The 57,671-nt window shown below is 53.9% G+C and carries 40 protein-coding genes (2 of these 40 only partly in view); 33 read left to right on the forward strand and 7 right to left on the reverse strand.

The genetic code is table 11. The features are described 5' to 3' along the window. Positions 1 to 349, reverse strand: partial view of an NCS1 family nucleobase:cation symporter-1 gene (locus LOZ86_RS04195; protein ID WP_039485866.1) — the start only. 1,136 nt of this gene lie to the left of the window's left edge; the window shows 349 of its 1,485 coding nt (coding positions 1-349); it begins with the start codon at positions 347 to 349; the stop codon falls past the left edge of the window. Positions 350 to 500: 151 nt separating this feature from the next. Here LOZ86_RS04195 and LOZ86_RS04200 point away from each other — a divergent pair, with 151 nt between their 5' ends. The 3 genes from LOZ86_RS04200 to puuE are packed head-to-tail and all read left to right on the forward strand — an operon-like array spanning position 501 to position 2,931. Beyond that, on the forward strand, positions 501 to 1,223 hold the full coding sequence (locus LOZ86_RS04200; protein WP_039513453.1) for a GntR family transcriptional regulator: 723 nt from the start codon (positions 501 to 503) through the stop codon (positions 1,221 to 1,223). A 44-nt stretch (positions 1,224 to 1,267) separates the two neighbouring features. Next, positions 1,268 to 1,957, forward strand: a complete 690-nt coding sequence (locus LOZ86_RS04205; RefSeq protein ID WP_207783079.1) for an aspartate/glutamate racemase family protein — start codon at positions 1,268 to 1,270, stop codon at positions 1,955 to 1,957. 14 nt (positions 1,958 to 1,971) lie between these two features. After that, the gene (puuE, locus tag LOZ86_RS04210) at positions 1,972 to 2,931 is read left to right on the forward strand and encodes an allantoinase PuuE (protein ID WP_052012076.1); all 960 of its coding nucleotides are present in this window, start codon (positions 1,972 to 1,974) and stop codon (positions 2,929 to 2,931) included. A 191-nt stretch (positions 2,932 to 3,122) separates the two neighbouring features. Here the strand turns inward: puuE and LOZ86_RS04215 are convergent, their stop codons facing one another. After that, positions 3,123 to 3,539 carry a hypothetical protein gene (locus tag LOZ86_RS04215; RefSeq protein ID WP_039485858.1) on the reverse strand — a complete coding sequence of 139 codons (417 nt, stop codon included), beginning with the start codon at positions 3,537 to 3,539 and terminating at the stop codon, positions 3,123 to 3,125. Between the two features lie 339 nt (positions 3,540 to 3,878). On the opposite strand from LOZ86_RS04215, the gene LOZ86_RS04220 reads away from it, so the two are divergent. From LOZ86_RS04220 to LOZ86_RS04330, 23 genes are all read left to right on the forward strand, one after another. After that, positions 3,879 to 5,234 (forward strand): NCS2 family permease, encoded by a 1,356-nt coding sequence (locus tag LOZ86_RS04220; protein ID WP_230242856.1) that lies wholly within the window; start codon positions 3,879 to 3,881, stop codon positions 5,232 to 5,234. A 477-nt stretch (positions 5,235 to 5,711) separates the two neighbouring features. Further along, positions 5,712 to 7,358: a Na+/H+ antiporter gene (locus LOZ86_RS04225; protein WP_039485846.1), complete on the forward strand. Its 1,647-nt coding sequence runs from the start codon at positions 5,712 to 5,714 to the stop codon at positions 7,356 to 7,358. Positions 7,359 to 7,671: 313 nt separating this feature from the next. Further along, entirely contained in the window at positions 7,672 to 8,382 is a 711-nt protein-coding gene (locus LOZ86_RS04230) for a response regulator transcription factor (protein WP_230242857.1), read from the forward strand. Beyond that, positions 8,360 to 9,859: a sensor histidine kinase gene (locus tag LOZ86_RS04235; protein ID WP_039485844.1), complete on the forward strand. Its 1,500-nt coding sequence runs from the start codon at positions 8,360 to 8,362 to the stop codon at positions 9,857 to 9,859. Before LOZ86_RS04230 ends, LOZ86_RS04235 begins: the two co-directional genes overlap by 23 nt. A 313-nt stretch (positions 9,860 to 10,172) precedes the next feature. Then, entirely contained in the window at positions 10,173 to 10,394 is a 222-nt protein-coding gene (locus LOZ86_RS04240) for a Flp family type IVb pilin (RefSeq protein ID WP_010285252.1), read from the forward strand. Positions 10,395 to 10,401: 7 nt separating this feature from the next. Further along, positions 10,402 to 10,953, forward strand: a complete 552-nt coding sequence (locus LOZ86_RS04245) for an A24 family peptidase (protein ID WP_039485841.1) — start codon at positions 10,402 to 10,404, stop codon at positions 10,951 to 10,953. Positions 10,954 to 10,999: 46 nt separating this feature from the next. After that, complete coding sequence (gene cpaB, locus LOZ86_RS04250; protein WP_039485838.1) at positions 11,000 to 11,944, forward strand: Flp pilus assembly protein CpaB; 945 nt, start codon at positions 11,000 to 11,002, stop codon at positions 11,942 to 11,944. Positions 11,945 to 12,024: 80 nt separating this feature from the next. Beyond that, entirely contained in the window at positions 12,025 to 13,464 is a 1,440-nt protein-coding gene (locus LOZ86_RS04255) for a type II and III secretion system protein family protein (protein WP_039485835.1), read from the forward strand. A gap of 21 nt (positions 13,465 to 13,485) precedes the next feature. Further along, complete coding sequence (locus LOZ86_RS04260; protein ID WP_039485831.1) at positions 13,486 to 14,172, forward strand: CpaD family pilus assembly protein; 687 nt, start codon at positions 13,486 to 13,488, stop codon at positions 14,170 to 14,172. Positions 14,173 to 14,186: 14 nt separating this feature from the next. After that, positions 14,187 to 15,386, forward strand: a complete 1,200-nt coding sequence (locus LOZ86_RS04265; protein ID WP_039485829.1) for a CpaE/TadZ family protein — start codon at positions 14,187 to 14,189, stop codon at positions 15,384 to 15,386. A gap of 60 nt (positions 15,387 to 15,446) precedes the next feature. Further along, on the forward strand, positions 15,447 to 16,850 hold the full coding sequence (locus LOZ86_RS04270) for a TadA family conjugal transfer-associated ATPase (RefSeq protein WP_039485826.1): 1,404 nt from the start codon (positions 15,447 to 15,449) through the stop codon (positions 16,848 to 16,850). An 18-nt stretch (positions 16,851 to 16,868) separates the two neighbouring features. Beyond that, on the forward strand, positions 16,869 to 17,849 hold the full coding sequence (locus LOZ86_RS04275; protein WP_230242860.1) for a type II secretion system F family protein: 981 nt from the start codon (positions 16,869 to 16,871) through the stop codon (positions 17,847 to 17,849). Between the two features lie 14 nt (positions 17,850 to 17,863). Beyond that, positions 17,864 to 18,823 (forward strand): type II secretion system F family protein, encoded by a 960-nt coding sequence (locus tag LOZ86_RS04280; RefSeq protein WP_039485821.1) that lies wholly within the window; start codon positions 17,864 to 17,866, stop codon positions 18,821 to 18,823. Positions 18,824 to 18,943: 120 nt separating this feature from the next. Further along, positions 18,944 to 19,795 (forward strand): tetratricopeptide repeat protein, encoded by an 852-nt coding sequence (locus tag LOZ86_RS04285; protein ID WP_039485818.1) that lies wholly within the window; start codon positions 18,944 to 18,946, stop codon positions 19,793 to 19,795. Continuing rightward, positions 19,795 to 20,355 carry a hypothetical protein gene (locus LOZ86_RS04290; RefSeq protein WP_230242862.1) on the forward strand — a complete coding sequence of 187 codons (561 nt, stop codon included), beginning with the start codon at positions 19,795 to 19,797 and terminating at the stop codon, positions 20,353 to 20,355. The genes LOZ86_RS04285 and LOZ86_RS04290 overlap by 1 nt, the downstream gene beginning before the upstream one ends. Then, a complete protein-coding gene (locus LOZ86_RS04295; protein ID WP_230242864.1) occupies positions 20,348 to 20,980 on the forward strand; it encodes a TadE/TadG family type IV pilus assembly protein in 633 nt (210 codons plus the stop codon). Before LOZ86_RS04290 ends, LOZ86_RS04295 begins: the two co-directional genes overlap by 8 nt. A gap of 179 nt (positions 20,981 to 21,159) precedes the next feature. Continuing rightward, positions 21,160 to 22,779, forward strand: coding sequence for a pilus assembly protein TadG-related protein (locus LOZ86_RS04300; protein ID WP_111778389.1), 1,620 nt, complete (start codon positions 21,160 to 21,162; stop codon positions 22,777 to 22,779). A gap of 58 nt (positions 22,780 to 22,837) precedes the next feature. Further along, positions 22,838 to 32,554 carry a beta-propeller fold lactonase family protein gene (locus tag LOZ86_RS04305; protein ID WP_230242867.1) on the forward strand — a complete coding sequence of 3,239 codons (9,717 nt, stop codon included), beginning with the start codon at positions 22,838 to 22,840 and terminating at the stop codon, positions 32,552 to 32,554. Between the two features lie 145 nt (positions 32,555 to 32,699). Next, positions 32,700 to 34,490 carry a TolC family protein gene (locus LOZ86_RS04310; RefSeq protein WP_230242868.1) on the forward strand — a complete coding sequence of 597 codons (1,791 nt, stop codon included), beginning with the start codon at positions 32,700 to 32,702 and terminating at the stop codon, positions 34,488 to 34,490. Beyond that, complete coding sequence (locus tag LOZ86_RS04315; protein ID WP_165708446.1) at positions 34,490 to 35,245, forward strand: efflux RND transporter periplasmic adaptor subunit; 756 nt, start codon at positions 34,490 to 34,492, stop codon at positions 35,243 to 35,245. Before LOZ86_RS04310 ends, LOZ86_RS04315 begins: the two co-directional genes overlap by 1 nt. Beyond that, positions 35,242 to 36,597 carry an efflux RND transporter periplasmic adaptor subunit gene (locus LOZ86_RS04320; RefSeq protein ID WP_039485803.1) on the forward strand — a complete coding sequence of 452 codons (1,356 nt, stop codon included), beginning with the start codon at positions 35,242 to 35,244 and terminating at the stop codon, positions 36,595 to 36,597. The genes LOZ86_RS04315 and LOZ86_RS04320 overlap by 4 nt, the downstream gene beginning before the upstream one ends. A gap of 2 nt (positions 36,598 to 36,599) precedes the next feature. Next, positions 36,600 to 38,729, forward strand: a complete 2,130-nt coding sequence (locus LOZ86_RS04325) for an HlyD family efflux transporter periplasmic adaptor subunit (protein WP_230243149.1) — start codon at positions 36,600 to 36,602, stop codon at positions 38,727 to 38,729. A gap of 324 nt (positions 38,730 to 39,053) precedes the next feature. Beyond that, on the forward strand, positions 39,054 to 40,784 hold the full coding sequence (locus LOZ86_RS04330; protein ID WP_230242869.1) for a polysaccharide lyase family protein: 1,731 nt from the start codon (positions 39,054 to 39,056) through the stop codon (positions 40,782 to 40,784). A 77-nt stretch (positions 40,785 to 40,861) separates the two neighbouring features. On the opposite strand, the gene actP is transcribed toward LOZ86_RS04330, so the two are convergent. The 3 genes from actP to acs all read right to left on the reverse strand — a co-directional run bounded on the left by actP (position 40,862) and on the right by acs (position 44,915). Further along, the gene (actP, locus tag LOZ86_RS04335) at positions 40,862 to 42,520 is read right to left on the reverse strand and encodes a cation/acetate symporter ActP (protein ID WP_111778388.1); all 1,659 of its coding nucleotides are present in this window, start codon (positions 42,518 to 42,520) and stop codon (positions 40,862 to 40,864) included. Next, the gene (locus LOZ86_RS04340) at positions 42,517 to 42,828 is read right to left on the reverse strand and encodes a DUF485 domain-containing protein (RefSeq protein ID WP_039487792.1); all 312 of its coding nucleotides are present in this window, start codon (positions 42,826 to 42,828) and stop codon (positions 42,517 to 42,519) included. Before LOZ86_RS04340 ends, actP begins: the two co-directional genes overlap by 4 nt. Positions 42,829 to 42,953: 125 nt before the next feature. Continuing rightward, positions 42,954 to 44,915: an acetate--CoA ligase gene (gene acs / locus LOZ86_RS04345; protein ID WP_095701657.1), complete on the reverse strand. Its 1,962-nt coding sequence runs from the start codon at positions 44,913 to 44,915 to the stop codon at positions 42,954 to 42,956. A 900-nt stretch (positions 44,916 to 45,815) separates the two neighbouring features. Here acs and LOZ86_RS04350 point away from each other — a divergent pair. From LOZ86_RS04350 to LOZ86_RS04370, 5 genes are all read left to right on the forward strand, one after another. Then, positions 45,816 to 46,208, forward strand: coding sequence for a hypothetical protein (locus tag LOZ86_RS04350; protein ID WP_039487794.1), 393 nt, complete (start codon positions 45,816 to 45,818; stop codon positions 46,206 to 46,208). Between the two features lie 728 nt (positions 46,209 to 46,936). Further along, positions 46,937 to 49,330, forward strand: a complete 2,394-nt coding sequence (locus LOZ86_RS04355; protein WP_230242871.1) for a TonB-dependent siderophore receptor — start codon at positions 46,937 to 46,939, stop codon at positions 49,328 to 49,330. Between the two features lie 302 nt (positions 49,331 to 49,632). Continuing rightward, a complete protein-coding gene (locus LOZ86_RS04360) occupies positions 49,633 to 50,157 on the forward strand; it encodes a sigma-70 family RNA polymerase sigma factor (protein WP_111778387.1) in 525 nt (174 codons plus the stop codon). Continuing rightward, positions 50,154 to 51,101, forward strand: coding sequence for a FecR domain-containing protein (locus LOZ86_RS04365; protein WP_230242872.1), 948 nt, complete (start codon positions 50,154 to 50,156; stop codon positions 51,099 to 51,101). The genes LOZ86_RS04360 and LOZ86_RS04365 overlap by 4 nt, the downstream gene beginning before the upstream one ends. A gap of 169 nt (positions 51,102 to 51,270) precedes the next feature. Next, positions 51,271 to 52,281 (forward strand): AI-2E family transporter, encoded by a 1,011-nt coding sequence (locus LOZ86_RS04370; RefSeq protein WP_010295764.1) that lies wholly within the window; start codon positions 51,271 to 51,273, stop codon positions 52,279 to 52,281. A 168-nt stretch (positions 52,282 to 52,449) separates the two neighbouring features. Here LOZ86_RS04370 and LOZ86_RS04375 read toward each other — a convergent pair whose 3' ends face one another. After that, on the reverse strand, positions 52,450 to 53,976 hold the full coding sequence (locus tag LOZ86_RS04375; protein ID WP_230242880.1) for an MFS transporter: 1,527 nt from the start codon (positions 53,974 to 53,976) through the stop codon (positions 52,450 to 52,452). 383 nt (positions 53,977 to 54,359) lie between these two features. Between LOZ86_RS04375 and LOZ86_RS04380 the strand changes: the two genes are divergently transcribed. Further along, positions 54,360 to 54,734, forward strand: a complete 375-nt coding sequence (locus LOZ86_RS04380; protein ID WP_230242882.1) for a hypothetical protein — start codon at positions 54,360 to 54,362, stop codon at positions 54,732 to 54,734. On the opposite strand, the gene LOZ86_RS04385 is transcribed toward LOZ86_RS04380, so the two are convergent. After that, entirely contained in the window at positions 54,727 to 56,214 is a 1,488-nt protein-coding gene (locus tag LOZ86_RS04385; RefSeq protein WP_230242884.1) for a mannitol dehydrogenase family protein, read from the reverse strand. The two genes, LOZ86_RS04380 and LOZ86_RS04385, sit on opposite strands and share 8 nt — an antisense overlap. 321 nt (positions 56,215 to 56,535) lie before the next feature. Here LOZ86_RS04385 and LOZ86_RS04390 point away from each other — a divergent pair, with 321 nt between their 5' ends. After that, positions 56,536 to 57,671 carry the 5' portion of an O-acetylhomoserine aminocarboxypropyltransferase/cysteine synthase family protein gene (locus LOZ86_RS04390; protein ID WP_230242889.1) on the forward strand. Its footprint extends 145 nt past the window's final position, so only the first 1,136 of its 1,281 coding nucleotides appear in the window; the start codon lies at positions 56,536 to 56,538; its stop codon lies off the right edge, out of view.

Below are 57,671 nucleotides of genomic sequence, written 5' to 3' on the forward strand. Positions count from 1 at the left end.
GGCCACGAATGACGGCGGGAATATTGGCACCAAAGACACCGAATGCCTGACGGCAAATCACCGCATAAGGAACGCCGCTCATCTGGCTGGGTTTCGCGACCAAATTTGCGCAGACCTGCACAATACAGATGCCCACCAGCAGACACAGCAATACCTGCCAGCTTGCCAGCCCTAGCGCAAAAAAGCTCGCTGCAACCACGTATCCACCCATGCTGTGCACATCTGACATCCAGAATGAAAAGATGTTGTACCAAGACCAGGTTTGAGCACGTGTCGGTGCCAGATCCTCATTGCAGAGTTTGGGGCTGTACGCGTTGCTACCATTACCTGTAATCATTTTTTCTGGCATGGAATCTGCTCCTTTTACCCTAGTCGTGAAATGAATGACGTTATGTATGTAGAAAAGGAGCTGCATTAATCAGGCCAAAATTAATTTCTTGTATACGTGTTTTATGTTTTTTGTGTACGATTTAATAAGAATGTGACAACGAGAAAAGCGAATGAACTACACTTACGGACTGGGAAATGAGCAGTTTTTGCAGCAAAAAGATGATGTTATCTACCAGGCTCTGCTTAACGCTATCGTCGAACACCAATTACTGCCGGGCACAAAATTGCCGGAGGAAGCGCTAGCAGATGTGTTTGATGTGAGCAGAACGGGAATTAGAAAAGTCTTACAACGTCTTGCGATGGTGCAGATGGTGACGTTAACGCCCAAGCGTGGTGCGCAGGTATCGACACCCTCCGTTGAAGAAGCGCAGGAAATTTTCCAGACTCGCCGCTTTATTGAGTGTGCCAATCTGTCTGAAGTGGTGCTGCGCTGCCAGTCTCCTCATCTGGCGGCGTTAGATCGATTGATCGTGGCAGAGCAGCAGGCACATGCAGACCAAAACGGTGCGGAAGCGATCCGCCTGTCTGCCGCATTCCATATTCAACTCCAGGCGATCTCTGGCAATACCGTGCTAACGGGAATTGTGTCGCAACTGACGCTGCGCTCATCACTGGTTATCGCCGCCTATGGCACGCCGTGGCAGCAGGGGTGCCGATGCCACGATCATCACGATCTGCTGGCGTTACTACGGGATAAAAATGTCTCAGGGTTAGCGGAAGCGATGACGCAGCATTTTGATGACATTGTTGCCAGCCTGCGTTTTGACCGGGATGAAAACGTGGAGCCGGATTTCCGCCGACTGTTCGGCCATATTAAGGAGAAGCTCGCGTGAAACCTTGCATCATTCAGGTGATTAACCCCAATACCAGCCTCGCTATGACCGAAACGATCGGTGCTGCGGCGCGCGCCGTGGCATCGCCAGGAACGGAGATTGTCGCGGTGTGTCCTTCTCAGGGCGCACCGTCTATTGAGGGACATTTTGACGAAGCGATAGCCGCGATTGGCGTGTTGGAACAGGTGAAGCAGGGGAAAGCGCAGGGCGTTGACGGGCACATTATTGCCTGTTTCGGAGACCCTGGGCTGCTTGCTGCCCGGGAAGTCGCCAGTAAGCCGGTCATCGGCATTGCCGAAGCCGCCATGCATATGGCCACACTGGTGGCAACGCGCTTCTCAATTGTGACCACATTGCCTCGCACCGTCATCATCGCCCGCCATTTACTACAGCGCTATGGCTTTGAACATCACTGTGCTGCGCTGCACGCGATCGATTTGCCAGTGCTCGCGCTGGAGCAGGGTAGCGGGATCGCACAGAACAAGGTGCGTGAATATTGTATACAGTCTCTGCGTCAGGATGGTGTGGGTGCGATTGTGCTTGGGTGTGGTGGAATGGCCGATCTGGCGCAGGAACTGACGCAAGAACTGTCGATTCCGGTGATCGACGGCGTTAGCGCTGCCGTCAAGCTGATTGAGTCATTGTCGGCACTGGGATTGACGACCAGTAAGCAGGGCGATCTGGATTACCCAATTGCCAAGCCGCTGAGCGGTATGTTTAGTACGCTGCGTTAAAAAAGGGAAAGGATATGATCACAGCACCTGCTGCAACGATGTATGGCATTGAGAACGATTATCCGCGCGACCTTATCGGATATGCAGGGCAGCCCCCGCATGCCAACTGGCCCGAAAATGCACGCATTGCCGTGCAGTTTGTCTTGAACTACGAAGAAGGTGCGGAAAATAACGTCTTGCATGGTGACGCCGGATCCGAGCAGTTTCTGTCCGATATTATTGGTGCTGCGAGTTATGCCGATCGTCATATGTCGATGGATTCGCTGTATGAATATGGTCCGCGCGCCGGTTTTTGGCGTATCCATAACGAGTTTCAGCGTCGCGGGTTGCCGTTGACGGTATTCGGTGTGGCAATGGCATTAGCGCGTAATCCCGAGGTTGTCGAGGCGATCAAATCGGCTAATTATGATGTGGTCAGTCACGGCTGGCGCTGGATTCATTACCAACACATGGATATCGATACCGAACGTGAGCACATGCATAAAGCCATTGATGTACTGACGACGTTATTCGGTCAGGCTCCACTTGGCTGGTATACCGGTCGCGACAGCCCCAATACCCGCCAGTTGGTTGTCGATAATGGGAACTTTTGGTACGACAGCGACTACTACGGTGACGATCTGCCGTTCTGGATGACGGTCAAAAAAAATAATGGTGAGGTGCATCCGCATCTGATTGTGCCGTATACGCTGGATGCTAATGATATGCGGTTTGCCTCACCACAGGGATTTAACAGCGGCGATCAGTTCTTCACCTATCTGAAAGACAGTTTTGATGTGCTCTATGAGGAAGGGGAAACCGCACCTAAGATGCTATCTATCGGGATGCACTGTCGTTTGCTAGGACGGCCAGGCCGTTTTCGGGCGTTGCAGCGTTTTCTGGATTATATTCAACAGCATGAGCGAGTGTGGATTTGTCGTCGTCAGGATATCGCCGAGCATTGGCGTCAGCACCATCCGTATGTCGCGCCGTGAGGCATGCAGAATACCAGAAACAAAAATGGCTACCGGATGGCAGCCATTTTATGGTGGTTAACGTACTTAAGTACGATTAACGGAAGATAGCGTGGGGGTTAACACCGCGGTAGGTTTTGCCCAACGCTTTTAATATTTGATTGATTTTGCGGACAACGCGCATCTTTTTATCCCCCACGATTCTTAAATAATTATTGGTTGAAAGTACCAAAGTTGATGTTGATGTTTTCAAACATAGCGATGATTTTGTTCAGCAGTTTCATGGTCATTTCCTCGTTGTTAGTTGATTTGTTTTCTGTGATGCTGTTCACGTTTTTAAGAATACTCGCACTGATACGGGTGGTCAACTTTTTTGTGATGCGAATCACAAAAAAATGAACGATCAGTTTGTGAGGAGTAAACCACTGTTTTGATTTCCGTCTAAAAACCCTTTCTGCTTTTTCTTCATACTGAGCCGTTTTCAGCGAGTGGCCTGATTGAGCATTACCTGTACTGGCTGTGCGCTTCCTTATCGGACAGATGAAGTGAGATAGGTAAATTGTCTCGATTAGCAGTTGAAATAAGCGCAGGTGAAGCGGGATAATCACGCGCTTCACATTGCCTGACACCGTCTTATCCAGCTTGTTTTAGTTCAGCCTGTTTTTGATACAGCAGTGTCTTGATATAGCAACGTTTTCCAGCTTTGCATCCCGCGAGTTAATCGTTTGCGTGCGGGCTATACCCTAAATAATTCGAGTTGCAGGAAGGCGGCAAGAGAGGGAATCCCGATGAGCTTACTTGAGTAAGTGATTCGGGTGACTGAACGCAGCCAACGCACGTGCAGCTTGAAGAATGACGGATATATACGGTTCATGCCGCACCAGCAATGTTGGTGCGCTCGCGGAGCAAGGCCGCGGTAACCGTCAGAATCGATCTTAAATAATAATGGCATTTCAGGGGATACCACCATGTCAAACACCACCCGTCAGGCAGGCTCGCAAGGCACGCTTGATGCTTTTTTCAAAATCACACAGCGCGGTAGTAACGTGCGTCAGGAAGTATTAGCGGGCCTGACGACGTTTCTGGCGATGGTTTACTCCGTGATCGTGGTTCCGAGTATGCTGGGCAAGGCTGGCTTCCCGCCTACCGCCGTGTTCGTTGCAACCTGTCTGGTTGCCGGTCTGGGGTCGCTGCTGTTGGGATTGTGGGCCAATCTGCCAATGGCGATTGGTTGTGCGATTTCGCTGACGGCGTTCACCGCGTTCAGTCTGGTGCTGGGACAACAAATCAGCATTCCTGTTGCGCTGGGAGCGATCTTCCTGATGGGTGTGCTGTTCACCATCATTTCCGTCACGGGCATCCGTTCTTGGATCTTGCGCAACCTGCCGATGTGCGTGGCGCATGGCACAGGGATTGGTATTGGTCTGTTCCTGCTGATTATTGCCGCCAACGGTGTCGGTCTGGTGGTAAAAAACCCGATTGACGGTCTGCCGGTCGCGCTGGGTGATTTCACCTCTTTCCCCGTCATTATGTCCCTGCTGGGGCTGGCAGCAACTATCGGTTTAGAGAAACGTCGCGTACCGGGCGGTATTCTGCTGGTTATCATCGTGATCTCTATTCTGGGGCTGATTTTTGACCCGAATGTAAAATACGCGGGCTTCTTTGCGTTGCCGAGCCTGACAGCGGCTGACGGTTCGTCGCTGATCTTCAGTCTGGATATCATGGGCGCATTGCAGCCGATGGTTCTGCCGAGCGTGCTGGCGCTGGTGATGACCGCTGTGTTCGATGCCACAGGGACGATCCGTGCTGTCGCCGGACAGGCGAATCTGTTGGATAAAGACGGGCAAATCATCAACGGTGGTAAAGCCCTGACCGCAGACTCCGTGAGCAGCATTTTCTCCAGTCTGGTCGGAACGTCTCCGGCAGCGGTTTACATCGAATCCGCAGCGGGTACGGCAGCCGGTGGTAAAACGGGCTTAACGGCAACTGTTGTCGGTGTGCTGTTCCTGCTGCTGCTGTTTGTGTCTCCGTTAGCATATCTGGTGCCTGGCTATGCCACTGCACCTGCGCTGATGTACGTCGGCCTGCTGATGTTGGGCAACGTCTCCAAACTGAACTTTGATGACTTCGTCGATGCCATGTCCGGTTTGGTATGTGCCGTATTCATCGTGCTGACCTGTAACATCGTGACCGGTATCATGCTGGGCTTTGGTGCGCTGGTATTAGGCCGCATCTTCTCTGGCGAATGGCGTAAACTGAACATTGGCACCGTGGTGATCGCTGTCGCGCTGGTGGTGTTCTACGCTGGCGGCTGGGCGCTGTAATCCTTTCCAACAGACCTTCTGGCGCCGTCCAGAAGGTCTGTCATTCCTCGTATTTCCTTCTTCTTTCCCTTCCTTAGCATTTCTCACGCCAAACGCGATTTTATGTGCCCTTTTATTGGCTTTAGGTTGATGTAACTTGTGTGATAATCAGTAAAGTAATTATCCGTCATACTTCAAGCCGCACGTGCGTTGGCAATACTCGGCTCATCGCTGAGCCTCGCCCTGACGGGCCGCCGCAAGCGGCGTTCAAATTGGCTAAGCCAATTTGTCCTCGCTCACCCCAGTCACTTACTGGTGTAAGCTTCTGGGGATTCGCTGTGTCGCCGCCTTCTTGCAACTTGAATTATTTAGGATAAAACCTCTCTTCTCCACCCAGAAATCCATTTTCATACCGAGCTAAATGCGTTAAATATGGAAGAGCAGTTTGCTCGCTAACAGGCAGAATTTTTTTGATTTAGGAGTACGTCTAAGGAAAGCATGGAAATATTTTTTACGATTCTTATTTTGACCCTGGTGGTATCCCTGTCTGGGGTCGTTACCCGCATTTTACCTTTTCAAATCCCTCTGCCTTTAATGCAAATCGCGCTTGGTGCCATCCTTGCCTGGCCCCAGTTTGGTTTGCACGTTGATTTCAATCCCGAGCTGTTTATGGTGCTCTTCATTCCGCCGCTGCTGTTTGCCGACGGTTGGAAAACGCCGACGCGTGAGTTCCTGAAGCACGGTCGAGAAATTATTGGTCTGGCACTGGTTCTGGTGCTGATTACCGTGGTGGGTATCGGCTATTTCATCTACTGGATGGTGCCGGGCATGCCGCTGATTGCGGCCTTCGCGCTGGCCGCCGTGCTGTCGCCAACGGATGCCGTCGCGCTGTCTGGCATCGTCGGTGAAGATCGTATTCCGAAAAAGCTGATGGGCATTTTGCAGGGCGAAGCGTTGATGAACGATGCGTCCGGTCTGGTGTCACTGAAATTTGCTGTCGCGATTGCGATGGGCACGATGGTGTTTACGGTTTCCGGTGCGACGCTGGAATTCATGCAGGTTGCACTGGGTGGGCTGCTGGCGGGCGTCGGCGTGACCTGGCTATTCGGTAAATCGCTGCGCGCTATCAGCCGCTGGAGCGGTGATGATGCCGCAACGCAGATCGTACTGCTGTTGCTGTTACCCTTCGCGTCGTATCTGATTGCCGAACACATCGGCGTGTCGGGCATTTTGGCTGCGGTGGCGGCGGGGATGACCATCGGGCAGTCGGGCGTGATTCGTAGCGCGCCGCTGACGATGCGGCTGCGTGCGAACGGCGTGTGGTCGATGTTGGAATTCGTGTTTAACGGCATGGTGTTTATCATGCTGGGTCTGCAATTGCCGGACATTCTGGAAACCTCGGTGACGCAGGCTGAATTGGATCCAACAGTTGAAACCTGGATGCTGTTTACCGATATCGTGATTATCTATGGTGCTCTGCTGCTGCTGCGTTTCTGCTGGCTGTGGGTGATGAAAAGATACAGCATGCACATCCAGAAAAAGCGTCCGATGATCTTTGCCGAATTTTCCACGCGCGAGCTGTGGATCGCGTCCTTTGCCGGCGTGCGCGGGGCGATTACGCTGGCGGGTGTGCTATCTATTCCGCTGCTGCTGACGGACGGCACCGCGTTCCCATCTCGCTATCAGCTGGTATTCATCGCCACGGGCGTTATCTTGTTTTCTCTGCTGTGTGGCGTGCTGGCGTTGCCGTTTCTGCTGCGCGGTGTGGTGGTCGCGGACAAGGCCGCGCATGCCAAAGAAATCCGCATGGCGCGTATGGCAGTGGCAGAAGTGGCGATCAAAAGTATGCACAAAATGGAGGAGCGTCTGGCCGCCGATCGAGAGGAAAACATTGATGAGCAGGTGCTGAAAGAAGTCAGCGCACGCGTCATTGGCAATCTGCGTCGACGGCTCATTGATAAAGACGATCCTGAAAATGGCTTGCTGATTGAGAATCTGGAGCGGCGTTTTCGCCTGACTGCGCTGAATTCCGAACGTGCGGAGCTGTATCACCTGCGTGCCACGCAGCAAATCAGCAATGAGACATTACAAAAAATGCTGCGCGACCTCGACCTGATGGAAGCGCTTCTGATCGAAAATGAGTAAGACGCGGTGAGGCGATCCCCGTTACCGCGTTGATTTCTTTCTCTTCTCTTTCTTTCCCCTGCATCCCCATGGCGTAAGCGATGGGGATGTTTTTTATGCGTCCAGTCTAAGAACGACGTCAGGCGATTGTAAACTGCTTGTCACTAAATGATAATGATTGTTATTATCCGTAGGACTTTTCTTAGAAGCAAAAAACGGCCCGCACGGTATCAACATCGTGTGGGGTGAATGGCTGTTTGAAGGACCAGATAAAAATAAACGGACATTAACCCTGAATTAATTAGGTAATAAGCCACGTTTATAGGGGAAAATTATGCGTGTATTAGTGGTTGATGATGATTCTGTGCTGTGCCATTGGCTGGGGTCTAAATTACATTCCCACGGCCATTCTTGCCGAATGGTGCACGATGGCGCACACGCATTAAAAGCAATCAAGGATGAAGTTTATGATGTCGTTCTGTTGGACAGAATGTTACCCATCATGGATGGATTTACGGTATTACGTGAATTACAAGGCTCACGTCATCCGCCTATTATGCTGCTCTCGGCGCTGGATCGTGATGTCGATCGGGTGAGGGGGTTGGAGCTTGGTGCGGAAGATTATCTCGGCAAGCCTTTTAATTTTAATGAGCTTAGATTACGTCTGGATATTATGGCGCGGCGCGGTAAACGCCATGTTGATAATCCTTCCATGCTGAGCTTTGAAGATCTGCAACTTGACCGTATGCAGCGCGTTGCATGGCGCGGCGGCAAGCGTATCGATTTGACCGATAAAGAAATCAAGTTACTGATTATATTAATGGAAAACCCGGGTCAGGCGATTACGCGTACGATGCTGTTAGAGCGCGTATGGGGCTACAATTTTGATCCGCAGACCAATCTGATCGACGTTCATATGTCAAAACTGCGGGCAAAAATTGATAAAGGATTCCCGCGTCCATTAATTAAAACGCTGAGAGCGATGGGCTACGCATTAGGCGCGGTAGATAAGGACAAAACCGATGTTGGCAGCCACGCTGAATAAAATAAAAATAAAGAAGCTTGGGCAGCGCTGGCAGGTAAAAATAAAACACTGGCAATTACTGGGGGCAAGCCAATACCCTGGCTTTTTATGCACCTCTAATTTTCGCCAGGCAATAACCATTGTTTTTCTGTTCTTATTGATGATGCTGATGTGTATTGTCGGCTTCAGTTCATTAAGTGAAACGCTGATTAGAACGCATGTCCGCGAAGTTATTCTGGGTAATATTTACGATTACTCGATGCAGTCGCGTTTAACGAATGCTGATAGCCTGATTACGCAATTACGGCAGGATAATCGAGCGAAAGGGGATGAATTACCGCTGTTTTTGGTAATGGATAAACACGGTGATATTTTGTATCACAATCATCTTCTAAAAACGCATCCTTTACCCCCCCATTCTGCAAACTCGCACCCTCTGGAAATGCGGCAGCATACCGATTGCCAGATGGATGTCAGCTGTCTTAAAGCCGAAATTTCCAGCCCTGACGATCCCAATCTGATCGGTTTGTCCGTGATGTTGGATGACGGTGGCGTACTGTTTACCGCTTACAACATTCGACCCATGTTAGAACGGGTGAGGACAATCCCGCTTGTGGCGGGGGCCGGACTGTTTGTCGTACTGCTTTTCTGCCTGTTTGTCAGCCGTCATTTCAGTTTACGCCGCTTGCGCAGCGTGGAGAAAATCCGCGCGGCGCTGCATCGCTACAGCAGCGGTGAGCAACAGGTGCGTATGCCGCTGTCGCCTTACGATGATGATTTTGACAGCCTGAGTGCCGATATTAACCAGAATCTGGAACGGATTGAGCGCTTGATGGAGCAGGTGCGCAGCACCTCCAGCCATGTCGCGCATGAACTACGTACGCCGCTGACGCATCTGCAAAATCGCTTGTTCAACCTGACGGAGCGGGCAGGGCTGGATAACGATATTCGTGATGAATTGAATCTGGCGGTGGGCGAGGTGCATAAAATTCTCGGGCTATTCCGTACCGTGATGCGCATCGGTGAAATCGAAAGCGGGCGCTGCGTGCACCAGTTTGAGAACATTGAAGCGCGCCAGCTGCTGGAAGAAATTGCCGAATATTATCAGCCGCTGGCGGAAGAGCGCGGCTGTCGTCTGAAGATTGAAATCAAAGCCGGCATTCAGCTCTTTGGCGACCGGGCGCTGCTGTTTCAGGCGCTGGCTAATCTGGTGGAGAACGCACTGAAATACGCGGCGCAGGGTAAATACATCACGTTGAGCGTGACGCTGTATCGTGGCTGGATCGCCCTGAGTGTTGCTGACCGTGGTCCGGGCATTCCGCCCGCGCTGCATGCCAAAGCGCTACAGCGCTTTCAGCGGCTGGATACCTGGTTTCAGTCCGGCTACGGGTTGGGATTATCACTGGTTCAGGCGATTACCGACCTGCACGGTGGCAAGCTCTATCTGGACTCCTCAGAGCCGGGCCTGAACGTTTATCTGTGCCTTAATCGCTGCTAATCCTCTTTTTTCTCGATGAATACGATGCGTGGTGAGTGGGTTTTCCCTGCTTGCCGCGACCATTTTCTCTTGAACGTTTATGAATATCCCTGCAAAAAACATGAATATTTATTAATTTTTCCTGCAATGTAAAGTGTGTTAATTATTGATTTATATTGATAATTTTTTGTATGGAAAGATTAACGAATATTAATGTTCTACTGCTTGCGGCGCTTGATAATAAGTCTCATTATTAATCTTATTATCATCATGGCACCCCCCGAATTTCCGAGTAGGCCATGATTTCTTTGCCTGCGGATTAGAGAGTCTTCCCATGAAAAACATGAAAGCAAAATTGCGTTCTTTCCTGCGTGACGAGAGCGGTGTAACGGCAATCGAATACGGCATTCTTGCGGCGGCAATGGCGGCAGCCATCGGCGCTATTTTCGGCGGCGACGGTATCTTCGTGAAAGCGCTGAATGAGAAATTCAGCCAAATCGCCGATCAAATTACCGGTACGGGCACCAGCGGCGGTACATCCGGCGCAGCGAAATAAGCGAGAGATGGCGGATTACGTGCACTGGCCGCAGACGGTACTGCTGATAGGGTGCCTGCTGTGGTGTATCAGTACCGACCTGTTAGTACGCAAAATTACGAATCAGGCGGTACTGATTTTATTGCTGGGCTGGCTGTTTTTCAGCGCTTCACATGTCCTGCAAGACGGTGCGTTAGATATGTTGGCACTACGCAAAACGCTCTGGGCGCTGCCAGGCGCGGCGGCAGTACTGGTTGTGGGATTTGTGCTTTTCCTCACCGGCAGATTAGGCGCTGGGGATGTCAAGCTGATGAGTGTGCTGTGCCTGTGGGTCGGGCAAGGACACCAGATCGTTTTCGTCATGGTGACGGCACTGGCTGGCGGTGTTTTGGCGCTTAGCCTGCCGCTGCTGAATACCGTACCCACAGCGGTGGCGATGGGCATTCAAACCACCAACCGGATATTCAAGAGTCGGTTGCCTATGCCACCCGCGTTGCCCGCCGATCTTTCTCAAGGCATACCTTACGGCGTCGCCATTGCGTTCGGCGCGATATATGTCCTGATTTTTCCCTTGTTTTAATTCTGTCGCAGCTTTAAGACACACACGCTAGGGTAGGCAAGTTGAAATGAAAGTGAACTCTACATACGTACTGTCAGGCGCGCTCGTTCTGGCAGGCATTGTTGCGCTGATGGTGCGTAGCCATCTCTCTTCTGAACCCCCTGCGCCGCCTCCGGTCGTGGTTAAAGCGCCGGAAAAAACTGCTGTTTTGGTGGCCGCGAAAGATCTGCATCCCGGTGATTTCATTGATTCTACCTCGTTGCGTTGGCAGACCACGGATGAATCGGTTTCCCGTGCGTTTAACTTCGTTCGCGGGCCGGACAGCAAGTCCCCGCTATTGGGCGCGACCCTGCGTGAAACGGTGAAGGAAGGCGCGTGGCTCAGCAGTAATGCTGTTGTGAACCCCAATGAGCCGGGCTTCGTTGCTGCTGTGCTGCGTAAAGGGATGCGTGCTATCTCCGTTCCTACCAGCGCTATTGCGAGTAATGCCGGGCTAGTGTCCGCTGGCGATCGTGTTGATGTGATCCTCAGCATGAGACGAGACGATCAGTCAGAGCTACCTGCAAGCCGTAATCAGCCTGTTGTGATGCCGCTGCTGGCATCACAAACGATCGTGCGCGATTTACGCGTATTGGCGCTGAACGATAAAACCGGTACGCCGGTATACCCACGCTTTGAAGCTGAGGAAGACGGTACGGTGCTTGATGCCACCGCCAAAAGCCGTCAGCCTGCCGTGCGTTCTCGTCCTGCAACCTATCAAACCGTGACGCTGGAAGTGACGCCGCAGCAGGCTGAAGCGCTGGCGGTTGCCAAAGAGCTGGGCATTCTGCATTTGGCACTGCGCAGTGCCGATCTGGATGATGTAGTCGATCCGGCCACAGGGCGACCACATGTGACCACGGTTCCGCTGGCGACCGATATCTACGGAGCACTATCCGTAGGGTCCGGCGGACATAAAGTGAAAATCTATCGCGCCGAGCAAAAAGACGTGGTGACGTTCCCCTCCCGATAGGAAGAACACGCAATCTGACAGCCTGCGGGGTGCCGCGAGCTGATCATGGAAAAATGAAGCCCATTACGGAAATTAAGTAAATGACGATGTTTTCGCTGTTTTTGAAATCGGACTTTCGGGGTACGTGCAAACGATTGCTGGCCGCTGGCCTGTTTAATGCGGTATTGCCTGTCACGCTGACAACGATGATGTTGCCTGCGACTACGCTGGCTGCTGGGGTATCGGTAGCGCCGGTAACCGATGAGGTACGACTGACCGTGAATCAGGGACGGTTATTGCAACTCAGCGAGCTGCCGGACAGCGTGCTGGTGGCCGATCCGAGTATTGCCAGTTTCGAACTGCCTTCACCGGGTAACCTGTTTGTCTACGCCAAAAGCGTCGGTACCACCACGCTCTATGCGATGGATGAAAATGGCAATGTGATCAACGCCATTCGTCTGGTGTCCGAGCATGATTTGAAAGCGCTGGGTGAACGCATGAAGCGTGAATTCCCCGGTGCGGATATCCAACTGGAAGCCTCGATTCCCAGCGGTGTGATTGTGCGCGGTAGCGTCGATACCCCGCAGGACGCCAAGCGCGTGATCGACAGCATACAGGCTTATATCAGCGCGTCCGCCGGCGGTGGCGGGCAGGGTGGTGGAGGCGGTGGCGAAAGACTGCCTGGCTCTAGCGAATCCTCCGGCAAAGTGATCAACCAGCTCAAAATCAAAACGCCTTCGCAAATCAATATTCAGGTGCGTGTGGTGGAAGTGTCCCGCAAGTTAACCAGTGAACTGGGCTTCAACTGGGCGGCATCACTGAGCACCGGTAGCGGCAACATGACCGCAGGCAGCGGATCGCGTCTTAATCTGTTCAGCGCTACGACCGGAAGATTTGCTAACCCAACGGATACTGGCTTCCTGAACTTCGGTCGCTCCAGACTGAGCGGATTGTTAACCGCGATGAACCAGCAGGGCATGGCGACCGTGTTGGCCGAGCCAAACCTGACGGCGATGTCAGGGGAAACTGCTGCATTTGCCGCTGGTGGTGAAGTGCCAATCGTCCTGATCACCAATAACAGCGTCAGCATCGATTACAAATCCTACGGTGTGATTCTGCGCATGACGCCAACGCTGCTGTCTGCCAACCGCATCAGCCTGCATATTGCACCGGAAGTCAGTGAGCTAACCGACGTCGGTTCCGTACAGCTGGAAGGCGGATCGCGCATTCCGGCCTTAACCGTGCGCCGTGCGGATACCACGGTAGAGCTAGCCAGCGGACAGAGCTTCGCGCTGGCGGGCATGCTGCGTAGCGCCGGTAGCCAGACGATCAACGGTGTGCCGGGATTAAGCAGCGTTCCGATGTTTGGCCGCCTGTTTGAAAGCGAATCTACCAGTCAGGAAGAAACGGAATTGGTGATCATCGCGACCGCCTATGTCGTTGAGCCAGTTAACGCGGGCGATCTTCAGACACCGGGACAAGGCGTAAAAATGCTGGATTCGTCCATGCCGCGCTCTGCATCTATCGGCTATCTCTACTGAGTCCGCAAGGGGCAATAAAACATGAAAACGATCAACAACAGTTACCCCCTGCTTCGCCCGCTGCACATGCGTGTGGCGGTGCTGACCGCCGTTGTTTTGCTGGCGGGATGCGGATGGAATAAGCCGATTAACGACGTACGTATGCAGCGTTTTGACCAGCCTGGGCTTCAACCGATTGCCGTCCAGCCTTCATCGGTATCAGTGCCGTTACTGGTTGCACCGAACGGGCGCGGGTTCCTGCCTGAATCCTTGAGACAGCTCAATATCATGCTGAAGGATCAAGGGCGGCTCTCCGCACAGACGCTGACGCTGATCCCGCATAGCACAAGCGGTGAGCAGATGGCAGGGCGACTGGCTACCGTGCTGAAAAACGCCGGTGCCAATGCACAGAATGTGAAGCAGATGCGCCGTTCTACGGCGAGTGGACAGAATGGCGATCTGGAGGTGATCTCCGAGGCGCTGGTGGTCAAAACCACCCGCTGCACGATCAATGACCCCAATCAGCTGATGGTGAAGCCTTATGAGGCAATTGGTTCTCTCGGCTGCGCCACGCAAAACAATCTGGCGATGATGGTCGCCGAACCACGCGATCTGATTCAGGCGAAAGCGCTGGATAGCGCGGATGGTGTGGCGGCGGTCAATAGCATCGAACGCTATCACAAAGATGAAGTGAAAGAGCTCATCGACATTAACTTTGAAGAAGATTAAGGGCGTGACATTCCATGAGTGAAATTACCCCTAACGATGGTGAAGAACTGGCGCTGCCGCTGGTGGCGTTCGCCAATGATGTACGCGACGTGGCCGATATCAGCGATCTCTTCACCCGCCTGAAACAGCCGGATGTACCGGTGATGTCCGGCGGTATCGCTGCGGCTCGTCAATGGTGTGAGCTGAATGTCCCGCCGCGCATTTTACTGGTGGATCTGGAAGGGGCGCACTGGCCACTTCCGGCACTCGAAGAGCTGCTGAGCGTCTGCGGCCCTACCAGCCAGGTGATTGCGACGGGCAAAGAACAGGATGTCGGCTTGTACCGCGCACTGCTCCAGGCGGGCGTGGTGGACTATCTGGTGAAGCCGTTCACGCTGGATCTGCTGGCGGCAACGCTGGCGAAGTGTGAAGGCCAACAGGCCGGGCCGGAATATGCCCGCATGGGCAGGACGATTGCGGTCGTCAGCGCCAGCGGCGGAAGTGGGGCAAGTACCGTGGCGATGGGGCTGAGTCGCCTGCTGTCCGGCGAGCGTCATTTGCCTGTGGCACTGGTGGATTTTGACCGTCGTAACGGTGACCAACTGCTATTGCAGGGACAAACCGATGACGCGGGTCTGGCGGCGGTGCTGGGTACGCAGGAACTGGATACCCGACTGCTGCAACGCGCCATGCTGCGCGTGGATACCCGTCTGCACCTGCTGGCACAGAAGCCGGAACTGGGGGAATTGGCTCCGGTTGACGTGGATAACGTGCTGAATCTCGGTGGTGCGCTGTGCCGCATGTTCAATCAGGTGATTTGGGATCTGCCCAGCAGCTATCCGACTGGTGCGCTCGACGTGCTGACCTACGCGGATCTGCGCATCATCGTGACGGAGTTGACGCTTCAGGATGCGCGCAATGTGCGGCGCGTGCTGAATGAGATCGGCGATGAAAGCGAAGGACAACGCCTGTTGCTGGTGCATAACCAGAGCCGTTTTGCTACGACCGCGCCGTTAAGCCGCGATCAGTTTGAACAATTTACCGGCCGGAAGATTGATGTCGTGCTGCCGAATGCGGGCCACGCGCTGTCGCAGAGCCTGACGCTCGGTGCACTGAATCTGGCTGTGGCACCTGCTTTCCAGCAGGGATTACGCCAACTGGTCGATCTGGCCTGCGGCGTGCGCGCCAGACCGGCGGAAAAACGCTGGTTCTCACGTTGGTTAAAACGCGCGTGATGATGTTCAGCGTGCACCGTTTTTCAAAGGGTTACGGACTGTTTTTTGGGGTTAAGGATTATGTTGATTCGCAAGAATAACCTGCAAAAAAATGAAGCAGGAAAAAGTACGCCTCAGCCTGCGCCTGCTGCCAATGTGGCAGAACTGAAAACGCGCCCGGCTGCGGAGAACCGCACACAGCCTGCGGCGAACACGTCTTCTGGATCTGCACCGGCAGCCCGCCAGACGGACAACCGAAACAGCCAGCGTCGGATTATCCGCGCACAGCTCTACGATCAGATCGACGCGGGTAAAGCGGCGATGATGGGGCGTGACAAGCTGTTAGTGCAGATCGAAACGGTGATCCGCCGCATCTGTGATGAGCAGCGCTTGCAGCTTTCCCGGCAGGAAGAAGAATCTATCGCCGCTGAAATGCTGGATGAAATGACCGGGATCGGGCCGATCCAGCCGCTACTGTCGGATGACACGGTCAACGATATTTTGGTCAACGGTGCTGGTCAGGTGTTTGTCGAGCGCTTTGGCAAGCTGGAACTGTCGCCGATTACCTTCATTGATGAAGAGCATGTGTTTAACACCGCGCAGCGTATTGCCGCCGCGGTGGGTCGTCGTATCGACGAAGCCAGCCCGATGGTGGATGCGCGTCTGCCGGACGGTAGCCGCGTCAACGTCATCACCTATCCGCTGGCGATCGACGGCACCACGATCTCGATCCGTAAGTTTATGCGCCGCAACCTGTCGTTGGAAATGCTGGCAGAGCGCCGCTGCATGTCCTACGCGATGGCGGATGTCCTGAACAAAGCGATGCAGGCGCGCGTTAACGTGATCGTCTCCGGCGGAACGGGGGCGGGTAAAACCACCTTATTGAATGCGCTGTCGCAGAAAATCGGCATCACCGATCGCATCATCACCATTGAAGATGCCGCTGAACTGCAATTGCAGCAAGAACACGTGGTGAGGCTGGAAACCCGCCCTGTCAGCGCCGAAGGCACTGGCCGCGTCGACCAGCGCGATCTGATGCGTAACGCCCTGCGTATGCGCCCCGACCGCATCATTCTGGGTGAGGTGCGCGGCGGTGAGAGCTTTGACATGTTGCAGGCGATGAACACCGGTCACGACGGCTCGCTGTGTACGGTGCACGCCAATACCTCGCGCGATGCGATACAGCGTCTGGAAAACATGGTGATGATGGCGAATATGCAGCTGCCGCTGATGGCGATCCGCCGTCAGATCGCCAGCGCGGTTCACCTGATCGTGCAGATCGAACGTATGCGTGACGGTATGCGCCGTGTGGTTTCCATCACCGAAGTGTGTGGCATGGAGAACGAAGTGATCCAGCTTCAGGATCTGTTCAGCTTCAACATTCAGGGGATGGATGGACAGGGTCTGTTGACCGGTGAATATGTTCAGCACATTCAGCGCCCGCAGTTCTACAGCGATAAAGCGCATTTGTTTGATGCGCAATGACGGACTGAGGAGACGCCGATGAGTGATTTACGCCTGAATCTGATCACGCTGCTGGTATTTGGCAGCGTGCTGATGCTGTTTCTGGCGATCAACGCCTGGAAAAAGTCACGGCAGCAGCGCATGCAGCGCGAACAACGCTGGCAGCAGATTTTGGATGAGGTCAGTCCGTCGGCTGCCGCCGTGGCGTCTGATTCCATTCTGCGCGACGAGATCAGAACGCCGCTGATGGGTGTCCCGGTGATTGGGCGCTGGCTGGCGATCCTCTGGGCGCAGATGACGTTCATCGGCTGGAAAAAGAACCTGCTTCAGCGTTCCCTTTCGCTGGCAGTGGTGAGCCTGATTCTCGGCATGATTCTGGGACAACGCACCCTGCTGCCGCTCACGAGGGGGCTGATATTTACGCTGGTGCTGTTTATCAGTATCGGCATGCTGCTATTCCGCTCGACGCTGCAAAAACACCTGAAAGCGCTGCGCGAGAGCCTGCCGGAAGCCATTGATGCCATTACCCGCAGCTGCCGTGCCGGCGTGCCGGTGGCGAATACCTTCTCAATTGTCGCGGAGCACCTGACCGGGCCGCTGGCGAATGAATTCAAGACGATCGATCACTGGCTGCGGCTGGGGATTCCGCTGCGTCAGGTGATCCAGGCCTCGGCTACACGGGTGCCGATGTCCGAATACCGTTTCTTCGTGGTGATTTTGATCATCAATCAGGAAGCGGGTGGGCGACTGGGGGAAACGCTGGAGCGTCTGTCCGCTACGCTGCGTGAACGTCGGGAGTTGCAGCTGAAAGTGCAATCCAAAACGTCGGAAGCGCGAGCGTCCGCCAAGATTGTCGCCGCACTGTTCCCCGGCTGTCTGGCCTATCTGTACATGAAGTCACCGGAGGATTTCAGTTTCTTATTCTCCGATCCGGTAGGAACGACGGTACTGATTTACGCCTTGTGCAGCGTCTCGGTTGGCATGTTGATCACGCACGTTATGGTTAAACGGATAGGGTAAAGGGAGAGCTACTCATGACTGTTTTTGACGATCCCTTATTACTGTTGGCGCTTGTGCTGATGGTGGCTGGAATTTATCTGGCCCGTACACAACATAAAATCCAGCAATACAAACAGCTGGAAATCCGCATGCGCGGGCATCTGCCCGTCACTTCGACAGAGGCGAGCTCTCAGGAAAACATCCTGAGAGGACAGGGAACTGCATTATCTCCCTGGTTAGACAAAGTCTTGCAGCCCGTTGCCGCGCAGGGCGAGCGTCTGTCGGGATCGGATCGCGATCGCCGCAATCTGCGCCGCCTGCTGGATCTGGCTGGGATCCGCCGCAGCGAAGCGGTGGGCTGGCTGGTAATGGGAAAATTTGCCGCTGGGGCGCTGTTCGCTATCGCGCTGGTGTGGGGATGGTTGCCACCTGCTGACCGCGCGGGCCTGACGGGCGTAGCGGCGGGGCTGATCGGCTTCTTTGTCGGTTCGATGGTGCCGGAATGGTGGCTGAAGTGGCGTGCGGCAAGTCGGGGTGAAAAGCTGGCGCGAGCGGTGCCGGATGCGCTGGATCTGATGGTGGTCTGCGCCGAAGCCGGTCTGCCTATCGGACGCGTGTTGCAGGTGGTATCGAAAGAGCTGGGGCTATCTTCACCGGAAATGGCGGATGAACTGCACTATACCGCCGCTGAATTACAGATCCTGTCGGATCGTACGCTGGCGATGAAGCATCTGGCAGAGCGTACCCGCGTTAGCGAGATCGAAAGCATGGTGGCGACGCTGATTCAGGCGGAGCGCTACGGTACGCCGCTGTCTCAGGCGCTGCGCACGATTGCGGATGAAAGCCGCAAGACGCTGATTCTGGGGCTGGAAGAGAAGGCGGGTAAATTGCCTGCGCAGCTGAGCGTGCCCCTGATGGCGCTGATCCTGCCACCGATTATCGCCATTATGGCATCGCCTGCACTGGTGCGAGTGATCCGCCTGCTGGCGCAGTAACGTTTTATTTTTAATGTATTGGTTTTAAAAGCACTGATTTTAAAGGTAATGATTTTACAAACATCGATTCCCGGTATGAACCGGAAATCACCAAGGTTACAACCGATGGAGTTATCGAAGATGGTCGATCTGGTAGCAAAACTTAAGCGCGGCGCGCCCATGCTGGCACTGCTGATAGTCAGTACCGTGCTGGCGGGATGCAGCAGCTCGATGGCGATTAAAGGCAGCAAAGATGAAGGCCTGCGTTTGGCGCGTCTGCTGCGCGATCAAGGGCGTGTTGAAGCGGCGACGGAAGTATATGCGCGTCTCGACAGCCGTGATGCGCTGAAAGGGGCAGAGATGCTGGAGTATGCCAGCGTGGCGGCTCTGGCACGTCCACCGCAGCAAACGCTGGAGCTGTACGGACGAGCACGCCAGGCATTGGGCGGCGATACCAACAAAATGACGCCGGAAGAAGCGCTGGCGGTGTGTCTGGGAATGGGCCGTGCGCAGCTGGCATTAGGACGTAATGCGATGGCGCAAACCGACTTTACCTGTGCGCTGAAAGCACAACCGAACGACGCTGGCGCACTCAATGGCATGGGTGTGGTGATGGATGCCTCTGGCAAACACGCCGAAGCGCGTCAGCTGTTTGAAAAAGCGTTGCAGATAAACCCGGCGGATGTCGCGGCACTCAATAATCTGGCGCTCTCATGGCTGGCAAGCGGTAATACGGACAAAGCGATTTCTCTGCTGCGTTCGGTGGATGACAGCAACGCGACAGGCAGGCTGAATCTGGCACTGGCCTATCTCTCGACTGGCAGAGACGATGATGCGCGTGCTGCGCTGGCAACCATTGCACAGCCGCAGCGTATTGATGGCCTGATTGACGAGCTGAATCAGCGTTTACAGCAGATGCAGCAGGATAAATCTCGTGGTGAAGCGCTGCTGTTATCCAGCCGTCAACGCCTGCAATTGAGTACGCCTGAGTAATGGCGTGGCTTCGTCATCTCGGCCCGTGGCGTGATGAAAGCGTAGTGCAATGCATCGTGCCGCGCCATGAACGCCACTGGCGCAGCACGCGCGGCGTGATCGCGACGGAAGTGGCGTTTCTGGTGCCGGTGGTGCTGGTCGGGGTGATGATGCTGTTTGAACTGGCGCGTATCGGGCTGGTGATTGCTGCCGGTAGTGCCGCGCTGGATAAAGCCGTGCAGGCTTTCCGCCTCGATAATCTCGCATCGGACAGCGCGGAGCAGATGGGAACCCGTCTAAAGGCGCGCATGGTTGAAGCGGGATACGGCTATCTCAAGGAAGACGATTTAACCGTCAGCGTATTGCACTTCGACAATCTGAGCCAGCTTGGTGGGCTGACGAACGGCAATGGCAGTCAGGAAAACCCCAATGGCGAGGAAACGACGACGCTGCCGGTGTGGTCCGTGACGGTGCAGATTAAAAAGGCGTTTATTACGCCGCTGCCGGAAGTGTTAACGCTGGGCGACACCTTCCGCTATCAGTACAAACATGTGTTTGGGACGGAACTGCGCAATGACTGATCGTTTATTGAAAACCAGTCGTTTACTGAAAGCCAGTCGTTTACTGAGCGGGATACGCCGTTTCTGGTTTTCTCGCCGTGCTTCTACTGCGGTAGAAACGGCGTTAGCGTTCCCGATTGTGTTGGCGATTGGATCGCTGTGCGCGGATATCTACACCGTCGGGCTTGAGCGTACACGCATGGAACAGCGTGCAGGTGCCATCGCGTCAGTATTAGCGATGCAGCAGAAGCTGGATGAGAGTGGGCTACAGGGGCTGCTCGATACGATGTTGCCAACGGAAGGTGTAGGAAATTACCAACTGTTAATCAGCAACGTGCGCCAGACCGGTGAGCTGCACTGGCAGTTGAGCAGAGGCACGGCAGAGGCGCTGTGCGAAGAAAGTGAAACCCTGCCGGGCGAGGAGTACCTTCCTGAACTGCCGGAAAGAGACCGTGAAGAGGGCAGCAAGAATATCTCCATGATCGTGGTCGAGATCTGCCGTCAGGGGAAAGATGTGAGCCTGCTGGGCGGCCTGTCGTTGGGCGGCCTGCTACATGCGTCGTCGGTCAACCGGGTCGCTGTCGACGTGGTTGAACTGGATGAGGTACTCAGAAAAGAGGCAGGTCTGGAAGAAGAAGATCAATAGTTACGGGTTTTATACCAGACACAGAAGCGGCAATAGACCGCAAACGGCAGCGAGCTTCTCGTTACCGGAATAATGAAACTATTAAAAACCGATAGGCATGTGAGCAATGTCGTTTTTATTTTCCCGTTTTATGGGCGGGTTAAGTACGCGCTGAATCCAGGAATACAGGATAGGAAGGAATGAAAAAAACCTTACAGAACAGAAAAGTAAAAAAAGATGCTACCGGAATTACTCTGTTCTGGCGTGAACGCTTGTCTGCCTTTATTCAGCAGGAAAAAGGCGCGGGCACCGGATTCTATGCACTGGGTGCGATGGCGTTATTGGTGACAGCGGCTTTTATCGTGGATACCTCCACGGCAACCGGTGATGCAACGCAGATCAAACGCGCGACGGATGCCGCCGCGTTGGCTGTCGCGCATCAGGCGACCATTAATGGCGAAGAATACAGCCAGGAAGAGACCAATAAGCTGGCGTATGACTACGTCAAAAATAATCTGGGGATGAACAATGCCCTGAGTGAAAAGCTGGTGGTGGGCGATGTGGCCGTCACGGAAGGACGCAACAGCGAGACGCGTAAAACCTATACCGTCACCGTCGCCTTCGAAACCAAGCCCAGTTTGCTGAACCTCGGGGCGAGGAAGCAGGAAGTGTACTCGACCGCCGAAGTTATCAATCGTCCGACCGAAATTGCCTTTGTCATGCCAGTGACGGGGGATATGAGCGAAGGGGATATCCGTTCGCTCAAAAGCGTTAGCCGTAGCTTCGTCGAGCGCATGCTGAGTAGCGCAGACGGCAAACGTGAAAACCTGTGGCTATCGCTGGTGCCGTACAGCCAGTCGGTGAATGTGTACGATGCGGAAGACGCCAACCGCATTCGGCGCTGGTCTGCACCGGGTGCGCTGAACCCGCCGGAGTTGCGTTCGCTGTTTGCCAGCGGCGTGGTGAGTAGTATCGCCGACCGCCGTTTCCCGGATCGTCGTGCCAACCTGCTGTGCATGTACCGCGGACTGGGACGAGAAGAAAATTTCTTCTGGGATGAACCCCCCGTTGGCCAATTCGAGGTCTATTACCGCCACGATTTGCCGCAAAACGGCAGCCCCGGCGCACCGCCGATCTCCTGGCGCGGCCCGAACCCCGATTTTGACGATAACGATGCGGTGGATACGCGCTGGATCGTGGCGGACAAAGGGTGCCCCAATGCCGCACTGATGCCGCTGACCAATGAAGAAAGCCGGCTGAATCAGCGCATCGAACAGTTTTCCGCCCGTTTCAATACGAACTACGCCATCGCGATGTCATGGGCTGGCGCGGCACTGTCACCCACTATGCGTGGTTCAGACGGTTGGGGCGATGCCACGCTGCCGCTGGATTTCAATCTGGACGGCAACGGTGACGGGCAAAAGGTGATCGTGATGATGGCTAATACGATTGGTAACTGGTTCGACACCGACAGCTATAACTTCAACCGCAATGCATTCAGTGGTCAAACCGGTACGGATCCCGCCCGTACCTTTGCCGCGCAGCGCTTCCGCGATCTGTGTTCCAGCTTCCGCGCGCGCAACATCAAATTCTATTTTGTCGGCATTCGCCCCGGCGACCCAGAGGATTTTGGCCGCAACCTGTTTGATGCCGAAGCGACGCCAGGCCTGCTGGTCTGCACCGAGGGTGAGAAACGCATGAGTTTTATCGATGGTGCAGGCTTCGGTGCTGAGGGCGTTGAAGATCAATTGATCCGACGTCTGGATCGTATTGCCGGCCAGATCGAAACCGAGGGCGGCTATGTTCGGCTGGTTGAATGACCGCTGAAGGTAGCCAGGAATGACGCGATTTGCCCCTTTCATTACAGGACATGACACGATGACTTTTTCCCGCTCAAAATCTGGTTCAGGCTTAACGCGCACGCCGCGTCAGGCGTGGGTATTGGAACCGCGCATGATGTTTGACGCCGCTGCCGTGGTCACTGCGGTAGATGTGGCTGCGCACGTCGCGGCAACGGATACCGCGCCCGGCGTTGATGCCACGCCCGTTAAGGCGACGGTCACCATCACCGACAGCAGCGACAGCTTCCAACCGGTCGATCTGTTCAGCGACGTTCGCGTATCGGCAGGTAATGACGGGCAGGAACTGAAAGATCTGGTGATTACCGTCAACCGTACGGGCGCGAATCAGGCACTAGTCATCGACGGTAAAAGTATTACGCTGGAATCAGGGAGTGGGACGACGCGCGCGGAAGGGGATGGCTTTTCATACCGCGTGGCAGTGAGCGGCGAAACCACGACGGTGACCGTTAATATCGACGGTTTCACCAATGACCTCGCGGATACAAGGGCGATGATTGACAGTATCGCCTACCAGCCGCTGGATAAAACCGTGGCAGGTGGTGACGTGGTGGTGACGCTGAAAAGCCTGAGTGATGAGGGCGGCGATGATACCGATACTGCCGATCTGAATATTCACGCTACTGTCACTATCGACAGCAAGATCAATGTAGCACCCGTGGTATCTGCATCGGATGCACCTGAACTGGCTGAACTCATTATTGTACCGGGTATGGAATCACCACAGGACGTGCGCTATTCCAGTACTGGCGATTATGCCTACGCCATCGGAAGTGATGGCACGCTGGGGGTCTTTACCGTAGGCGAACATGGCAAACTGACGTTGAGCCAAACGCTGAGCGGCATCAGTGCGCTCAAGGATGTGAAAGAGGTCGCACTGAGTGCGGACAACCGTTCGCTATATGCCATTACCGGCAGTAGCGATATTGTCGCGCTTAGCCTTGACGAAAACGGGCAGGTGGTTCGACTCAGCGGCAGCGACGAACAGCCGGTGTATACCCAAGCCATCTCTTCGCAAAACGGCAATATTACCGGACTGGCCGTCTCCGGTGATGGTACCCAGGTTTATATCGCCACGCAGTGGAATGGTATGGTCACTTTTACTCGCGATGCGACGACGGGTGGTCTGACGCTTCTTCAGCGCGTGAGTGACAGCGGGATCGAACGCAGCGGTATTGTCGCGAGCAGCGGTAACTATGTTGTCACTATCGGAATGGGGGCGAAGCATACGCTGTCGGTTTTCCAACGGGGCGAGGACGGAACATTAACGTCTGTTGCCACTCTGGAAACGTCTGGGGAAGGTTATGGGGCGGTAGAGTATCAACTGGCGATCTCGAAGGATCAGCAGTTCATCTACATTGCCGATCCTGACAGCGGCGAAATCAGCGTCTATCAACTGCGTGACGGAACTGATGGGAAAACGTTGGTTCACACGGACACGAAAACGCTGGAAGGTGTCAACGCGCTCTATTTTAACGCCAACGGCAGCCAGCTTTATGCGCTGAGCAGCGAAGGCGAGTTGCAGATTTATAGCGTCAACGCATCGACGGGGGCGCTGACAGAAAGTGGCCAGATTAAGAATATTGGCGATACGCGCGGCATGGTGTTTTCGCCCGATGGACAATCACTTCTGATTGCCGGTGAGAGCATTCAGCGCTTTAGCGCATTACGCACTTATCTCTACGGCAGCGACTTACCGTTTGCCGATCATATCGCACTTTCTGATAGCAATCTGGATGTGTTAAACGGCGGTGCCGGCAACTATAACGGCGCTGTGGTGACTATCGGTCGTGAAGCGCCTTCCGCAGACGATAGATTTGGCCTAAGTGCAGGCAACAACCTGACGCTGCAAGATGGCAAAGTTCTACAATCAGGCACAGAGATTGGGACGTTCACGCAGAATCAGGGCGTGCTCAGCGTGACGTTTACCGCTGATGTGACGAAAGAAACGGCTAATAACGTCCTGAAGCAGATTACCTATCGCAACGTCGGCAGCCAGAGTGCGGCCGAAACCGTCGTGCTCGCGGTGACGGCGAACGATGGCGAGCTGAACAGCACGGTGACGACTGTCGCGCTATTGCTGACCGCTAACAGTGCGCCAGCGTTGGTCAGTCAGGGCGGAAGTAACCTGACGCTGGATACGCGCGGTGCTTCCGTTACGTTGTTCAAAAATACCGCGATTAACACCGGAGAAGCCGGACAGGCGCTGACAAAATTGTCGATCGGGATTGATGGCCTTAATAGTCCGCATCAGGAATACCTGACGGTGGATGGTACGATCATCGATCTGAGTAAGGATAGCGCTGGCACCACGGCTAGCGGTTACCAGTATACCTACACCTATAACGCCCTGAGCGGTGAGTCTTCACTGGTGCTGAGCAGCGTTCAGGGCATCAGCAGCATGGCGATGATGACGCTGGTCGACGGTCTGAGCTATTCGGCTGGTAAAGAGAGCACCAGCGCCAGCGGCTTGCGTACTATTACGCTAACCGAGTTGCAGGATAACGGCGGTACCGCCAATGGCGGAAGTGATACCGCGACGCTGACGGTATCGGGTAGCGTTAATCTGGCCTTCAATGAACTGCCGACGATCGAGGCGACCTATTCCCCTGACGCCACGCTGTTTTACAACGCGGGTACGCTAAGCGGCTACAACGAGCGCGTTTCGGCGATCAGTGTCTCTCAGGATGGTAAAACTCTGTTGGTCACTGGCAGCGAAGAGAACAATAACAGCGGCAAGACCTATCTGCGTGTTTACGCGCGTGAAACGGAAACCGGCGAATTAACGCTGCTACAAAGTTTCACGCAGGGCGAACAGGACGATCCGTCCACCTCTGCGATTGAAGTTAACGGTCTGAACACTATCACCACGCTGGTGCAGTCGAACGATGGCTCCAGCGTGTATGTGGCGGGAGGAAGCGGAAGCGCCTACTCGCTGGTGCAGTTTAGCCGCGATACCACGACAGGCCAACTGAGCTATGTCGGGATTGTTGCCACGCAGGACGTGAATGGCGTCAGTGGTCTGGATGCGGCGATTTCTGAGATCGTGCTGTCCGACGATGGCACCTCGCTGTATGCCATTAACGGCGTGACGCCAGTCGATGGCGCAACCACTAAAAACGCTGTCGTTTTCTTCTCGCGCGATACCACCTCCGGTGCGCTGACGTTTGTCGGTTCACTGGTTGGCAGCGACACGATCCCACTGAAAAGCCCAAGTGGCATCGTGCTGTCCAGCGATGGCACATCGGCTTATATCTCCAATCTGGGGAACAACAGCATTACCGTACTGTCGCGCGATGCTGAATCGGGTACCCTGGATTACGTCACCACGATCAATAAAAGCACCATAGCGGCTGATGCGAACAGCGCGGAGATTCCGAAAGACGATCGTTACCTCAATGGATTGCAGGATATCGTTATCTCACCGGATAACCGCTTTGTGTACGTATCGTCAAACTCACAGGGCACCGTGTCGATTTTCAGTCGTGATAGGGATTCAGGTGAATTGACCTACGCTGGGACATTGGATTTGTATAATGCAGGCCATATCCCTGCGAATGCGCTGTCGTTACGTGAAATGGTGATTTCTGAGGATGGATCGGCACTGTATGTCGCAGCGTTCGGCAGTAAGTCACTACTGGTATTTAGTCGCGATAGCGATTCCGGCGCGTTAACGTACCGCAATAGCGTTGAACTCTCGGTTAACACCATCAACCATCTCGCCGTCAGTGCAGATGGCAAGAATATTTATGCCGGGGTCAGTACGTTCTTCGCCGGGCTGAACGTGCTCACTGCGGCCGCACATGCATCTTATAGTCACACGGCGGAGATGCCGTTTACCACGAGCGTCACGCTGTCAGACCGAGAACTGGATGCTGCCGATGACTACAATGGCGCGACGATCGCGATTAGTCGTAATGGCGACGCATCGGCAAATGACCATTTTGCTTTCCAGAGCGGAGGCGGCCTGACGCTGTCCGGTAGCGACATTCAGTATCAGGGCGCGACAATCGCCACTTTTAGCGTGAGCGAAGGCACGGCGAAGATTGTCTTTACCGACAGCGTGACTAAAACGGTCGCCAATCAGGTTCTGCATCAGGTGACTTATCGCAACGGCGGCGATACGGCAGGCTCCTCTATCCCGCTGAAAGTCACCTTTAGCGATGGTTCTAAGGATACGAGCCTGATGTTGACGCTGGTGCCGAATAAGCCGCCTGTGGTGGATAACGATGAGTACACCCCGCCGTCTGCGACGGCAGGGCAATCGTATACCGAAGATCTGCCAGAAAACCTATTCCTCGATCCTAAAAATGGCGCGCTGACGTGGCAGGTCAGCGGCCTTCCTGCTGGGCTAACCTTCGATTCAGACACACGCACGATTTCCGGTACGCCAGCGCTCAATGGTGCGGGAAGCTTCTCTATTACCGTCGTGGCGACCGATGTATCGGGTGAACAGGCGGAGCAGACGATTACGCTGACTATTGCCTCCGATCCTGCACAAATGCCGGCGCTCGGCGGTGAGTCCAGCTCTCTTCAGAATGACTATGCCCTTGATGGCTATGACTCCAATAATTATGTTGATGTGCTGACAGGCGTAAAAGACAGCCAACTGTCCGCGGATGGCAAAACGCTCTATGTCGTGAGCTCACCTGATAGTGGGTCAGCGGTACTGAGCGTCTTTGTGCGCAATGCGGAAGGGAAATTCACCCTGTCGCAAACCTTCTTCAACTACCGCTCCGTCTACAACAATGAGACAGAGCAAACCGATAACGTTGTGGATAATGCCGGATTGGCCGGTGCATCAGATGTGATTCTGTCTTCTGATGGACAGTACCTGTATGTGGTGGGTAGCGAAGGCAATGCAGTCACGATCTTCAGCGTTGGCAGCGACGGTGAACTGACGCAAGCCGGTATCCTTGATCAAACGTTGCTGGGCGATCATTCGCTGGACGTGCGCTCCCATATTGTTTCGCAAGGCGATTACCTCTATATAACGGCTGCTCAGTCCAACAGCGATACTGACGGCCGCAGCGTGCTGGTGTTTAAGCGCGGGGCGGACGGTACGCTAGCGGTGGTTTCTCAGGCCGATAATCTGATCGGTGCGAGTCGTCTTGTGCTGGATCCAACCGGGCGTTATTTGTTTGTTGCCGGCGCTGGGGATGCGGTCGGAGTCACCGCGTTCAGCATCGATGTGGAAGGCAAACTGAGCCAGCTTTCCCAGATTCGTGCTGAAGGTGACAACCTGTACTACATCCGTTCGCTGGCTCTTTCTCCTGACGGTAAAACCCTATATGCGATTAATTCCGATGGGGAAAATCACACGCTGAATACCATCACGGTGGGAGCTGATGGGGCGCTGACGCTTTCAGAAACAACGGCAATCACCGATGACGGTGGCGATTCCGGCGAGGCGTTAGCGACCGATCTGGTCGTTTCTGCCGATGGCACAGCCCTGTTCGTGATCGGGAAGAACATTTCTGTATTCTCCCGCGCGGACGATGGCAGCCTGACGCTGAAAGACACCCTTAGCGGTGGTTGGGATAGCCCGATTGGCATTTCTTTCTCCGATCTGCAAAAGGTGGAACTGAGTGCTGATGGCAAGCAGCTCTACCTGATTGGTGGCGATAAGGTCCATGTTCTGAATGTCGGCATCGCCGGTGCAAGCTATACCGAAGGTAACGATGCCACAGTGCTACTGCCGTCTGGTCGTCTGTCCGATCCGCAGCTCGATGCGTTAAATAACGGTGTGGGTGATTATCGCGGTGCCAGTATCACCGTTGGTCGGGAAAATGGTGGGCTACCGGAAGATACCTTTGGTTTTAAGGCCGAAAACGGTTTAACGCTTGATGGCAACACTATCCTGAAAGGTGGCGTCGCGATCGCGACCTTTAAGCAAGTGGATGGGGCGCTGACGATTAAATTTATCGCAGCGGTAACCAAAACCGATGCGCAGAATGTGCTGCGCCAGATTACCTACCAGAACACCAGTCAGGATCCTGAACAAGCAGGATCGTCGCCGACCTTCACTTTCAGTATTAATGACGGTGACAATAACACCGCTAACATGGATATCACCGTCAATCTCGTTGGCGTGAACGATCCGGCGATATTGAATACAACGGTGCTCAACCCACAGGTTCCGGGCAACGGTGAATTCGTTAAGCTGTTTAAAGATACCCAAATTGACACCATTGAGAGCGGACAAACCCTCTGGCAGGTCGTGTTAACGTTTGATGTCTCAGGGCCTAACGAAACGATTAGCGTGGATGGCAGCACGATTGTGCTCGAAAAATCCAATGGTGTTCCACGCACCGCCAGCGGCTTGCAATATTCTGTTGATGTGAAGGACGGTAAAGCGACGGTCCTCCTGTATGTCGGGAGAGACGCGAGTGGAACCGCCGAGATTATTGACAGCATCGGCTACAACTATCTGGGCAACGCCCCCAGCGGGGAACGCCATGTCACCCTGATGATCAAGGAAAATAGCTATAACGGCACCGCACCGGAAACTAAACTGAATCAGACGATTACGCTGACGCTGGTGCCTGCGGCAGAAGCCAATACTGCGCCGGTCATTACGATTCCGGGGACGACACCAGCATATACCGAACGTACCGATCCTATCGTCTTGGCACCGGATGCGACGGTGTCTGATGCACAGATGGATAAACTCAACGGTGGTAACGGCAACTACGACGGTGCGACGCTGAAAATTACGCTGGGTGACGGTAAAACGTCACTGGATAAGCTGGGCTTCAGTGCTGAAAAAAGTGCTGATAACGGTCTAACGTTATCGGGCAATACGCTTCAGAAAGACGGCGTCACTATTGGTCAGGTCAGTAACCAGGATGGCGTACTGACGATTCGCTTTAACGCAAATGCAGGCACGATCCCGACCACGGAAGATGTGCAGAATACGCTGCGCCAGATTACCTACGCCAGCGACAGCCGTACGCCAGTCGCGCAGGTTGCGGTGACGGTGACGCTGTCCGACCGCTATCTGGACTCTCAGGTTATGACGTTGTCAGTGGCGATTACGGCTATCAACGACACGCCGGTTGTGGTGAACGATCCCGTGCTCTCTGCCGATGAACTGCGTCTGGTGAATACCTACACCGCCGTTAGCGGTCTGGGCACGCTAACGGCTGCCGCCCGCACGACAGATGGGTTGGCGCTGTATGTCAGCGATGATAAAGGCGCGATTGCCTTATTCCAGCGTGATGCGAACAGCGGCGAATTAACCTATGTGCGCACCTTCGCCGCCGCAGAGGGCGTGACAGGAATAAGCCAACTACAGGTTTCCGCCGAGGGTAACAGCGTGTATGCGCTGCGTGCCGATGGCAATGCGATTGTCTGGTTTAGCCGGGATGCGAACGGTGAATTGACCCATAAGGCCACGATAGAAAGTGATTATGATATCGATGAGGGTAATCTCTATAACATCAACGGGATTGCTCTGTCTGATGACGGGAAAAACCTTTATCTCATCAACAGCTACAGCGGACAGTTAGCCTATTTCAGCCGCGATACTGCGACCGGTGCATTAACCTATGTTGAGGCGCTGGGCGGTAGTATGTGGAGCGAGCCTTACCTGTGGGCCCCGACCAGCATCCTCAGCCGCGGTAATCTGTTGTTTGTTACCACGGCAACCAACGACACCTCGACAGTGATTGTTTATCAGCGCGACGACAGCGGCAAACTGACGCCGTTAGGACATGTCCGCGACTTTACCGATGCCACAGGCAATACGGTGCAGCTCTCAGGGCTGGATCAGATAACGGTCAGCGCCGATGGCCGCAGCATCTTTGTCGCCAACGCAGAGCACATTGATGCCTTCTCGCTGGATACCGCTACGGGAACCTTCACGCATCTGGCTCGCGTCGCGGCCGAAGGCACGGTGAGTGATATCGCTCTTTCTGCGGATGCACGGGTGCTGTACGTCACGCAAAGTGACGGGGCGCTCACTCGCTATGTATTGAACGGCGAGACGCTGACAAAACTCGATACGCTGAAAAACGAGGGTACAGGCTTCACTCATCTGCTGCCGGTTGACGGTGGTCTGATTACGCTTGGCAACGGCGTGTCGGTGCTGGATGAGGCTTCTCGCCTGCCAGTTTATCGCGTTGATGGCCCAGCGGTGATTGTCGCGCCTTCTATCGTTCTCAGTGATGCAGAACTGGATGCACTGAGCGGCGGGGTAGGAAATTATCAGGGTGCCTCCATCACGCTACAGCGCGGTGAAACGGCCTCAATAAGCGATCGCTTCGATTTTACTGCGGGTAACGGTTTCACCTTAGCGAATGGCGTCATTAGCAAAGACGGGCAAGCGGTAGCCACCTTCGCGCAGGCGGACGGCAAGCTCACCGTGGTCTTCACGGCTGCCCTTTCCCGCGCAGATGCGACAGCGCTGGCTCGCCAGATTAGCTGGGCGACGAGCGCCCCGCTGACGGGGAGCGCGACATCGCTGACGCTGGTGCTTAATGACGGTGCAGCCGATTCTGCGGCGCAGGCGCTCGGCGTTACGCTGTCGAGAGAGGTGAACCTGCCGCCGGTTGGTCATGCAGAGCAGTTCACTCCGCCAACGGCACAGGCTGGTGCCAACTGGTCCTATACCTTACCGGGTACGCTATTTACCGATCCTGAAAATAATGCGCTGACGTTTACCGTTGATGGTGCGCAACTGCCAGAAGGCGTGCGTTTTGATAGTGCAACACGGACGTTCAGCGGCACGCCGTCAGCGGCCGGTTTATTTAATCTGACCATTACCGCCACGGACAGTGCAGGCAACGCGACGGCGTTGAATGTGGCGTTAACGGTCAATGCTGCTTCAACGCCAGTCGATCCCGGCACACCGACAGAGCCAGCCAATCCTGATAACACCGCGACAGCGGCACCAGTAATTCTGGTGCAGCAGGGCGTGAGTCTGCCCGTTGATGCAGGCGAAAGAGAACGCGAACAGCCGCTGGGCGCGATCGTCGCCGATTTGTCTCGCCAAGATTCGCAGCCGTTACCGAACAATATCGTTGCCGAACCTGTGCGTCAGCGCGATGCCGGTACGGCACGTCAGTCGGATGCCCCTTGGGTGCTCGATCCGGTGATGTCATCGCTGATGCCGACGCTGGAGCAGGTCAACTTCTCTTCGCGCGCTGAAGCGTCTATGCGCGATAACACCGCGCTGCGTCCGGCGGATTCCAACTTATTCCTGAGCGTGCGCGGTCAAACAACAGCGCTGGAATCGGCTTTCAGCAGCGTGCAGGGCGCGTTACAGCCGGATGCCTCCGGCGCGCTCGCCTTTAGCCTGCCGCAGCGCATGTTTAACGTGCGTGAAGGCAACGCCACGCTGACGCTGCAACTGGCGAACGGGCGTCCGCTGCCTGCGTGGGTGCAGTTCGATGCCCGCAACGGCGTGGTGCGCATTACCGATGCCAGCGCGGTGCAGGTTAATCAGATCCAACTGGCGCTGAAAGCGCAGGCCGCAGACGGCACCAGCCGGATTGTACCGATTACGCTGCAAACCGGGCAGGGTGGTGGCGCAGAGATGGCAACTGACCGTGGCGCGATGCAGCTGCCTGCACATTCTGTTGTCCCCACAGCCGCAGACCCGGCTGAAAACCGGAATGCAGAACGGTTAGCGCCAGCGGGGAAAACCGCCTTTACCGAACAACTGCGCCAGCATCAGCCTGAACAGGATGCGCTGCTGGCGGCGCTCAGTGAACTGAGCAGCCTGCGCGCGTAACCAAGCGCAAACCTGGTAAAGCGCAGATCGAATACCGAGACGAGATTTTATTACTTAACCACTAACCCGGGCGCTTGCAGGTGGTAACCAAACCACCGCCTGCAAGATGAAGGGAACAGACAAATAGAAGATGGGGAGAACCCGGGTGAATCAGCACATAGCGCATTTCTGGGATAGCCAGCAACACGACAGTCAGCAGCAGAACGTTCAACACGAGGCGACACCACGTACCGCGGGTTCCCGGGCGTTACGGATCGCGGTGGCTCTTGCCTGTCTGGGGCTGGCTGGCTGTGCCGTCAAACCTGAGCCGGTGACGATCGAACAGCAGGTCGCACAGGCGCTGAGCGACAGAACGCAGATGTTCGCCAATCAGGAACCGGTACGTGGCACGATCACGCTGGATGAGGCGATTGCCCGTGCGCTGAAATATAACCTGCAACAGCGGGTCGCACTGCTGGAACAGGCGATGGAAGATGACCTGTTGGGCGTACAGAATCTGGATATGCTGTTACCGAAACTGACCGCGCGCGCTGGGTTACAAACCCGCGATAACGTGGCCGGTTCCAGCAGCCAGTCGGTCACCACTGGACGGCAGTCGCTGGAAGCGTCCACCAGTCAGGATCAGACCATGCGCACCGCCGATCTGACGATGAGCTGGAACGTGCTGGACTTCGGTATCAGTTATTTCAACGCCAAAGTACAGGCGAACAAATCACTGGCGGCGGAAGAGCGTCGTCGTCGAGTAGTTGCGGATATTACCCGTCAGGTGCGGACGGCCTACTGGGAAGCGGCAACGGCACAGCGTTTGCAGCCAGAAGTGACTACGGCGCTGACGCAGGCGCGTCAGGCGCTGGAATATGCGCGTCAGACCGAACAACAGCGTCTGCTGGCACCGGTTGAGGCGCTGCGTTTCCAGAAAAACATGCTGGAGATGGTGCGTCAGTTAGAGATCGTCGACAGCGATCTGGTGGTGGCGAAATCCCGTCTGGCGGCGCTGATGAACCTGCCGCCGTCAAGCAAATACGATGTCGTCGTGCCGAGCGAAAGCAGTCTGGTTGCGCCTAAGATGGCCTACTCGCTCGACGATTTGGAAAACTTCTCGATGGTTAAACGCCCGGAAGTGCGAGAAGAGAGCTATCTGGCACGCAATAGCGTACTGGAAACCCGTAAATCGCTGCTGCGACTGCTGCCGGGCGTGTCACTGTTTGCCGGTATCAACGGTGACAGCAACAGCTATCTGGTTAATCACCAGTGGGCGAACGCAGGCGTTCAAGTCAGTGGCAACCTGCTGAACGTGCTGTCGTGGTCATCGGTGAAACGTGCCGGACAGGCGAATGAAGATTTGGCGGAAGTTCGTCGTCAGGCGCTGCGCATGGCCGTGCTGACACAGGTGAACGTCGCCTGGCAGGAATACCAGCAGAGCACGCGGATGTTCGGTCGCTATCAGGAACTGGCAAGAATTCAGCGCGGCATTCTTAATCAGACCACGCTCAGCGTACAGCATCGTGCCGAAACGCAGATGGAACAGGTGCGCGTCAGCACGGAAACCATTCTGACCACCCGCGCGCGTGACCGCAGCTTTGCCGATGTGCAGAACTCGCTGGGTGCGGTGTATCAGGCTGCCGGGCTGGATGTGCTGCCGGATAACGTGAATGATGTCAGTCTGGCGGCGCTGAGCAGCTCAATTGCCCGCACCACGGGTAACCTTGAGAAAGGCGGCGTTGCGGTACCACGTCTGTCTCTGGCAACACCGGCTACGCCTGCCACCACGACGGCTTCGGCTAAAACAGCATCCACTCCATCCGTAGCACCTGTTGTGACGCCGATTGCCTCGTCTGCTGCGACATCATCGGCTGGCGCGGGTAAGCCTTATCGCGTGGTGAACACGGACATGTGGGATAACCTGCAATCCCTACAGGCGGGAGGTTCGCGTTAATGGCTTTCGGCATAATGCGTCCGCTATTGCTGGTCAGTGTGTTAGGTCTGCCCCTGTTGGGGCAGGCTGTGACAACGGGAGACATTCGTGTACAGCTTAGCGCACAGCGCTATACCGTGTTATCCAGCGAAATTGCGGGGAAAGTGACGGATATTGCGGTGAAAGAGGGCGAACACTTCAAGCAGGGCGATACGCTGGTGACGTTTGACTGCACCGTGCTGCGTGAAAAACTGAACTACTCAAACGCCGCAGAGAATGCTGCGCGTAAGAAGCTGGCGATTGCCGATCGGCTGGATAAGCTCAATTCGATCAGCCTGTCGGATGTCGATCAGGCGCGATCGTCGGTGTCGATGGCGCAGGCAGAAAGCGGCGTCAATCGTGCCATGCTGCAACGTTGTGTCATTAAAGCGCCATTCTCCGGTCGTGTGACGGAAACCAAGGTGAAGCGTTGGGAATCCGTGCCGGAAGGCAAAGAACTGTTAGCGATTTATGATGACAGCGCGTTCGAGCTGGAAATGATCGTGCCGTCGCGCTGGCTGGTGTGGTTAAAGCAGGGTAGCGCCTTTCAGGTCGTGTTGGATGAAACCGGTCTGAGCTATCCGGCGGAAATCAGCCGCCTTTCTTCGGCGATCGATCCGGTTAGTCAGTCGGTAAAAGTCTTTGGCCGCATTACCCAGTCTACCGCTGGATTGCTGCCGGGCATGAGCGGCGTGGCACAAATCGTACCGCCTGATGCCGGTAGCGTATCGCCATGATCGAACGGAACACGACGGCAGCACAAACGGAGCAGGATACCCGGCTGGCTTTGCTGGCCGAACTGTTGCAGCTGCAAAGCCGTGCCAGAGCGCGTGAAACGCTGGATGAGCTGGCGTTTTTTATCGTCAACGAGACGCATAATTTAGTGAAGTATCGGCAGGCGCTGCTGTGGGACTGCGATAAACAGCGCTTGCAGGCGGCTTCTGGGCTGGCCTCGCTCGATCACAACGCGCCGTTTTGTACCGAATTTAGCCGCCTGTGCCGCCAGTGGCAGGAAGAAGGGCGTCAAACGCAGGCGCTGCAATGCCGCGAGCTGCCTGCCGATGACCAGATTTTGTGGCAGGAGCATCTGCCAGAATTTTTACTCTGGCTGCCGCTGCGTTTACCGCAGGGCGATACGCCACTGGTGTTGGTGCTAGCGCGGGACAGCGCGTGGCTGCCGGCCGAGATCGTGCTGCTGGAGAAACTGGCAGATGCCTACGCGCACGCTTGGTCGAGCCTGTGCAAGGTACGCCGTCGCCCGTCAAAAACGCCGCCTGCCAGACGCCGTTTGATCGTTGCTGCGATCGTGGTGCTGGTACTGATCTTGTTGATCCCGGTTCGCCAGTCGGTGCTGGCTCCGGCAGAGATCGTCGCGCATCGTCCTGTGATGGTGCGCGCGCCCGTGGCGGGCGTGGTGGATGACATACTGGTTCGCCCTAATCAGACCGTCAGCGCTAATCAGCCGCTGGTACGACTGGACGTGCGCGAATTGGAAAATCGCTTGGAATCGGCCCGACAGGCTTTTGCTACCGCCGATGCTCAGTATCGTCAGGCGCAGCAGCAGGCGCTGTTCGATGCTAACAGCAAAGCCAGTCTGGCCGTGCTGCAAAGCCGTCGCGAACAGGCGCAGAGCGACATGGATTTTCTGCAACGCCAGCAGGAACGCATGCAGCTCGCTTCCCCGCGTGACGGCGTGGCGATTTTTGACGATAGCAGCGACTGGATTGGGCGCTCGGTGGCGGTGGGGGAACGCATCATGATGATCGCCGATCCGCACGATGTTGAGCTGGAGATCCAGTTGCCTGCGGCGGATGCGATTGCGCTGGAAAACGGTGCGGACGTGCGCCTGTTCCTCAATGTGGCGCCGAATTCGGCACAGGAAGCGCGGCTTGAACAGATTGGCTATCGCGCCGCACCGACGCCGGATAATGTGATGGCCTATCGGCTACGAGCTCGCTTTACGCAGGATGACCCGCAGCTGCGCGTGGGCCTGAAGGGAACCGCTAAATTGTACGGGAAACGCACGGTATTGTTCGTTTACCTGCTACGTAAACCGCTGGCCTCCCTGCGCGTTTGGCTGGGTGTCTAATGATGGCCGGAGGCGCGACGCCAGCCGCTGGACTTAGCCCGCTGCGCGATGAATTGATCCTGCACGCCGGACCGGCTAACCGTGATGGATCGCCCAGTTGGACGCTGGAAGATCCGCTGCGCGGTCTCTATTTTCGTATCGGCTGGGCAGAAATGGCGATGCTATCGCGCTGGTCGATGGGGAACGCGGCGCAGATCGTGGCCGAGATTAACCAGACTTCTGCACTGGCGCTTGATGACAGCGATGTGCAGTACTTCAATCGTTTCTTGCAGGCCAATAGCCTGACGCGCGTTTCCGGCGATGACGCGCTGGCGCAGTTTTCTCGTCAGGTGGAACAGTCACGTGTTTCGATCTGGCGCAAACTGCTGAAGAACTATCTGTTTTTTCGTATCCCCTTATGGCACCCCGATCGCTTTCTGGGCGCGACCCTACCGTGGGTCGAACCGTTTTTCAGCCGGACTTTTCTTAAACTGACGCTGCTGGTGGCCGTGCTGGGACTCTTCCTCGCCGGACGCCAATGGGAAACGTTCAAGCATACGTTTCTGCACTTCTTCACGCTGGAAGGCGCAGCGCTGGCGGGGCTGACGCTGTGCTTTACCAAGATCCTGCATGAATTCGGCCATGCCTACACCTGTAAGCGCTTTGGTGCGCGGGTTGCCACCATGGGCGTCGCCTTTCTGGTAATGATGCCGGTGTTGTATACCGATACGTCTGGCTCGTGGAAACTCACCCGCCGTCGGCAGCGGATGGCGATTGGCGCAGCGGGCATGATGACCGAACTGGTGCTGGCGGCGTGGGCGACGTTGGCATGGAGCTTCTTGCCGGACGGCATGCTACGCAGCGCTGCGTTTATGCTGGCGACGACGACCTGGATCATGACGCTGGCGATTAACCTTAGCCCGCTGATGCGCTTCGACGGCTATTTCCTGCTTTCCGATGGATTGCAGATGCCGAACCTGCAAAACCGAGGCTTCGCTATCGGCCGCTGGCAGATGCGCGAGTGGCTGTTCGGCTTAGGGGATGCGCCACCGGAGCACTTTCCGCGCTGGCTACAGCGTACGCTGGTGGGCTATGCCTTTGCAGTGTGGATATACCGTTTCTTCCTGTTTACCGGTATCGCGATTCTGGTTTACCACATGACGTTCAAACTGCTGGGGATGCTGCTTTTTGCGATTGAAATCGGCTACTTCGTGGTGATGCCGGTGGTGAATGAAGTGCGCGAATGGAGTAAACGCCGTAAGGACTACCGTATGAACCGTAATATGACGACAACGCTGGCTGTGAGCGCCGTGGTTCTGCTCTTGCTGATGATTCCCTGGCAGCGCGGCGTGTACGCCCCGGCGCTGCTGCGGGCGGAACAGCAAAGCAGCCTGTATATGCCCGTACCGGCGATGATTCAGCGCATTGACGTACAGGTTGGGCAGCCCGTGCACGCCGGGCAGACGCTGTTTACGCTGTCGTCTGACGCGCTGGCGCATGAACGGCAACAGCTGGAACGTCAGATTGCTACATTGAACTGGCAAAGCGCCTTTCAGGTATTCAACAAGGAAGCGGCTGGCGATCACCAGCGGGTGAAGCAGGAGCATGAAGCGGCGCTGCAAAAGTTACAGGTATTGCAGCGCCAATCTGAACAACTGACGGTGCGCGCGCCGATAGACGGCGTGGTGGCAGACATGGCGACGCCGCTGGAAACGGGCGAGTGGCTGGGGCAGGGCGAATGGCTGGCGGTCGTCACCAAGCCAACCGGCGGGCTAGTGGAAGCGTTCGTCTCGGAAAAAGACTGGCAGCGGCTCCACACGGGCGCAAAGGGGACGTTTTATTTACAGGATGTCAGCCGCTCGTCGCTGCCGCTCACGATTGTGGAGATTGCCAGCACGGCAACCCGCGATCTGAACGCCGCGCCGGAATTGGCATCAATTTATGGCGGCGATATTGCCACGCTGAGCGATGCACAGCGCAAGCTGCATCCTGAACAGGCCGTTTATCGCGTGCTGCTCAGTCTGCCTGACGACTATCGTGCTCAGCCGCAGGTGCTGCGCGGCACGGTGGTGATGGACGGTGAGGCGCAAAGCCTGTTGATTCGCGGCTGGAAAGTGGTGTCTGCCGTACTGATTCGCGAGCTGTCATTCTGATCAGTTTTGATTTCTGCGATGTCGATCCTGACTTTCTTCCCGCTATTGCCAGATTCTTGTTTGTTCTGGCAGTGGCGTGAAGGAGGGCGCTTATCTCTCTCGATTATGTTGTTCCCATCACGGCTATATATTTCAAATAACGGGAATTTTTTGAATATTTTAGGCTACATCCATGTTGGATATTAGGGGAAGCACGGTGATGAGGTTCCCGCAGGGATACCGCGCACCATGGTAGCCCCGTGTATCTCGATATTGAAGCGGCAGTAGCCTGAACGGATGCGATAAAAATTTCTGTCTAACCAATGGAACACAAGAGGGCTGACTGTGAAGCGATCTGTCTTGTTGTTGGTGGGGGCCATGCTGGCACCCTATGGCTATAGCGCGCAGGATAATGCGGTGTCGTTATCCGTTTCTGGTTTGAATACCGTTCTGGATAATGGCTTACTAAAAGTCGCGTTCGGGGAGGATGGCAGCGCGGTAAGCATGGTGACGGGAGGCAAAAATATCGTCACTAACCTGTCCGGCGCGGCGCGCGACCCAAGCAAAATGCGGAGCGCTTACCTCGATTACTATATTAACGATGTTCATGCTAAAGGCGTCAAAGATTTTGTCCCCGAGCGGGTAGAGGTGCTGCGCAACGATCGAGATATGGCGCATGTGGTCTATATCGACGATCGGGACGGGCTGTTACGGCTTGAATATCACCTGATTATGCGTCGCGGCGTTAGCGGGCTTTATAGCTATGTGGTGGCCGAGAATAGCGGAAGTCAGGACGTTAAAGTCAGTGAATTGCGTAACGTCTATCGCTTCGATCCCGCCCGGTTAGATCATCTCTACAACGGCGATCGTCAAGGTAAACCGCTACTCTACAGCCAGCTTGAAGCGTCGCCGAAGGTGCAGGATGAAACCTGGCGATTGCCGGATGGCAGCATTTATTCCAAATATGATTTTGCCGGTTACATGCGTGCCGCGCCTTTCTGGGGCGTTTTCGGTAATGGTGTGGGCGCGTGGCTGATTCATGGCAATCGGGAGTATTTCTCCGGCGATGCGCTCAAGCAGGATCTGCTGGTGCATCAGGATGCGATCATCCTGAACTACATGACGGGCTCGCACTTTGGCACGCCGGATATGGTAGCCCCGCCGGGCTGGAAAAAATTCTACGGTCCGTGGCTGCTGTATATCAATCAGGGCGATACCGAAAAAATATTGGCGGATGCTCAGCGTCAGGCGCTGACGGAAGCCGTCAACTGGCCGTATAACTGGGTCAACGATTCCCGCTATGCGCGCGATCGCACGCAGGTGAGCGGACGCGTTGCCAGCCAGCAGCCGGTGACCGTCGTGCTTTCGTCATCACTGGATGAACCGTTCGATGTGCAAACCCGTGGCTATTCGTATCAGGCAACCACGGATACTCAGGGGAATTTTGCAATCCCCTATGTTCGCCCGGGCAATTATCATCTGGCGGTATACGCCAACAGCGGTACGCAGCCTGGAATATTGGCAGAACAAACGCTGTCCGTTTCCGGTGATAAGCAATCGCTGCCTGTGATAACCCTACCGAAAGCCGAATCGGTTGTTTGGGCTATTGGACAGGCAAATCGGCAGGCTAGTGAATTCCGTTTTGGCAATGGGGCACGCAACACCCGCTGGCAGCATGAGGTTCCGGCAAACCTGACGTTTGATATTGGCCGCAGCGACTATCAGCACGACTGGTATTACGCGCAGATCAAACCGGGAAAATGGGACATCCGTTTTGCCCTGCAACCTGAGAAAAAAACCTATTTTCTGAATATCGCACTGGCGGCAGCGAGCAACAGCGGCATGAGTGAGCCGACCATGCCACAGCTGGCGATAACAGTGAACGGCAGCACGTTGGAGACGCTGACTTACGAAAACGACAAAGCCATTTATCGCGGAGCGCTACAGAGTGGTCGTTATCACATTGCCCGCATCCCTGTGTCATCCCGCTTTCTGAAAAACGGCAACAACACGATCACGCTGCAATTAAAAGGCGGCAGCGTGATGTATGACGTGGTGACATTAAGCGAGGAATAAATCCAGTTTTAACAAGGTGAAGCGCTGGGTTTCAAAGAAGAACTGGCCCGCATTTTGCGGGCCAGAGAGAGGGAAGATTAGTGGGAACTGCCTTTTGATGCGCCGACGCCGGTTTGTGAGCGGACAAACTGTGCATGGAAGCGCGCGCGCTCTTGCTGACCGGACTCGGAGCGGTCGGTGATAGAGAAGAACCAGATACCGATAAACGCGACCAGCATGGAGAAGAGTGCTGGATAATCGTAGGGGTAAATTGGCGTGGCGTGACCGAGGATTTTCACCCAGATCGTTGGTCCCAATATCATCAAAATGACGGCGGTCAACAGTCCCGCCCAACCGCCAATCATGGCTCCACGCGTGGTCAGCTTCGACCAGTACATAGAGATGATAATGATCGGGAAGTTACAGCTGGCGGCGATAGAGAAGGCCAGCCCGACCATGAAGGCGATGTTCTGGTTCTCAAACAAAATACCGAGCGAAATCGCCACCACACCTAGCACCAGTACGGTGATTTTCGAGACTTTTAGCTCATCGCGCTCCGTCGCTTTCCCTTTCTTGATCACGTTAGAGTAGAGATCGTGGGATACGGCAGAGGCACCCGCCAGCGTCAGACCGGCGACGACGGCCAAAATGGTGGCAAAGGCCACGGCGGAGATAAAACCGAGGAAGAAGTTGCCGCCGACCGCATCGGCCAGATGCACCGCCGCCATGTTATTTCCACCGATGAGCGCGCCTGTCGCGTCTTTAAACGCAGGATTGGCGCTGACTAGCAGGATGGCACCAAAACCGATGATGAAGGTCAGGAAATAGAAATAGCCCATGAAGCCGGTGGCGTAGAACACGCTTTTTCGTGCTTCTTTCGCATCGCTGACGGTGAAGAAACGCATCAGAATGTGTGGAAGACCCGCCGTACCGAACATCAGCCCTAACCCGAGAGACAACGCGGATATCGGATCAGAAACCAGTCCGCCGGGACTCATGATAGCCGCTCCTTTCGGGTGAACCGCCATCGCCTGTTTGAACAGCGCATCAAAGCTGAAACCCACGGATTTCATGACCATAATGGCCATGAAGGTGGCACCGAATAGTAGCAGGACGGCTTTAATAATCTGTACCCATGTGGTGGCGAGCATGCCGCCAAACATCACGTACATCACCATCAGAATGCCGACCAGCACCACCGCAACATGGTAGTTGAGGCCGAACAGCAGTTCGATGAGTTTCCCCGCGCCCACCATCTGCGCGATGAGGTACAGGGCCACAACCACCAGCGAACCACAGGCGGAAAGGCTACGGATCGGGCGCTGTTGCAAACGGTAGGATGCGACGTCAGCAAAGGTATAACGCCCGAGGTTACGTAGCCGCTCTGCGATCAGAAACAGAATAATGGGCCAGCCGACCAAAAAGCCGAGTGAGTAAATCAGGCCGTCGTAGCCGGAGGTATAGACCAGCGCAGAAATCCCGAGGAAGGATGCAGCGGACATGTAGTCGCCCGCAATCGCCAGCCCGTTCTGGAAGCCGGTGATATTGCCGCCTGCTGTGTAGTAATCACTACGCGAACGCGTTTTCTTCGACGCCCAGTAGGTGATATACAGCGTGCCGCCGACGAACAGCAGAAACATCACGATGGCCTGAATATTCAGCGGCTGACGCTGAACATCTCCTGTGAGGGCATCCGCTGCCCACGCAAGCACCGGCAGCGTCAAAAGCCCGAACAGCATCATAAAGCGTATTTTCATTGCTTTACCTCATCCAATAACTGCTTGGTCAGACGATCAAATTCACCGTTAGCGCGATACACATAGACGCCAGTCAGAATGAAGGAAATCGCAATCAATCCCACACCAATCGGAATGCCGCGGGTAATGCTGGAGCCTGGAGCGATCGGCGTGCCCAGCCAGCTGGGTGCAAAGGCGATCAGCAGAATAAAGCCGACGTAAAGCACCAGCATGATGAGTGAAAGAAAAGCGGCAAAACGCTGTCGCTTGTTGACCAGTTCTCTGAATAAGGGGTGACTTTCAATCCGTTGATAAATGGCATCATTCATCGTAAGTCTCCAGTAATCTGTAGGGTTGAGTGCTACTGCCACGCCACCCTCTGATTTATCGCCACCCACATTCCCGCAAGCCACATCATGGCTTACGGGAATGAAGAGAGTGGTGGGTCAGGGGGTTATTGAGAGGCGGTACTCATAGCCTGCTTTTCTTCGAGCAGTTTTTCGACGACGCCAGGATCGGCCAGCGTTGAGGTATCCCCCAGATTGCTGGTGTCACCGGCGGCGATCTTACGCAAAATACGACGCATGATTTTGCCGGACCGCGTTTTTGGTAAAGAGTCAGTCCAGTGCAGGATGTCCGGTGTAGCAATCGGACCGATTTCCTTACGCACCCAGTTGCGGACTTCCGTATACAGCTCGCTGGACGGCTCTTCGCCGTGGTTCAGCGTGATGTAGGCGTAAATAGCCTGCCCTTTCATATGGTGCGGAATACCGACAACGGCGGCTTCGGCAATTTTGGGGTGTGCAACGAGCGCTGATTCGATTTCCGCCGTCCCTAAACGGTGCCCGGAAACGTTCAGCACGTCGTCAACGCGACCCGTGATCCAGTAATAGCCATCTTCGTCACGGCGTGCGCCATCACCGCTGAAGTACATGCCTTTAAAGGTAGAGAAATAGGTTTGCTCGAAGCGATCGTGATCGCCAAACAGGGTTCTTGCCTGACCCGGCCAGGAATCCACGATGACCAGATTGCCTTCAGCGGTGCCTTCCTGCGGGTTGCCGAGGTTATCGACGAGCGCAGGCTGTACACCGAAGAACGGGCGAGTCGCGGAACCAGCTTTCGGCTCAATCGCGCCCGGCAGCGGGGTGATCATGAAGCCGCCCGTCTCTGTTTGCCACCAGGTATCGACGATGGGGCATTTACTATTGCCGATTTTTTTGAAATACCACTCCCAGGCTTCTGGGTTGATCGGCTCACCGACGGAACCCATGATCCTGAGGGATTCACGCGATGTACCTTCGATCGCTTTATCACCTTCCGCCATTAGCGCGCGGATCGCAGTAGGAGCGGTATAGAGGATGTTGACCTTATGCTTATCGACTACTTGCGCCATGCGGCTGGCGTCCGGCCAGGTTGGTACACCTTCGAACATCAGCGTAATCGCACCGCATGCCAGCGGGCCATAAAGCAGGTAACTGTGCCCCGTGACCCAGCCAACGTCCGCCGTACACCAGTAAATATCGCCGGGATGGTAGTCGAAGACATATTTGAAGGTCAGCGCGGCATAAACCAGATAGCCGCCAGTGGTGTGCAGTACACCTTTGGGTTTGCCGGTTGAGCCTGACGTATAAAGAATAAAGAGTGGGTCTTCCGCGTTCATCTCTTCTGGCGGGCAATGGTCGTCTGCTTTTTCAACCAGATCGTGCCACCACAGATCGCGTCCTTCCTGCCATTCATTGATCTTACCCGTACGACGGAAAACGATAACGCTGGAAATGGTGGTGACGTTCGGGTTCTTTAACGCTTCATCAATATTCTTCTTCAGCGGAATCACGCGTCCGGCGCGTACGCCTTCATCGGCAGTGATGACCAGCTTGGCATTGGAATCGATGATACGCCCGGAAATCGCTTCGGGAGAGAAGCCCCCGAAGATCACCGAATGAATCGCCCCGATTCTGGCGCAGGCCAGCATTGCCACAGCCGCTTCCGGCACCATCGGCATATAAATGGCAACAACATCGCCTTTTTTGACGCCCTGCGACTTCAGCACATTGGCGAAGCGGCACACGGACTGATGCAGTTCGCGGTAGGTGACTTTTTTACTTTCTGTCGCGTCATCCCCTTCCCAGATAATGGCGGTTTGATCGCCACGCTCGGCCAGATGGCGATCCAGGCAGTTTGCTGCCACATTTAATGTACCGTCTTCAAACCAGCGAATGCGGATGTGGCCGGGATCGAATGAGGTGTTCTTGATCGTTTCATAGGGTTTGATCCAATCGACGATCTTTCCCTGCTCACCCCAAAAGGCGGCGGGATCGTCAACGGACAGCCGATACATATTTTTGTATTGCTGGGCATTTATCAGTGCATTTTCCGCAATGGCGGCGGGAATGGCGTGTTTATTATGTTGTGTCATAGCGCTTCTCCTTAAACATGTTAATGCTATGTCAAATAATGGTTAATTCTAGTTAACCCGTTATCTTTGTTTCTTTTTTGCGCGATTGATCACGCAATGCAGGAAAAGCAATGGAGCGTTACTTAAAAGATAGTCTTTTGGTTCAAAAAGCAGGCAGCTTTTTCGCAGTAGCTAAATCACAGTAAGTGATATATGTCACAATATAAAAGTCAGCAATGTTATCGATACTATTGCAATGTCAATAACGATCAATTCATTGTTTTCAATAGATTATATCTATTGTTATCAAATTTTTGATCGCCCTTTACGATCAAAAGGCATAAAAATCCCGCTTATTCAGCCGATAGTAAGAACCCTGTTCAGAGTATATTCCTACTTGGACCAGCTATTTAGCGTGTTCAGCTATGACTTACATGTTGGGGGTTTGTTTAAATTGTTAATTATATGTAGGCTATTAATGAAATAGATTTATCTGACTATCAACGGGCAGATAAGTGTGAATAATCTACACTCTAGGTGGGTTCCGCAGCACAGATGTGGACTCTTCTTAAAAAAGTAAAAATGCCGTGTGTTAGCTGCTGATAAAAATAAAAATTAAGTGTTATTTTTTGTGTCTGATTCAGAAATATCCGATTTCCAAAAATAAATAACATAGATACACCCAACATCACTGACGCTGAGTAAGGCGGCAGATGTTTAAGCCCCGGTAGCCTGAGGACGTGTAAACGGTTCCGGTTAGCGAAATTCACTATTTTTATTAGGTGATTTCTGGGGTGGGAAGAACACTATTAGTCCGGAAACCTTTTAAATTCCGGTAGGTTGATTGCTTATCAATGGTGCGCCGTGGCGTCATGGCGCGCTGTGAGATATCTTTTTACATAGCATGATGCAGAGGAAACAATGAGTCTGATATTTGGCCGGAATGAGATTTTAGGCATGCTTTCTCAACCAGTTCAGAATGATAGACGTGCAGTGGCGGTGATTGACGAGAAATGTAAGGTCGTCTGTGCGAATTCTGCCTTCAACGCCCATTTTGGATTGCGTGCTGAAATGAATACGCCCGTCTCAATTGATGATGTACTCCCTATCAACGTGAAGTTTGCCTATCACGATTTTATGACGAATTCCAACATGTTGAGTACACGCGTGGTCTCGGATTTGTTGTCTGATGGCTTTACCAAAAAGCAGCTAAGTACGCTGTCTTTTTCGAAGCTGAACGTTGAAAATCGAGTGCTTTCTCTGCTGATCCTAAACCAGGATACGGTCGAGCCTTCGACAAATCTGGCATCGTAAGCTTGAACAATCGGAGATTATCTGGCCGGAAGACTCGAGGTGTGTATTTTCCAGTGGAAAATAACGACAAAAGAAAAATAATTGCTATTAATAACGTTGCTATGGCTACCTTAGCCCCGTTTTCTCTCAAGTAATCGATTTCTCTAATACTCACTGACGGCCAGCAGAACGATAAAGCAACACGTAGCTTTTGTGGATGGAGAATAAAAAGCGTTCTTTATTAACCGCAATGATGTGAAAAATTAATAAAAATAGACGGTTAACTATTTTATTGCATATATTATGCTTGTTTAAAATAATCAGCGAAACGTTTCGCTCTTATCCAGCCCTGCCTTTTGCCTATTCATCACTTTCCTCTTCCTGCTCGTAAATTACTCCTTTTAAACATTATGGTTTATTAACTGCTGACAATAAGCTCTGGAAATTTTCTTTATTTTTAGCGTGTTGAATCCGAAAGGATGACGAATAAATAAGTAGACTGTCGTCTAATTATGGATATGGTTGAGCCTATATAGCGTTTATCGCCATATAGCACGTTTTGATAAAGATGACGTCAGTTTTTTATTAGTCACCGTATCGGTTTACCAATAGCGGCAACGTATTTTCCCTAATATTTCTGATTGATAACGATTACTTTAATTATTTTTCGATTTCTGGTTCCCCTTTTTACTCTCTCAATTGGCATAGCTTCTGAAAACAAGTCTTTCTTATGCGATAGGGGATAAGTCATGGTTAAATTCCGTACCCACCTATTGGCGCGTACTTTACGTGCCGGGGTACTTGGGGCATCGTTTGCCTCAGTGCTGCCAATGGCGGCGGTTTATGCCGCGTCAGCGGCACCTGTCCAGCAATACGCGGTGTCGTCTGGCCCGCTCAATCAGGTGCTTAATCAATTTGCCCAACAGGCAGGTGTACTACTGTCTTACGATCCGGCAGCCGTGGCGGGTAAGCGCGGTGCGGGGTTGCAGGGGAACTATAGCGTTGAGCAGGGTTTCCAGCAGATTCTCAGCAACAGCGGCCTAAGCGCACAATACAGTGCCGATGGCAGCGTGACGCTAGTGCAGCGCACGGCGAGTGAGCCCGTTCCTGTATCAGCACCTGTTACCGCTAAAAACGATCGGATCGTCGTCACCGCTCCACCGAATACGGCAATGAAGCTGGATGTGCCGATTTCAGAGACGCCACGTGCGGTTGCGGTGGTGACGGAGAAGCAGATCGAAGAGCGCGGCGCGCAGAAGATCGATCAGGCGCTGCGCTATAGCAGCGGTATTCTCGCGACGCCATACGGGCCGGACAATAAAGCCGAATGGGTGACTATTCGTGGATTTAGCGATCAGTCCCGGTTCCAGAATGGCCTAGCGACGCTGAATGAAGATGGGTTCTACGGCCAGCAGATTGAGCCGTTCGGCGTCGAGCGTATCGAAGTCCTGAAAGGCCCTGCCTCCGTTCTGTACGGGCAAAACCCGCCGGGCGGTCTGGTTAACGTCATCTCCAAACGACCAACGCGTTTGCCGCAGGGGAAAGTCGAGCTGGAATACGGCTCTAACGATTATCGCCATCTGGCTGGCGATAGCGCAGGTCCGTTAAATGATGACGGTTCGGTGCTGTATCGGGTTGTTGCGCTAGCGCGTGATACCTCGGGCGAGATGGACTTCTCGAAGAGCAAGCGCCTTTATCTGGCACCGAGCTTCACGTTCCTCGGAGAAGACACGGAACTGACCGTGTTAGCCAGCTACATGGATACGAAATCCGACACGACCAATGGCTTTAAGCTGCCGTACGGTACACTACAGGGCACGCCGTTTGGTAAAGTCGGCTATAAAACATCGCTGGGCGAACCGGGTATGAACCGCCACGATACCCGGCAGTTCAGCCTGGGCTATGAGTTCACGCATCATCTGAACGACACATGGACGTTCCACCAGAATGTGAATTACACCTATCTGAATTTGGATCTGCGCAATGTTTATGCGCTGGGGATGTATACCGATCCGGTAACGAACATTGTCAGCGATCGATTAGCCAACCGTGGGCTGACCTACCGTGACGGTTTTGCGCAAAACTGGGCTACGGACAATCGGTTAGTAGGGGAATGGCAGTGGGAAGATATTGAAAACACGCTATTGCTCGGGTTCGATTACCGCCGTGCCAATACACAAAGCCGCGATGGAAATCTGTACTCCTTTGGCAGTCCTATCGACATCTTTAATCCGGTTTATGGTAATTACACATTATCAGATAGCGACCTGTTCGCTCACCGCTCTGGCCGCCATCAGACTGGCTACTATGTTCAGAACCAGATTAAGTATGACGAGCGTCTGATCTTCTTGCTGGGTGGACGTTACGACGTGGCGAAGTCTCGCGATCGTAATTTCTCATCAGGCGCGGATACTCGCACCGACGATACCAAATTTACCAAGACTGCTGGGGTAATGTACCTGTTTGATAACGGTATTTCCCCTTACGTCAGCTATTCGGAATCGTTCCTGCCTGTGTCGGGTCGCGATGGTTATGAACGTCCTTATGTGCCAGAAGAAGGCCAGCAGACGGAAGTTGGCGTGAAGTATACGCCGGAAGGCTTTAACGGTTATGCCTCTGCTGCTCTGTTTAATCTGGAACAGAAAAACGTCAAAACGACGGATCCTAAAAACCCGAGCCTGACTATTCAGGCGGGTGAAGCGCGTTCACGCGGCCTTGAATTGGAATTCAGTGGTGAGGTTTATACTGGTCTGACGCTGACGGCAAACTACACATACAACGAAGTGGAGACCACTAAGTCAGGTACCGTCGGTGAAGTGGGTAAACGTCTACCGGGCCTGCCTGAACATATTGTGTCTGGCTGGGCGAGCTATGCCTTTAACGGCAAGCTGGAAGGATTAAGTATCGGCAGCGGTGTGCGCTATGTGGGCAGCTCTTACGGTGACATTGCCAATTCAGCGGACATGAAGGTTCCTGCTTATACACTGTGGGATGCGATGATCGCCTATGATTTCAGCAAAGACTGGCGGTTGCAGGTTAATGCAACCAACCTGACAAATCGTGAGTATGTCAGCGCCTGTAACTACTGGTGCTACTACGGTGAAGGCCGTAACGTTAACGCGAATGTCAGCTATCGCTGGTAATCTTCCTACTCGATTCTCACTGAAAGAAGTCCTTGGGCTAATACGGGTCACTTAAGCCTGTTGTTAGGGGAAACACAGGGGGAGGTTCCCGTAGGGACGCCTCACCCCTGTGGTCGCCCCGTGTATCTCGATGCTTAAACGATCGGCATTAGCCTTAGCCTACGGGCTTCTTTCCTTTTGCCCCTCCCGCCATGTAGCACCCTTCTTTTTCACGTAATCGGCATGATAAACGTGAATAGTCGTTGACTTTGCTTTTAATGATAATGAAAATCATTTCATTGCTGTCACATTGAGCGAATACCGTGAAGAGTCCCACCGCTGTCTGCCTCCATCAGCCTGAAACCTTAAACGTTCAGCAGATTTATCATGACCATCATGCCTGGTTACAGGCGTGGCTGCGTCGACGTTTGGGGTGTTCTCAGCAGGCTGCGGATCTGGCTCAGGATACGTTTCTACGTTTGATCTGCCTGCATCAGGCCGCTCGCATCCGTGAGCCGCGTGCCTGGCTGACGACGGTTGCCCACGGGCTGGTGGTCAATCACTGGCGACGTAAAGACATCGAGAATGCCTATCTTCAGGTACTGGCAGAGCAGGAGTTTACTTTTTCCCCCTCGCTGGAACAGCAGGCTATGGTGATTGATGCGCTGATGGCCATCGACCAGATGCTGGCGACGCTGCCGGGCAAAGTGCGTCAGGCATTCTTGCTCGTGCATCTTGATGGCCTGACCTATCGGCAGGTTGCTGAACAATTGGCCGTTTCCGAGCGGATGGTGAAAAAATATATGGCACAGGCAATGCTGAATTGTCTATTGTGTCAGGACTTATGATTTCCTCTATTACTTCTTCTATTCCGAAAGATGTTCTTTATGCCGCCTCTGAGTGGTATGCCACGCTGTATGACGAAGACTGCTCCGAACACGAGCGTCAGGCATGGCAGCGATGGTTACATCAGGATGACACCCACCGGCTTGCCTGGCAGCAGGTTGAACAGATTCACGCCCGCTTCCATGCGGTAGACAGCCAATTAGCCTCTTCTGTGCTGAACAAGCGGGGTGGGGAACGTCGACGCATGCTCAAACTGTTGGCGATTGCCAGCCTTACCGGAGGCGTGGGCTTTAGTCTGCCGTGGGAAAGCTATGCGGCGGATTACCACACGGGAACGGGCGAAACGCGTGAACTCAACATCGAAACGGGGATGACCGTCTGGCTCAATACGGATTCGGCATTGAATCAGCAGGGCAACCCCGCGTTGTCTCAGCCGCTGACGTTTCAATTGCTCAAGGGTGAATTGATGTTGGACAACCGAACGGCCCATGCTGCCCGGTTGACCACGCCCCATGGCGATCTCGCAGCTTCTGCACATTCCTGCCAATTAGCGCTGCGCTATACGTCCGCCCACAGTGTCCTCTCCGTTTTTAGCGGTGAGGTCTTGCTACAAACGGCCGTGCCCGCTGCGCAGCGTGTGACGGCAGGGCAGCAGGTTATCTTTACCCGTGACAGGAGCAGTGAACCTGTGCCCGTTGAGAATTTCCGCCAGAGCTGGCGTAATGGGCAACTGGTCGCGGATAACATGCCGTTAGGACAGTTCATTAATGAAATTGCCCGCTATCACCACGGTTATTTTCATGTTGATTCTGCGGTGACGACGCTACGGATTTCGGGCGTGTTTCCGCTACATGAAACCGATCGCCTGCTTGAGGCTGTTGCCCGGACGCTGCCAGTGAAGGTGACCCGGCGTTTCTCTTGGTGGGTGGATATCCGTCCGAGCTAAAACACGGCTGGTATTTCGCGGGTAAAACACCAAAAATATCCCTCGTTTGTTATCACTCCAGAATAGACGTAAATCTGGCGTATATATATCAATCTGTTGGTACCGAAAAAGGCGTAACATACTCCACAAAGAGTACCCTCGGCGTTGCCTCTTCATACGGGATGTCATCATGCAGTTACTAAATCTGAAACAAGCTCGCCTGTTGAGCTTTTTCTTTATTATGGGTGGCCTGCTTATATTGCTGCCTTTACGCCTGCTAGCCTGCTTTATCGCTGGTTTTTTGGTGTATGAAATTGTGAATTTACTGACGCCCTATTTTCAACGGGTCATCAGCGGTAAGCGCGCCCGCTGGATTGTGGTCGCGGTGATCAGCACGCTGGTCGTCAGCCTGTTGAGTCTATTGTTTGGCAGTCTGGTCGGGTTGTTGATGCAGGAAATGAAGGATACGGCGGCCTTCAATGTGCGCATTGGCTACATCCTTAATGACATCCAGCAGCAGATCGTCCACTACTTACCGGGGTATCTGCCGGTCAGTATTGAAGAGCTCCAGCACGAGCTGCTGCAATGGGTTCAGGCGCATATTGTGATGTTGCAAAACATGGGGAAAAGTTTTCTGCATGGCTTTGTGACGATGCTGATTGGTATGGTGCTTGGCGCGATTGTCTCGCTTTATAATGTCGATAAAGACACGGAAAAACCGTTACTCAAAGCGGAGTTATTACGCCGGGTTTCGCTGTTGTCGGCCTCGTTCCGCAACATCGTTTTCGCGCAGGTGAAAATCTCTGCGGTTAACACGGTGCTGTCTGCCATTTTCATTCTTGGCGCTCTGCCGCTGTGTGGTATCCATCTGCCGTTTGCCAAAACGCTGGTGGTGCTTACCTTCGTTTTCGGCCTGCTGCCAGTGATTGGTAACCTGATCTCCAATTCGATCGTTTTCCTGTCTGGCTTATCGCTTTCATTGCCGATTGCGCTGGTCGCGCTGGTGTATTTGATGCTGATTCACAAGTTGGAATACTTCCTGAATGCACAAATCGTTGGGACGAGGATCAAAGCGCACGCGTGGGAAATCCTGCTGGCGATGTTGGTGTTTGAAGCGGCGTTTGGCTTGTCCGGTGTTATTGCAGCCCCGATATATTACGCTTATCTGAAAAGCGAATTGAAAGAAGCCTCGTTGATTTAATCTCGCATGTTAGCAGGCGATTGATGCGATCGCCTGCCTATCCTACCCGTTCTGTTAATCAGCAAACGCAGGCCTAAATGAATCAGCCCAATACGAGATTGGGCTGATTGTTTTTAGTTGATGCCAGTTTTCAATCGACGCTTGTTTTCAATAAACGATCGTCTTCGATTAATGCTGTGCAGTTGCAACCTGCGGTTTAGCCTCTTCTGACTGAACGCCTAACGGGTTGTTACCCCAGCACTTCTCATACTCCCAGCCAGTCAGTTCTTCTGCAACCGCACGAGCATGAGGTGGAACATCGGCAATTGTGCCGCCTGCTTTGATACGTGCAATTTCTTCCAGCAGGATGGCGTGGTTCTTACGATCCAATTTCATCTGCGTCGTGTAGTAAATGGCAACCAACGCAAGGCCGATAACGCCCAGTGAGAACACGCCGACAATTGCCTGTACGGCTGATTCTGGTTGTACTGACTGCCCAGAGACAAAGCCGAATTGGCTTAGTGTCCAGCCCATAGCGAAGACAATCACAGATCGTACCATTTTACCGGCAAACGTCATGGCACCAGCGTAAATACCTTCACGGCGACGCCCGGTCAGCACTTCATCCACATCGGCCAGGAAGGTATAAACCGTCCAGGGAATGTAGTAGATACCGCCCGTGCTCAGGCCAAATACGGCAGTAATGGCGAACAGAACAAAGATGGTCATCTCTTCTGACCAGTTAGCGAAATAGAGTGCGGCATAGGCTATCACGCTGACAATCACTACCATCAAGGCTAGACGGAACGGCCGCGCAAATCCCATTTTGACGCAGATACCGATAAAGGCTGCGGTAGAAATGAGCTGCATAATCGAACTGAAGCTATTGAGGTGTGATACCAGCGCCGTGTTCTGCTTCAGACCAAAGACGATGAAGTAGGTAAACGCGGAAGCGAAAAGCCACTCAGCGCCAAAGCCAAACAGATACATCCCCAGATGTTTGCGGAAAATACGCAAACGGAAGGTGGAAACCATATCCACGCTAAGCTTTTTCATCGCTTGCCACAGGCTGGATGTGCTTTCACGGACGATTTCGTTTACCGGGCGCTCCCAGGATGTCATATACAGCGCGATCATTGCTGCACACATAATGGCACCGTAGACCAGACCGGTGTAGAAGAATGGCGTTGCGGAATCTTTACCGTAGATAGCAATAAATTGCCCAGGAATGAAAGCGGCCAGGAAGTTGGCGATTTTACCGAAAATGGCTTTAGAACCTGTCAGCTTAGAGCGCAGTTTAAAGTCGGAAGTCATTTCGGTAGCCAGCGTCTCATACGGCACCATGATCGAGGTGTAAATCAGCTCGAACAGCACGTATGTCGCGAGGTAGTACCAGAAGCCAAAGCCTTCAACCCATAGCATGGGGTAGACCAGAACCAGTGGGACACCCAGCAAAATAAAGAAGCGGCGGCGGCCAAATCGGCGACCAACACGGGTGTTGTAGAAGTTATCGCTGATGTATCCCATGATGGGGTTACTGACAGCATCAATAATGCTGGCGACGGAGAAAATAGCAGCAGCCTGAACCAATGTTAACCCACAAAATGTGGTGTAAAAATACATCAGCCATGCGCCGCTGATAGCAAGCGCGCCACTGCCGAGCAGGTTTGCGCTGCCGTAGCAGAACGTATGTTTAAAAGAGATTGGTTTATTCATGATCAGCCTAATTACAAATATGAAACAATATTTCAGTTCGCTTGAACTATCATTTCTTTATAATTTGCTCTATTGAAAAGAAAGTAAACTGACGATCACGCTTTCGCGCGCTTTTAATGACGATCTGTCAGACAGATCATGAAATAAGATATTTTCATTTGCTTTTTATAATTATTTGATCGTGCATTTATGTTCTTAATTTACAAAGTGTGTAAATTTATTACGGGAAAGCATTATACGTGCAGATAGGCGACGAGGCGATAGTGGGCGCTGCCCCACAAATCGATAGCATTATGTGAAATAACGCATTGACCGCAGAGAGGAAATGTCGTCATCATCCCGCCCAGTTTACTTTATCGTATTCCCTCATCAGGAGCCGTAACGTGAGTCATTTGCTTGCCTATGCCATTATTTATGTGATTTTTGTTGCCGTAGTTGGGTTGTTTGCTTTTCAGGCCTGGTTACCGTCTTCCGCACCGCGTGGGCTAAGAGATCGTGCGGGTATTTTGGTCGGGGTATTGCGTTGCCTTACGCTGTTTCTCATCGTTTCTGCAATGCAAATTTTGTTTCCCAATTCGCTGCTGGATAAGCTTGTCTGGCTGGTTGCCGCAGCGATGCTGTTGATCGCGGTTATTGGTGCGGGAATGAGTTGGTCATCGCTGCCGTGGCTGGATGAAACAAAAGGTAAAGGCCGCACTCTGTCGTTGGGTGCCCAAAGTGCGGTATATCTTGCGCTGCTTGGATTTATCGTTATGTAAAGTCTTGTACCAGTGCGGCCACGGTGTTCTTTGCGCCGTGATCGCGCAGTTTTAGATAAGCCTGAGCGATGGTGTTAAAGACATCGTGATTTGCAGGCAGATCCTCGCCAAAAATAGAACGAATATTGAGAAATGCACTCACCCGTTCGGCGCTATCTGATGTTTCCGCAACAACGTGCCCGAGCTTGTCAGCCAGCGGGTCGCGGATTTCAATCGGGTTACCCGCATCGTCTTTTCCGCTGACATAACGCATCCAGCCAGCGATTCCTAATGCCAGGCAGCGATAGTCTCCGCCATTACGCACATGCCAGCGTAGCGATTCCAGCATGCGCTGGGGCAGCTTTTGTGAACCATCCATCGCAATTTGCCAGGTGCGATGCTTGAGCGCGGGGTTGGAAAAACGGGTAAGCAGCTGAACGGCATAATCTTTCAGGTCGATATCCACCACGCTGAGCGTCGGTGCCTGCTCCAGCAGCATGAGGTGAGACACGGCGCGGCGATAGTTCTCGTCATTCATACAGTCGCTGACGTGATCATAACCGGCGAGATAGCCCAGATAGGCTAAAAACGAGTGGCTGCCATTCAGCATGCGCAGTTTCATTTCTTCAAACGGCAGTACGTCATGCACCAGCTGCACGCCCGCTTTTTCCCACTCAGGGCGTCCGGCAGTGAAATGATCTTCGATCACCCATTGAATAAAGGGTTCACAGGCTATCGCACAGGGATCGGCGACGCCGAGGTGATCGGCAATTTCCTGCAACGCTTCTGGCGTTGCGGCAGGGACAATGCGATCCACCATCGTATTGGGGAAAGAAACCTTGTCCTCGATCCAATCGATCAGACTCTGATCGTTGAGCCCAGCAGATCCTAGCACGGCGGCTTTGGCTGTTTTGCCATTTTCCGGCACGTTATCGCATGAGAGGACGGTGAACGGCGCGATCCCACGTTCGTGACGCAAGCGCAGCGCTTCCGCCAGCAACCCCGGTACCGAAGCGGGATGACGAGGATCGCTGAGATCCTGCTGAATCAGCTTATTGGTCCGATCCAGCTTACCGCTCGTCCCGTCCATGCAATAGCCTTTTTCGGTAATCGTCAGGGAAACGATGGCGGTTTCTGGTGCGGCGAGTTTCTCAATAATCGCGCCGATACCTTCTATTCTGGCATGTAACGATTCACACACGGCACCAACGACAATCGGCTGATTATCCGTCGCTGCTTTTTCCAACACGGTAAACAGATGATCCTGCTGGCGCAGCGCAGTGATCATGGTGTCGTCGCTGAACAGCACGACTTCACAAATACCCCAGTCTCCTCCCACCATATTCAGCACGCGCTCGGTGAGCAGTGCCTGATGCGCGCGATGAAAAGCACCAAAACCGATATGGACGATGCGCGGTTTCAGCGCCTTACGATCGTAGTGGGGGAATTGGACGCTGGTGGGCAGTTCGCAAGTAGCGATATTTTTTATTGTATCAGTCATTTATTGCGCTTCGGATGGGGGGATTTATAACGTTAAAAGTAGCTGTGATTTGCAGGTGGTGCAATACGTGACGCGCAGATAGGTTACGGTGCGCACGTTTTTTTCTCTGCGCAAATTTTATCGTTTTTTCAGATTCGTTTCAGCAGCAGAGATCGGTTTTGTGAGGACGCTTCAGTGTAATAATGTAACGCTGAAATTTAGTCTTGTTTTTACTAACTTATCTCCATTTCTTCTACATCATCAAGTGCTTTTCCCAATCGCAGTCTGCTATTTTGTCTGGATATTTTCCTCACTCCAACGATCAACAAAAAGGCTCGTAAGATGAAACTTGAATCCCTCGCGCTACATCATGGTTATGAATCTGAAGCGACAACGAAATCCGCCGCCGTGCCGATTTACCAGACGACCTCTTACACATTTGACGACACGCAGCACGGTGCCGATCTGTTTGATCTGAAAGTGGCGGGCAATATCTATAGTCGTATCATGAACCCAACGAATGCGGTGCTGGAACAGCGGCTGGCGGCCATTGAGGGCGGCATTGGCGCGCTGGTGCTTTCATCCGGTATGGCGGCAATTACCTATTCGCTTCAGGCACTCACGCAGGTTGGGGATAATATCGTCAGCACCAGCCAGTTATATGGTGGCACCTATAACCTGTTTGCCCATACTCTGCCACGTCAGGGTGTCGAAGTGCGGATGGCCTCTTTCGATGATTTTACGACGCTGGAATCGCTGATTGATGAGCGCACTCGCGCTGTTTTTTGTGAATCTATCGGGAATCCGGCGGGAAATATCGTCGATATTGCCAAAATCGCGGAGATTGCGCATCGCCACGGCGTCCCGGTGATTGTTGATAATACGGTAGCGACGCCCGTACTGTGCCGGCCTTTTGAGCACGGCGCAGATATCGTCGTCCATTCACTGACCAAATACATCGGCGGTCATGGCACCACGATCGGCGGCGCGATTATCGATTCCGGTAAGTTTGACTGGGTCGCGAATAAAGAGCGTTTCCCGTTACTGAATGAGCCCGATCCTTCTTACCACGGCGTGGTGTATACCGACGCTTTCGGTCCGGCGGCCTATATTGGGCGCTGCCGCGTGGTGCCGCTACGCAATACCGGTGCGGCGCTTTCTCCGCACAGCACGTTCTTGCTGTTGCAGGGGCTGGAAACGCTCAGCCTGCGCATCGAACGCCATTGCAGCAATGCTGAAGCGTTGGCTGGCTACCTGAATCAGCATCCGTTGGTTACCTGGGTCAACTATGGCGCGTTGCCAGATAGCCCTTACAAAGCAAACTGCGACAAAATTACCTCGGGTAAGGCGTCTGGGATTATCAGCTTTGGCATTAAAGGTGGGAAAGCATCAGGGGGGCATTTTATTGATGCGCTGAAGATGATTTTACGACTGGTGAATATTGGCGATGCCAAATCGCTTGCGTGCCATCCGGCAAG

Source organism: Pectobacterium parvum (assembly GCF_020971565.1).
Classification (GTDB): domain Bacteria; phylum Pseudomonadota; class Gammaproteobacteria; order Enterobacterales; family Enterobacteriaceae; genus Pectobacterium; species Pectobacterium polare.

Bases quoted from the DNA above. Each gene is read 5' to 3' on its own strand.
- LOZ86_RS04315 (WP_165708446.1), top strand. From the start codon at position 34,490: ATGGCTTTCGGCATAATGCGTCCGCTATTGCTGGTCAGTGTGTTAGGT.
- LOZ86_RS04205 (WP_207783079.1), top strand. From the start codon at position 1,268: ATGACCGAAACGATCGGTGCTGCGGCGCGCGCCGTGGCATCGCCAGGA.
- LOZ86_RS04340 (WP_039487792.1), bottom strand. From the start codon at position 42,828: ATGAATGATGCCATTTATCAACGGATTGAAAGTCACCCCTTATTCAGA.
- LOZ86_RS04350 (WP_039487794.1), top strand. From the start codon at position 45,816: ATGAGTCTGATATTTGGCCGGAATGAGATTTTAGGCATGCTTTCTCAA.
- cpaB (WP_039485838.1), top strand. From the start codon at position 11,000: ATGAAAGTGAACTCTACATACGTACTGTCAGGCGCGCTCGTTCTGGCA.
- LOZ86_RS04265 (WP_039485829.1), top strand. From the start codon at position 14,187: ATGAGTGAAATTACCCCTAACGATGGTGAAGAACTGGCGCTGCCGCTG.
- LOZ86_RS04370 (WP_010295764.1), top strand. From the start codon at position 51,271: ATGCAGTTACTAAATCTGAAACAAGCTCGCCTGTTGAGCTTTTTCTTT.
- LOZ86_RS04220 (WP_230242856.1), top strand. From the start codon at position 3,879: ATGTCAAACACCACCCGTCAGGCAGGCTCGCAAGGCACGCTTGATGCT.
- LOZ86_RS04200 (WP_039513453.1), top strand. From the start codon at position 501: ATGAACTACACTTACGGACTGGGAAATGAGCAGTTTTTGCAGCAAAAA.
- puuE (WP_052012076.1), top strand. From the start codon at position 1,972: ATGATCACAGCACCTGCTGCAACGATGTATGGCATTGAGAACGATTAT.
- LOZ86_RS04255 (WP_039485835.1), top strand. From the start codon at position 12,025: ATGACGATGTTTTCGCTGTTTTTGAAATCGGACTTTCGGGGTACGTGC.
- LOZ86_RS04260 (WP_039485831.1), top strand. From the start codon at position 13,486: ATGAAAACGATCAACAACAGTTACCCCCTGCTTCGCCCGCTGCACATG.
- LOZ86_RS04245 (WP_039485841.1), top strand. From the start codon at position 10,402: ATGGCGGATTACGTGCACTGGCCGCAGACGGTACTGCTGATAGGGTGC.
- LOZ86_RS04295 (WP_230242864.1), top strand. From the start codon at position 20,348: ATGACTGATCGTTTATTGAAAACCAGTCGTTTACTGAAAGCCAGTCGT.
- LOZ86_RS04320 (WP_039485803.1), top strand. From the start codon at position 35,242: ATGATCGAACGGAACACGACGGCAGCACAAACGGAGCAGGATACCCGG.
- LOZ86_RS04325 (WP_230243149.1), top strand. From the start codon at position 36,600: ATGGCCGGAGGCGCGACGCCAGCCGCTGGACTTAGCCCGCTGCGCGAT.
- LOZ86_RS04280 (WP_039485821.1), top strand. From the start codon at position 17,864: ATGACTGTTTTTGACGATCCCTTATTACTGTTGGCGCTTGTGCTGATG.
- LOZ86_RS04385 (WP_230242884.1), bottom strand. From the start codon at position 56,214: ATGACTGATACAATAAAAAATATCGCTACTTGCGAACTGCCCACCAGC.
- LOZ86_RS04300 (WP_111778389.1), top strand. From the start codon at position 21,160: ATGAAAAAAACCTTACAGAACAGAAAAGTAAAAAAAGATGCTACCGGA.
- LOZ86_RS04365 (WP_230242872.1), top strand. From the start codon at position 50,154: ATGATTTCCTCTATTACTTCTTCTATTCCGAAAGATGTTCTTTATGCC.
- LOZ86_RS04285 (WP_039485818.1), top strand. From the start codon at position 18,944: ATGGTCGATCTGGTAGCAAAACTTAAGCGCGGCGCGCCCATGCTGGCA.
- LOZ86_RS04275 (WP_230242860.1), top strand. From the start codon at position 16,869: ATGAGTGATTTACGCCTGAATCTGATCACGCTGCTGGTATTTGGCAGC.
- LOZ86_RS04375 (WP_230242880.1), bottom strand. From the start codon at position 53,976: ATGAATAAACCAATCTCTTTTAAACATACGTTCTGCTACGGCAGCGCA.
- acs (WP_095701657.1), bottom strand. From the start codon at position 44,915: ATGACACAACATAATAAACACGCCATTCCCGCCGCCATTGCGGAAAAT.
- LOZ86_RS04305 (WP_230242867.1), top strand. From the start codon at position 22,838: ATGACTTTTTCCCGCTCAAAATCTGGTTCAGGCTTAACGCGCACGCCG.
- LOZ86_RS04240 (WP_010285252.1), top strand. From the start codon at position 10,173: ATGAAAAACATGAAAGCAAAATTGCGTTCTTTCCTGCGTGACGAGAGC.
- actP (WP_111778388.1), bottom strand. From the start codon at position 42,520: ATGAAAATACGCTTTATGATGCTGTTCGGGCTTTTGACGCTGCCGGTG.
- LOZ86_RS04235 (WP_039485844.1), top strand. From the start codon at position 8,360: ATGTTGGCAGCCACGCTGAATAAAATAAAAATAAAGAAGCTTGGGCAG.
- LOZ86_RS04290 (WP_230242862.1), top strand. From the start codon at position 19,795: ATGGCGTGGCTTCGTCATCTCGGCCCGTGGCGTGATGAAAGCGTAGTG.
- LOZ86_RS04270 (WP_039485826.1), top strand. From the start codon at position 15,447: ATGTTGATTCGCAAGAATAACCTGCAAAAAAATGAAGCAGGAAAAAGT.
- LOZ86_RS04225 (WP_039485846.1), top strand. From the start codon at position 5,712: ATGGAAATATTTTTTACGATTCTTATTTTGACCCTGGTGGTATCCCTG.
- LOZ86_RS04355 (WP_230242871.1), top strand. From the start codon at position 46,937: ATGGTTAAATTCCGTACCCACCTATTGGCGCGTACTTTACGTGCCGGG.
- LOZ86_RS04230 (WP_230242857.1), top strand. From the start codon at position 7,672: ATGCGTGTATTAGTGGTTGATGATGATTCTGTGCTGTGCCATTGGCTG.